The organism is Pseudorhizobium flavum (genome assembly GCF_044142885.1).
GTDB lineage: Bacteria > Pseudomonadota > Alphaproteobacteria > Rhizobiales > Rhizobiaceae > Neorhizobium > Neorhizobium flavum.
This window is the reverse complement of sequence record NZ_JBIOKZ010000015.1, coordinates 1-57671: the sequence shown is the minus strand read 5'-3', so window position 1 is coordinate 57671 and position 57671 is coordinate 1. Positions and strand designations below refer to the sequence as shown.

Below are 57671 nucleotides of genomic sequence, written 5' to 3'. Positions count from 1 at the left end.
TGCCCATCACCAGGTCAAGGCCCGGCCCGGCATGGACAACGTCATTGCCGGCTCCGGCCTTGATGTTGTCGTCACCGCCCATGTCGCGGATGATGTCGTCGCCATCGCCGCCGTTGATAATGTCGTTGCCGAAGCCGCCTTCAAGATTGTCGTTGCCGCCATCTCCATAGAGCGTGTCGTCGCCGATGCTGGCGATTAGGACATCATTGCCTTCCGTGCCGCCCAAGACGACATGCTCGTCGCCGGAATATTTGAGGTAGTTGGTGTCAGCTCCGACGGTGGCCGGATTATTGCGCACAACGACCTGGGTGAGCAGGCCACCGCCGGTCGGATCGGCGCTCTCAAGCACGCCATCGCCATCAAGATCGTTGAACTGCTTCGTCTGGTCGACCTCAAGGATCAGGCCTGGAGTGGAGAATACGTCCGAAGGCAGATGTGTAGCATCGGTGTTGCGCATGATCATGGCCGCGAAGGAGTTGTTCTCCATTTCGCCGAACAGATGCAGCCCATCGAGCCGCTGCAGGTAGTAGAAGCGGTCCCCGCTCTGCAGCTTTTCCATCATGCCTTCAAACACGAAATTGAAGGTTGAGCCGAGCATGCCGCCGAACGGCATGGTCTTCTCCGCCAGACCACCGATCCATAAATCGATGTTCTCAAGCCCACCCAGGTCGCCTCCGGCATAATCTCCGGTCGCATTGAGGAAGTCCACGGCATCCGCTTGCACCGCCAACCCGCCATAGCTCGTTCCGGTAATCAGGGTCAAAGCTGCATCGCGCTTGCCCGCCACCGTCGTCTGACCGGTGATCAGGGAGTGCGTGCCGTATGCTGCGATAAAATTGATGATCGAGGCTTCGTTCTTGAGATTGCCGGCCAGATCGACCCAACTCTCGTAAGGTTTCAGGAACGTGTCATTATTGGCTGCGGCATAGAAGCTGCGGCGGGCCTCATTGAGAGATGGCACGCCCGTGTCGCGTCCGCGGGCGAGATTGATCGTTGCCAGATCAAGCGGCAGGCCCAGGAGGTTGTTGCGAAGTGCGCTTGTGACAAACTCGTCGATCTCATTGCCAGCCTGACGTGTCATTCCGCGAACGATCGATCCCGCCATTTCTTCTGAACCGAGCGTTGCGAACTCGATCGGATTCAGGAAGCCCTCGATCAACCCGATGCTTTCGTCGCCGAAAGCTGGATCGAAACGATCGATAGTCTCGGTGAGCATGGAATGGCCGAACCGGTAAACCACATGGGCAAACTCGGCGACGATGGACGGATCCAACGTGGCGTCGAAGCCGTCGGGAACCAGGAAGACGTTGATGTTTGGCTGGATCTTGCGGGCAAACTCTTCGAACACGAGATGCTGGTACTGCATCTCTGTGCCGAACTTTGCGGCCTGGAACAGGCGTTCGCCGTTCCAGTCGAGCGCATTGACTGCCGTCGCATCCATCGGGACGCTGGTGACGGCGACATCAAGCCATTCATTGAGGAAGGCCGTCGCTTCTGCATGGCTCGAGCCTGCATCCAGCATGGCGCGGGCATCGTTAATAACCGTGTCCTTGGTGTGTTGGAGCAGTCGGTTGTGCTCCGAATGGAAGACGTGGTGGACCGCAGTGAGGCCGATATTCTCGTTACCGCGACCGTCACCTGTGATGAAGTGAGAATCGAGCAACTCATTGTCGTATTCAACATTGCCATTTTGCGGATTGCCGAGGCCAACCTCGATGTCACCGTCGGCAATCTTGCCGACCGGCACCGCGGTGTGCGCGATATCATCAAGAAACGCGTGGCCGGTGCGTACGGCTAGGTGCGTAACCTGAGGCAGGGAATCGGGATCAGCGTTGTCTGCTTCCACGCTCACCATGCTGAGCGGATTGGCAGTTGTACCTGAAGCCAGCGTCGGCGGCGTTCCAACCATAACAACCTGGGGAAAGCCTGTGACGGGATCGGGAATGAAGTTGCCGTAGGAGTCGGTCGCCAGGAGCGGAAGGTTGCCAACATGGTAATCTGTCAAATCTATACCAAGCATCTCTCTCGCCTGGGCCTTGATCTGGCCCCATGTCGGCAAGCCGCCATTGGAGCCATCAAGCAGATTGCCGGTCGCCTGCGGGCGGCCGTTCACCATTTCGTATTCCCGAAGGAAAACCTGATGGGACGGATGCGAGGTATAGGTCTGGTTCTGGTCGACAAACGCGGTCGTGGAGTTTAGCGGGCGCGTGTCGTCCGCTGTTCCCATGACGTCGTCTTGGCCAGGCCCAACCGTGGCGCGGGTAAGCACCATGAAATTGGTGGGGCTGTTGGGATCGTAGAGCGGATCGTCCTGCTGCAGCGGAATGAACACAGTGCCGCTATTGCCCTTGGCGACCAGGTCGAGGCCATGGTCGAAGAACTGCCCGAACAGAGTGAACCAAGAATTGAATGAGGCAGAAAGCCCTTCGTCAGGGGCAATATTGGTCAGCGCAATATTATCGCCATCCATCACTATGCCGTTCGCTGTCAGCATAGTGTCCAGGTCGATCCGATTGGCATTCAAGTTTGCGGTCGCGGTATTGAGTGCCTCCTGCGTCAGTACCTGAGCCTCGGTCGCCTGAACGAGGGCCGCCTGCGTCTGAGGCGTTGAGTTCTGGGCGTCCGCTTGTTGAGCCGCTTCCAGCGTGCGAAGGGCATTAACGTTGTCGCGCTCTGCTTCCTCGAACGCTTCGATGAAGGGTTTTACGACTGCGTACTCCGCCTTGATGGCCATTGCGGTCGCAAGTTCATTGCCTGCGGCAGAACCGGAGCGCTGCAGGGCGACCATTATGGCAGCGGGGTTGTCGAGTGTTTGGTCGACCAGCAGATTAGAGATGGTTCTCAAGCTTGAGTCGATGACGACGCTGTTGGGATTGTTGGACGGATTGTAGTTCGGCTGTGTCGGTATGGCTGGTGCCGGGCCTGGCCCGTCAGGGTCTAGTAGGCCCCCCTGTGCTGGCCGATACTCCGGCTGCAGCAGTTCCGGAAATGGTTGGTCGGCAGCACCCCAATGCTCATGGCCAGGAAGGAGATGGTTGTAGCTGCCATCAACCGTCCGTAGGCCCCACGCGATGTTGTAGGCCGGGACGGAGCCATTTGGTCCGTAAAGCGGTCGACCCTGCGCCCCATTGCTGCTCACGAACAAGGCGTGATCTTCGGCGATCTTGATCTGCTGCAGAATAAATTCCAGATCGGAACGAATATAGGTTACCATGACTATCTCCCACCCATAGTGTTGTCTGAGTTCGCATCAACAGCGCATCGCCGAACAAACAAATTGTCCGGCCTTCTGCGGATCTGAAATCAATCACAGCTTTTTCGACCACAGGTTTTATCCGTGCTGTCGCAAGCTGAAGAGTTGTGCTTAACTTAGACGGAGCCTACGATTGGCGTATCCTCGCAAGGTCGAGCCAATACTGGGATTAAGGTCTAGGCACTCACCCGACTAAAGTCAGGTGAATCAAGAAGAGTGAGACATGCAAAGGCGTACGACGTTCTCAATTTCCGCCCAGTTTATTGTTGCATCCGTCGTGATACTCTGCCTGTCAATGGCCATCATAGGCGCCTGGGTTAGTCATCAGATTGAACGCAGCGTGATGGCGACTTCAGCAGCAAACGGCGCGGCTTACTTGCGCGCGTCACTTGAGCAGTACGTACAGAGTATCGGCCCGCAGGGACAACTTCAGCCGGAGGATATCGCAAGCCTCGATCGCCTCTTCCCCCGCACGACCGCTGGTGAACAGGTCGTCTCAGTGAAGCTTTGGCATAGGAACGAGAGCGCCGACCCGACGATTATCTATAGCAGCATGACCGAAGAAACGGTCGGCGAGGAACACGGGTCAAGCAACGTCGACAGGGCTTGGATGGGGCATCCAGTAGCCGAGTTCATGGAGCTGGATAGCAATGAAAGCAGGCATGAACAGAGCCTTCAGCTACCTCTGATCGAGATCTACGCTCCCCTGTATCGCACTGGCACCAACAATGTCATCGCCGTGGGCGAGATCTATCATACTGGATCCGTCCTTGCTCAACATTTACGACACGCGGTTATCCTGACCTGGGTTGTCGTATGTTCGACGACCCTTGTCATGATCGCCGTCCTCTATCTCATTGTACGCAAGGCCAGCATACTTCTCCATCATCATCAGACTGCTCTCGATAGCAAGGTGCAGGAAGCAGAGGAGATGGCGGCACAGAACCATTCCCTGCGACTTGCGGCTGATCGCAGCCGACTGGATGCGAGCGAGGCGACTGAGGAGCTTCTTGGCCGGATTGGGTTGGACATCCATGACGGCCCAATCCAGTTCCTGACCCTCGTTCGGTTCAGGATGGACGAGATAGCACAGACGCTTACTGCCAGCGCCGCCAGCGCAAGCGCATCTGATCTGCAAGAGCTCAGCGAGAAACTGTCCTACGTCATCGAGGAACTAAGAGACCTTTCGGTCGGGCTCGTCCTCCCTGAGCTTGATGCCCTATCGCTTGCTCAGACCATCGAGCTCGTTGTCCAACGGCACGAAGACCTCACCGGCAACCATGTTCTGGTCAAGATCGACAACATTCCTGACGAGATCCCCGCCGCCTTGAAAACATGCGTTTATCGCGTCGTGCAAGAATCGCTGTCTAATGCGTTCAAACATGCCGGCGGCCGCGGTCTGCAGGTTGCAGCCTCCTCTTCTGAGGGCATGTTGAGCGTAACGATAATTGACGAGGGGCGGGCCGGCACGGCGAGCCGGAACTCATCCGAGGGCGGCAGGCTTGGTCAGCGCGGCATCCGCAATCGTGTCGCTGCGCTGAACGGGTCCGTGAGCATTCAACCGTACCTCACAAATGGGACTGCCGTCAGCGTTGAGTTGCCGCTTCACTAGCGGAACCCGTGGCATACGGGTCTGCCTTGGCTTTCAGTTTAGCCAGCGTACAGTATCCGGCGCTTTCGATGCGTCATTTTCGCCACCAACAAGCCCACGGGCAGCCATTGCAACGCCGACTCTGTTCTTCACGTTCAGCTTTTGCATGATGATCGTCATGTAATATTTGACGGTCTTCTCGGTCAGCTTGAGTTGCCGGCCAATCTCCTTGTTGGTGCGCCCCTCAAGGACCAACCGCATGATCTGGGTCTCGCGGCTGCTCAATCTGTAGTCGTTGTCCGGCTTCGACTGCTTCATCGCACTGATGAGCTTCGTGGCAAACCCTTGTGTGATATATGTGCCACCAAGAACAACGGTCTCGATAGCGTCGGCCAGACTGCCGAGCGGTCCGCCTTTCAGGACATAGCCAGAAGCTCCAGCCTCCAGAGCTTTTATCGCATGATTGACATTCGCCGAGGCGGTGAACGCAATGATCTTGATGTTCGGATTTGCCGCTCGGATATCCACAATGCTGACAAATGCATCGCCATCCATATGGAGATCCAGCACCATCACTTCAGGACGAAGATCACGAGCGATGTGCACGGCATCATCGCAACAAGACCCGATACCAACCACATCGACACCTGAGCGCCGGGCGAAGATCGACTGTAGACCCTCCAGCAAGTAAGGATGGTCATCAACAAATGCTACGGAAACCATAGTACCCCCACCTTCCTATCGCCTGGTATTAGCGTAAGCTCACTTTCGAAAAACCTCAACTTGATTCTTTACAGGTAGTTAACCTAGACAGTTTCACCCTGTTCACCCTAAGTAGCGGCGACAATATCCGAACGGATGATAGTCGGCCGGATGCGAAAGCAACTGCGCTTAACAAAGTACCACGCCCATTTTCTAAACCTCCGTGCCCAGGAGCGATCTGGTGGAAGCGAACTCGCTCGTTCGCGCTTCCCACGACAGAGAGGTTTCCACGATGACGTCCAGATCGTTGTAACGCGGGATCCAGTCCAATTCGTGCCGCGCAAGGGATGGGTCGGCGACGACGAAATCGGAGTCCCCTGGCCTGCGATCCCCGAATATGACCGGGAAGTCGCGTCTGGCATGCTTCCTCACGCAGTCAAGAACGTCCAGAACGGAATAGCCCGATCCATATCCGCAATTGGCCACCATTGAACCTCCCCCTCGTCGCATCCGCTCCAGGGCTTTGACATGAGCTGCTGCGAGATCGGTGACATGGATATAGTCGCGGACGCAGGTTCCATCCGGCGTGGGATAATCCGTGCCGTAAACCGTTATGCTCGGTCTTTTTCCCAAGGCGGCCTCGCAGGCGACCTTGATGAGGTGTGTGGCGCCAGCGGTGGATTGGCCAGTCCTGAGCCCAGGATCGGCGCCGGCAACGTTGAAGTAACGCAGGGCAGTGTACACTATCGGATGTGCTGCCGCAGCATCGCGAAGCATGAGTTCAGTCATCATCTTGGAGGTGCCGTAGGGCGATTCAGGCCGTAGCGGTGCATTTTCTGAGATGGGCGAATGGCTGCTTTGAGTGCCGTAGACGGCGGCCGTGGAGGAAAACACGAAATACTTGATCCTGGCAGCAACTGCCTTGGCAATCAGCGCATGCGATTTGAGCGTGTTGTTGTCATAATAGGTAAGCGGCACCGTGACCGATTCCGGAACCACGACCGAGCCGGCGAAGTGGATGATGGCGTCGATTGGATGCCGCTCGAGTACCTCATTCAACAATGCCACGTCGGCAATGTCACCCGGGTAAAAACACGCCGCGGGCGCGACCGCCCGGCGGAAACCGGTGGAAAGGCGATCAATGACCACAACGTCTTCGCCGGCATCCACAAGCGCCCACACAACATGGCTGCCGATGTATCCCGCACCACCCGTAACCAGTACTGCCATGATGAAGCTCCCTCACCGCGATGGATCCAGGGCACCACCAGGTGCCCACTCATTAAGACTGAAAATCACGGCGTCCGCATTGCGATAGACAGTTTTGAAGTTTGGTGAGGCAGACAGGACATCCTTGATGTGGTCGAAGGTTCCTTCTGGGACAACGCCTTGCGTCTCCGCGTAAGCCTCCTGGCTTCGGGTCAGGATCACAAACCCGGCACGCCATCTGGCATCGCTCAGCCACCGATACAAAGCGCCAGCCGGGTCGCGTGCAATCTCCTCACGCGCTTGTGGGGATTCGTTTGCAATCGGCACGTAGACGAAATTCTCGTAGTTTGCGAATTGTGACGGATAGTTGCGTGCACCTTCGATCAACAGTGTCCCCGCAGGCGCGTGATCGTAGAGCCAGGCGGCGGCATCTATCTCATTTTGCCGGAAGCGGTACTGCATGTCCTTGCCGTTATTGGAGATCACGAAGCCGATGATCAGGCTGCTGCCAATCAAGGTGACAACAAGCGGCGTCCAGGCCCTGCGCCCATGGAGCTCGGCTGGAAAGACACTGGCGGCGCCCAGGAATGCGAGCGTCGGTAGCATGAAAAGATAGACGCGAAACACCGCTTCGCCGCCATAGGACGTCATGACGAAAATTGGCAGCGGTGCAGCCAGCATTACCAATAACAGCAGATCGATATGCCCTGCACGCCACCGGCGGATAAGGCCAAGGATCCCAAGTAGCATCACACCAACCGTAAGCGCACGAGCGACGATCGACACGATGACCTGATCACGGCTGAGGTCGCGCAGATCGGCCATCTTGTCGGTTGCATTGACGAAGGCTGCACCAAAGCTTTCCAGTTCGCCCGCAAGGGATTGCGAGACGAAGGGTGCTGCAAAATACAGATCCCATAGCACGATAACGACGGCTGCAAAGGCCGCAAAGCCGAAATCAATCCTGCGCAAGAGCGCAAGTCCCGTCAGCGTGGCTGCCAGGACAATTGGCGTAAGCTGGTGGCTGACTGCCAGAAGAACAATTATGGCAAGGAGCAGCGAAGCTGCCGCAACGGCGGAGCCGCGCCTGCTTGGAAACTCAGGATTGGGGGCTACTCGCGACAGAAACTTTGGCGGCCAGGCCAAAGGTGGATGCGGCTCCAGCGGAAACCGTGCATTGTTCTGCGCCAATGGGCCAGCGCACAGCAACATCGCGACCAGATAGAGCAAGTATGTTACAGCCTGTGGCGCAAAATAATCCTGTCCGATCCAGTTGCCGGCCAGAAACACAAACTGGGCTAGGAATATCAGTCGACGGTCCTGCGTGAATCTCAAGAACAAGGCATGCAAGACAATCTGATAAGCCATCGCAAATACAGGCGGCGCATAGGCAGCCACAGCAGCGATCTCCAGCGGCTCCAAGGAGAATTGCTGCGCAAGCCACGCCCACGCCACGAAAAATCCGGGCCAGTTGTGATAGGCGGACAGATAGGCAATATCACGCTCCAGCCCGCCGTGGCGCATGATGTAGTCAATGATGCCTACATGCTTCCAGGCCCAGGAATAGCGCAAGGTGCCATAGGCATAGGCGGGGACGAGGTGGAGGGCTGCGACAAGCGCAAAGAGAAATAGCCAAGGCAACACGGTCTGGTGAAGCCTTCCCGTGAGGGATGTCGAAAAGCCGATGACGAGGAGCGCCAGACCGAGCCAGGAGCGCCATCCCATAATGGACACAATACCAAGATCGCCGAGCGCCTCCGGATCCATACGCAGCATCCCTGCCGCGCAAAACGTGCAGCCCGCCAGCAGCAGGCCAGACAAAAGCAGATAACCGCTTTGGGTCCTGCTTGATACTGATACTGGAACATTGTCGGTGCTGTGCAGGGTCATCCTGTCCCCCTAGATCCCGTTCCGCTTGAAGCCGCCGAGTACCCAATCGACGTTTGCCATGCGCCAAATTGGGTTCTGGCGGTACCTTTCCGACTTGCTCAGGTTGGAATGCAGGTGCCGTAGCCAGGCCAGTGTCGCCATCACCAAAGCCGGCTCATTCGTGGAAGATGCATCTTGATCGGGACGGAAAGCAAAGGCAGGTCCCTGGCCCCAAAGAAGTTCTGCCGTGGCATGCCCCAATTCAGTTCCGCGACGTTCGCTTTCGGCAGTCAGGGCAAGGTGCCAGGCATCCAGACAAGGAGGACCGTCGCTTGCAGCACCGTCCCAGTCGATGATGCCGGCGACACTCGCCGCTGCACCCCGTTCTGGACCGCCTGTATAGAATAGGTTGCCGAGGCTGAAGTCGCCGTGATGCCAGCCTAGGGCCACGTTGCGCCCCGACCAGTACCGATACTGAAGCTCCCGAATGCGCTCGATTGCGCGATCGGCTTTTCTGGCCGCCGAGCGCGTTCGCTCAAGAGCGGCAATCTTCGCAAGTGGCTCGTCTATCCAAACCTGGAGCCACTCCGTTGTAACGAAGACGTCGCGCGCGTTGCTGGCGTGGATGGCTGCCATGGCCGCGCATGATTTCGACATGAGGGCATGTTTGTCGAGGCAGTCCTTGTAAAACGACCGCCCATTCGTTCCGGGCATTGATCGCTGAAGGATGAACCGATCGCCTTCGCCATCTACATCAGAAAGTATCTCAGGAAGCAGGCGAAGCTCAGGGCGACCCTTCAGGTCGTCACGCAAAGAACCCACCACGGCAACGTGACGGTCAAGAGCCACGCGACCTCTTTCTGTCGTGGCCCGCTTCAAAAAGGTAGAGGAGACGCCATCTGCACCGGCCACCATCAAGGTCTGGCAGTCATTGTCGAATGTTACCAAACGCCTTGCCGTCAGGCTGGCGGGCTCCTGTTTCAAGACCTTCGCGGTCGCCTTCGCTTCAACGTGGTGAAGGGGTACCACCGGCCCAAGCTCCCTGCGACGCAAAGCCTCAAGCAGGCGACCTGCCGACGAAGCAGAGAGCAGGAGAACCTCTCTCACCCCTCGGGGGTTGATCAGGGACTCTGCGGCGCAGATCGCGATGAACACGCTCAGGTGGGATGCAAGCCACGCAAATCCGATCCCAATCACGCCATAGAATGGGACAAGAAGCTTGGCAGCAGCGAAAAAAACGCTCACCGTCGATATCTGTACAATGGCAATCCGCCCGGTTTTCCCGGCAGATCTCGCCAGCGCGATGTATATCGTTGTCACCCCCCAGGGGATCGCCGACAGGACCAGGAGGCGCAGCAATGCGACGTTGTCGCCTGTGTAGCTTTCGCCAAATACAAGAAGCACGTAAGGCGCCAGAACAGCGATCGCTGATGCCGATACCAATAGAAGGCCTGCGACTATCGTGATCGACCGAGCGGCGAGAGGCTTGCGCAAACCGGGATCGGCCGCCGCCTCCGCCATCATCGAGATTCCAAACGAGCGAGACACCAGGTAGATCGAATAGGTGATGGCCCAAGCGATGGCGTAACCCGCTGCCGCAATCGGTCCTGCCAATTGCAAGACGAGGATTGGCGCCATGCCAAGACCGACCATCATCGCAATCGTTGCCAGATAGTCCCAGCTCATCATCCCGGCAATCTCTCTCACCCTCAATTGCTGTGTGGCGACAGAGTTGGCCATGTCAGGCACAAAGCGTGCCGCAATCAGCAGGTTGACCAGCGGGATCAAAAGCAGCGTCGGCAATATCCAGGCGAGGAATGGCCCCAACTGAGCCCATTGAGTTCCAATGAAAGCGGCAAGCAGAAGGATCTTGGCTGCAGAGAAAAAGCCGTTTTCCACCGGCACCCAGACCGACTGCCGCAGCCCGGACAAAACGCTGTCCTGGAGGTTGAAGATCGTCCAGACGACGGTGCAGAGCGTGAACCCAACAGCCATCCAGAATGAGGACAATTCCTTCGTGAGCTCGGGCGAGACCCATCGCGAGGCAAAGATAAAGAGACCTGCAAAAATTGCACCTGATCCCGTCGCCACCAGATAGGATATCCAGATGATCCGACCTGCCCTGCGGCCGGTTCCCGCCAAAGTCCGGTTCAAAAAATTGCCCAGGTTCAACTGCGCCAGATTGGCGAGAGTGATCATGGTGCTGATCATTACCGCGTTGAGACCGAGCACCTCCGCGGGATAGAGGCGGGCGGCAACCACCCAGTAGCCAACTCCCAAGATGGATGACAGAGCCGCGCTGAGTACGAGAGCTAGGCCATTGCGCGTCAAGGAATCGGTGAGAAGACTGCGAGGGCCGCTTGCCCACGGGCGGGAAAAAACCGATCTGGGATAAGGCCAATCGACTCTAGCCATCATCCAGCCTCTTCCAGATGCGAATATAGTCGATCAGGAAGTCGGCGGGAAACGACGTGGAGGCCTCTGGGTCCCCAGGCCATTCCCCGCCGACAGCGAGATTGAGTAGGACATACATTGGCTCGTGGGAAATGTGCTCCTTGACCGAGTAGCGCCACTTCTCCTGCCCATCAAAGTACCAGATTATGACGTCCGGCCGCCAATCCACGGCAAAGACGTGGAAGTCTTTGCTCATATCAGGCACGATTGCCTCACTGCCCGGATTCTGGCTCTCGCCATCGTCGTCGCGGTAGTGGGTATGCATTTCCAGCGTCTTGGGCGCATGTCCTAGCACTTCCATCACGTCGATCTCGGGCTTGGATTCGTGAGTGCTCGGGAGCAGCCAGAAAGCTGACCAGAGGCCTTTGCCCGCCGGAACCTTGGCGCGAATTTCAAAATAGCCATAGGTCGTCGCGAAGCGGTCCGGTTTACCCCGCTCTTCGTAGTTGCGCCCACTCGTTACCATGCCGCTCGTGTAGTCGTAGATCCTGCCTTTGTGACCCGGGACGGATTGGCGCTTTGCACGCAAGACGAGGGTACCATCGGAAACAAGGACGTTGTTCGGCACGTACCACTGCAGCTCACTGTTGCCCAGGTTCGTGCAGCCGTTGTTGTCCCACCAGTAGCAGCGGGTCCATTTGTATGGCTCCAAAGGGGTGTCGAACTCGTCGGAGAAGACAAGTTTCCACTTCCCCGACAACCCGTAAGGTCTGTGCGCGGCAGCCTCGCCAACATGGACCAACAAAGCCGCCGCACCAGCAAGCAGCGACAGTGACATGCGCCTCATAACCACATCTCTAGCCATCGTTCATACCAAGCATTTTCTTGGCAGCGGTACGAAGGGCAGCATCGACCTTGCTGACAGGAAGCCGTTCATGACGCAGTTCGCGATAGTCGACACCGACCGCTCCAAACTTCTCCTTGAAATCGGCCAACGACTTTGATTGACCCGTCTCACCCATTTGGTACGTGGCGCACCCGCGCAGGCATGCTTCTTCGATTGCCGCGGCATGCAGCAGGTAGTTGGCAGCGGTTGGTGCGGCGAGCCCCTTGTCCATGGCGCCGCGCGTATAGTGGGCATTGCGACCGAAAAGAACCAGGATGGCGGCAACCGGACGACCCTCAAGGCGAGCCAGGAATATCTTCATCTGTGGCCCGAGAGCCTCGGACATCGCCATGAACTTCATCAAGGGGTCGCGCCATCTTCCGCGCAGACGGGCAATGAAAGCAGGCTCACTCTGTTGCGCAGCCCATCGATTGAAGGAAGCGGTCAAAAGCGCATGGAATTCGCCAATCAGCTCAGGTTCATGCCCACAGATCAATTCCAGTCCTGCAGCCTGCGCGGTCCTTAAGTGCCGTCGCGCATTGGATGAGAACCGCTTGGCCCGGATGGTCTCAAAATCCTCCGTAAGCCTCAAAACATGGGCGCGCCTGGGAAGAGAGAGCCATCCTCTCCCTTCCATCACTTGCCAGGCCGTCAGGCACAGTGGGTTCGGCCTGATGGAAATCTGTAGGGCTTCAGAGCGCTCCAGGTCAGTGCCGACGAGTTCGTAATGAGCGGCCGTCAAGGGCCGGTCCGACAAGAGCCCGCCAAATCCCCAGGCGGCAGGTGGGGAAGAAAGTCCACGGAAGGCTCCGGCAAGGCCTGTTCGGGAAAACAGCGGCAAGATCGCCTTGCTCCCGTCGCCAAACCTGTAAAGCCTGCTTCTATCGACGTATGCACTAGCGAATGTGACTGCTGCCATCCAATCCGGTCCTTGGGTTGGTAGTGCGAGCGGATCGCGATGCCAGGTCTCGTTCCATTGAGCACGAGGCGCTGGAGAAACGACGTCAATCAAGCTCAGGCCGCGGCTCGCCGCGCTTTGGCGCTCAACCAGAGGCTGTGTAAAAATCGGATGCGGTGCCGCTTCCATTCCGGGGCTCCGATAGCTCGGCTTTCATCATGAAATGCCTGTGCGGCACATGAAAAGAAATTTTTCCGCCGCCGTCAACCGAAGAAGATATTACTTGCATATTTTCTTATACTGCGATACTGTATCTTTCTCGCCCTTAGAAGAATTTCTTTTCTTGAGGTTCGCCTTCATGCGCGCGTTTTTACTTGTGGCGAGCATTTTATACATCTGCGGCACGACTCATTGTAATGCCGATCCAGATCTCGATCTATCCGGGGTGCCGGACCCCAAGCTCCGGCAGGCAATCCAAAATAGTTTTAGTAGCGCCCCTCCGCATTTTGTCTCTGCATATGCTGGAGAAGACCAACAGCGGGAGGTTCTTCGCCTTACGCAGTTGATGCAGGCCTTTGGTTATCCCGATGCTTTCATCACGAGGCATCGCGGAACAAGCGGGCTGCTCCTGTCACCAGTTTCCGGTCACGTCTACAACCTCGGATATGTCGCCATTGAAGGCATCCTGCCCTCCCATCCTCCAGAGTTGCGGGCGAAAATTAAGCTCCAATCCGAGCGCTATGTAGGACAGGTTGCACGCTCAGATACCGTCTTCGACATTGGCCGCAAGATCGTTCGGGTTCTTGAAGAGAGCGGTTACCCGGCACCCAAAATCGAAGAGGCTGAATTACGTAAGCATCCCCTGGCCCATCTGGTCGGACTTCATGTTTCGATCGACGCGGGCAAACAAGCCCGGTTCGGAGATTTGATCTTCAGCGAGGCTGTCGCCGGGGATGAGTTCGGTCCTTCGGATCGGTTCAGTCGACAGAACTACCACCCGGCGGTGATCGAGGCGCTACGTCAAGAGATCATGCGATCCGGCAGATATGATCGTGTGTCTCTCTCGGTCCACCCCCGTTCGAACGACCCGATGATCGTCGATATTCATGCGAAAGTTAAGCGCATAAGCAAGAGCGAAGAAGATCTCGCCGCTCACGGCCGGGTCGGTTTTGGGATACTCGCCGCCTGTTGCGTTATGCTTGCCATTCGAGAAACTTATGTTCCGGTGTTGCGTGGAAGCCGACATAGTTTGTCCGTAGCAGCTGATGCGGTGATCGTATTGGCACTGCTGCTCGGCGCAGCTTTTGCCATGGGCCGTATAATCTTTATGATTAGTTGAAGGCTTCCTCGCCCAGCTCGCCTTATTCTGTTTCACCATCCGGCGAAGACTCTGGTTCCTCCGGATTTGCACGAGAGAGGCGGCCGACGATTATGCTATCCGTTGGACTGGTGCGCGCCATCATGGCATCCCTGATCAACGCATCTAGTCTCTGGCGGACATGGTCTTGATGACGACGTGCGTCTTCCACCCTGCCTAGCCCTTCGGCGAGTGTGGCCGGATTGTTCGAACGTGACATTGCAAGCGCGGCGTCGAGTTCCTTCGATGCACAGGCCCACTCTTCCATCAAGGAGGACCAGCTCTCGACAATGTCAGGTTCGTCTGCGGCCACGCGTGACTCCAATTTCACGAGTCATTAGAGGCTCGAACTATGTCATCATTGGACCCGTGTTTGAAGGTTTGCTTTCCGATAGCAACACTTGTTTTTGAAGCGATCCACCTCAGCGAAGGCAAATGTCATCCGTAGTTCACAGCCGTCATAGCAAGGCAGACAACATCTCGGCAGTCTGGGGAGCGAACGGGCCCGAAGCGCAAACCTTTTCCACTCCTCGGCTGCGGCAATAGGACATCATCGCTCTAATTGTGGGCTTCCAGCCGACTGTATCAACTTCGAGATAGCCAGCATCAGCCAGCTTCGAACGGAGGAGGTCAAAATAGAGATCGGGAACATCGGCCCGCAGATCCTTGAAGAACCGATGCCGTAGGGAGAGGGGCAGATCATCGAGCTTGCGCGCCAGGTCGTCGGGGTTGCGCAACCGGCCCATGGCCGAACTCAGCAAAAGCTCATGGTAGAGACGCAATGACACGCCAAGCGAAGGCAGAAGCGGCTTTAGCAACGACGCGGCCTTCGCCTTATCGGTTCGCACGAGTTGCCCATATCCATCCCTCAGCCCACTGCGATAGACTTCGACAAGCCGTAGACGGGCAACGATGCTGCCAGACTCGGCCATATCCTGTAGGCGGCGCAGACCAGCTTGGACGTCTTTTCGAACTCCCGTACCGCGAAGATATGCGTTGGCAACAGCGACACCCGCTTCATCGATCCCACTCTTTGCCAGTCCTTCCAGTTGTTCAATCCCTGCCTTCGCCGTTTGCGCTTGAGCCAGTTGCGCCTTTGCCAGGGCAAGCTGGCCAAACGGATCGCCAGCGTCCGCGGCGGCGCGATAATAGGCAAATGCCTTCTTCAACTGACGGCGTCCGAAGTAGCCATTATAGTAGAAATCTCCCAACCGAAGCATTGCATCAGTGCGGCCAGCACTTGCGGCTTCGGTCCATGCTGCAATTGCCCCATCAACCTCAATCTTCGGAGTACCAGTCTTCAGCTTCAGGTCTCCCTCTGTTACCAAGGCTGATATGCGCCCGGCGGCCTTGGCGGCTTTAAGTCGCGAAATCGCCGCGGCCGCATCCGGGTCCATACCCTCACCATAAGCTTGAAAGATCGCAAGCTCTTGCGACGCAGTGCGACTGCCGGCAGCCTCTGCGCGCTTGAAGGCGGTCACGGCCTGTTGGGCGTCATAACTGACCACCTCACCTCGGCGATAGTAGTAGCCGATCTTCAGCATTGCCTCGACACTTCCACGATCAGCAGCAATACCCAAGCTTGCAAGAGCTTGCGTCCAATCAGGTTCGTCGCCATATGATCCGGCCTGAACATCGGCGAGGAAGAGGAGTGCGGAGATCTGTCCTTCAGCAGCCATGTCCTGAAGACGGGCCAGAGCATCGGTCTTCTTCAATCCTGTCTCGGCAAACTTGTACGGCAATATGCTCAAGGCGAGCCTCGCCTCGTCGCTTCCAGCCTGTTCGGCCCGACGAATATAGAACAGACCTTTCTCCAGATCGCGCTGAACTGCCTTCCCCTCGATGTACATCTGCCCCAGCCGCATGTAGCTCCTTGCGAAGCCGTCTTGTTCGGAGGGAAGGTCAGACTGCGCCATCGCTCCGTTCAGCCAAAATAGAACCGCAGTCCAAAAAATGGCCGCTGCGAAGATCCTGTTGCCGCATGGCCTCCGGTGGGAAGCCTGGTTACGGGATTGTTCAAAGACCATCGGGTATGTCTCCCGGCGTGGGCAGCCCTGCCGCCTGCAAGTAGTAACGTGCAGCCTTGGCGCCATCCACTGACACTCCAGTCCCATCGCGGTAGAGATCTCCGAGCCTGAGGTATGCCGCGGAAATCCCTGCCGCACCTGCCCGTTCGAAAGCCTCTACGGGAGTGATAAGGTCGTCGGGCCGATCTGCACCGATCTTCAACAACGCATCTCCCAGAGACACGAATGCTGACGCATCGCTCTTGGCTATCGCCAGCATCAGTGCCGCACCGCGTGCCGGGTCACGGTGCCTGAGCTCTCCTGCAATGAAGATCTCACCCGCCCTTAGCGCTGCATCCCTGCTTCCCTTCTGCGCCGCACTCAGATAGCTCCGCAACGCAGCACCCTCGTCAGGCGCTGCCACGCCCGCGATACCTGTTCGGGTCAGGTCGGCAAAAAGAACAATGGCTTCAGTCAGTCCACTTGCTGCAATCTTTTGGACGTCCTCGAATGCCGCCCTCGCCTCGTCCTGCGTTCCGGTTTCGCGAATGACCAATGCGTCCGCTTTCAGACGTGCAACAACATCTTCGTTATGTGCAGCAATTTTGTAGTATTCGAGCGCCTTGTCTGGATCGCGAGCAACCAGGTCTCCCCACGAGTATATGTCCCCCAGAAGCGCTGTGGCACGCAGATCGCCCATCTTGTGAGCCTGCTCATAGGCGGCAACGGCGGCCTTAGAGTCGGTCAGATGGGCGGGACCGAAGGCGAAAAGATCGCCCAGAGAGTAGGCAGCGGGTGCATAACCCTCAGCGGCCATTGCCCGCAACATCGAAATTCCGGCCTCAGGTCTGGCTGCTGTCCCTTCACCGTGGATCTGCATCAAAGCCGTACGCAACTCGGCCGAACGGCTTCCCTGTCGAGCGGCGGCGCGGTACAACTCGTAAGCGCGCTGGAGATTGAAGCTTTCGCCCGATTGCTCGCGGTTCGAGTAGAAGTCAGCAAGCGCGACCTTTCCTTCCGCTCCAGCAGTTCTTCCGAGCGTCTCGAGTCGTGCCACACCCCGCGCTCGATCGGCAGCGACACCATCGCCAGCCACCAGCATTCGTGCCGCGCGGACAGCAGCATGAGTGTCACCCTTGCTGCCGGCCTCTTCGAACAGGCGGTAGGCATTCTCCGCGTCACGGGGAACTAACTCGCCGCGATCGTAAAGGGTCGCTAAACGGGAAAGGCCAATTGGCTCGCCTGCGTCCACCGCTTGCTGCCAAGACGAGACCGCTGCATCAGGGTCGGCGGAGCCCAAATCCCCGGATGCGTACAGATCGCCCAACAGCAACATTGCGGTGGCCACTCCGGCGTCTGCCGCAAGCTTGAGCTCAACATGCGCTGCCTGCCGATCGATCGCGGTCCCCTCTCCGCGCAACATCATCTCGGCTAGCCGCCAACGTGCACTCTGGTAACCAAGATCGCGGGCTTGTGAAAAATAGGAGAAGGCTGCACGCAGATCTTTCGGAACAACCTTGCCCTCTCGGTAGAGTTCGCCCAGGCGAACAAGCGCCTCCGGATCTCCCAGGCCTCCAGCGACTTGGTAGGCAGAAACCGCACGCGGCCCATCGGGCTGCGTTTCCCGGGCGCCCTCGACGAGTTTTGCGGGATCGACAACCGCGACCGAAAGAGCATCATCGGACACGCGTCGAACCTCATCCAGAAACTGCTCTACATCCCGCGCTTTGTTGGGTGGCACGCGGCCATTGCGGTATAGGTCTCCGAGCTGGCGATAGGCCTGTGCAATCGGAGGGATCTCGTCGTGAGGCCCTCGCATGACTGTTTCGGATGCATTGCCGCAACTGCCCCAGACGGCCAGCGCAAGGAGGAGATAAAGGCTGCGTTCAACGCTATGGGTGAGACCCGACATCTGTTAGCTCCTTAGCATGCAACGCCCATCGATCGCTTTGCAAAGACCTGCCTCGCGCGCCGCACTTGGCGCCAACCAAACACTGCCGGCCGACAGGCAGCCGGTGCGACAGGCAGTCCACTTCCAGCAAGAATGCGTGCGATCGTAGCCGGCGCCATGGACTGCTCCATGATGACCCGGGACAGCTGGAATGGATCTTCCCGGCTGGAACTGAGTGCGTTACGGACGCCGCACGCGGCCAGGAACCCTGCCTCTGAAACCATCTGCCTTGTGGCGCGAGTGGAATAACCGTGCGGGTACGCGAAGCTGCGAACCGGCCGACCAATCGCGTCTTCGATTGCCTCGCGTGACTCGACGATCTCCCGTCGTGCCTTATGGCGCTCCACCAGGTCGAGTTGCGGATGGCTGACGCTATGTGCACCGATTTCGATCCCCGCATTGGCCAACGTGCAAATCTGAGGCCAGGTAAGCATCGGCCGATCGCCTTGCCCAAGATGGGCCAGCCACCGGGCCATGCCTCCCACATAACCAGAGGTGACGTAGAGACTTGCCGGAAAACCGAAACGTGAAAGGATCGGCATGGCATTCAACAGAAAATCGGCCAGGCCATCATCAAAGGTGATGATTACGCATTTCGGCGGCACTGTGCTTCCAGACGCTATCGCCGCGGCAAGGGTCTCAACCGTTATCGGCTGGTACCCTTCGTCTCGTATCAAGGCGAGATGGCTCTCGAAACAGGCGGGTGTCACGACCCAGCGGCTGTAGGCCTTGGGGCGATGGCTATCAATACTGTGATACAAGAGGATCGGGATAGTGGTGGGGTCAGTCATGGATCTCGACCCCAAGTTTGGTGTTTTCTGCGATCCCGCCTCGACGCTGTGACGGGTTGGCGGTCAAGCTTCTGCGACTGTTGAGATATGCGAGAGGACCGAAGAGGATGCCGAACCGCTCAAGCCAGATAAAGGAAACTGGATAGTCGGGCGGAAGCCTTGAAAGCTTTGCGGAACCTGAACCCATCAGGTGAGCGACGGCGGCAGGCAGACCCATGAGGAGCTGCCAGATCAAGCTTGGCCTTCTTGAGATGACGGACGTAAGATAGGCGCCCAACCCGACCCCATAGTTGAAGGCTTGCCGTTGCATGCCTGTCTCGTCACGTCGGTGTTCGTGCCAGGTGATGGCTGCCGGTTCGTAAACGATTGCCTGACCAGCAAGGATCGTCAAAGCAAAGCCGTTGAGGTCGTCTCCACCTCGCGACTTTGTCCCCGCACCAAGCGCGGGGTCGAAATCGCCGATCTTTTTCAGTGCTTGACGCCTGAATGCCATGGCCGCTCCCGAGCCGAACTGACCCGCGGTGAGAGGATAAAGGGCACCCGCGCCGCTTGGCTTCGATTTCATGTCGAAACGGCGCCGGTAAAACCCCTTGCCAAAGCCGCCATGGCGCTCCGTCCAGTACTGGGCGCGGGTCTCAAGCTCCATCGGCAGTATCAGTCCCGTCACGCAGCCAACATCGTCTCCTCCAGCCTCAAAAGCCGAGACGATCGCTGCCAGCCAACCACTATCGCAGATGACGTCATCATCAGTGAATGCGAGAACCTCATGGCGAGCAACCGCCGCACCTGTATTGTGTGCCTGCGCCAACCCGGGACGAGGCTCGCACACATAGCGAACGCGACCGCTGAACCGCTCATTGATCAGTCGACTCGTGGTGTCGTCCGACGGCGCGTTGTCGACCACGATCACTTCTAAGCTAGGGTAGTTCTGCGCCATCAAGCTGTTCAGGCAACGGCTGAGTTGAACAGGACGATTCCGCGTCGCCACGATCACGCTCACAGGAACGGGCTGAAGGGGATATGGCGGCTCCTCAACGACATCGCGTTCGATACGTGCACTCAAGAGCTGCCGCAACGTCTGCGTATCATGAAGTGGTCGAATGGTCGGTAGTTCCACCGTGGCCACCGGCCGCCCTCTGCTTTTTGTCAGAATAAAGGTGCCCCCGAGTTCACGGAATTCGACGTTCTTCGCGAGCAAGCGCCCATCCACCGGTTCGTCAAGATCGACCTCAACGATCTGCATCGGCTGGAAAAACCTTGCCGAACTGCTTTGGGCACGCCGCAGAAACCGGAAATCCACATAACCGAGCGCCGTCTGGACAAGACCTGCCACGATGGCTGCAGCGCGAGACAAGCCGGCGACGTCGCCTCGAACCGCATTGGCCAACCCGATGAAAAACCCGCTTGAAAGGGTGTGCCATACATAGTGTCGCTCGCTAGAGAGACCTTGGGCGTTACCATTCCTTGCGGCAACGATCGCTTTGGAGCGGCCCTCGGCGAGACAGCGTCGCAGAAAATAACCAGGTTTGGCGCGCATAGCGGAGACGTGATGGCACACGTGTATCCGGGGGTCATAGATGATGTGCCAATCGGGAAAGACTTGTGCTGCACGAATGCAGAAATCCGTTTCCTCGCATCCAAACGCGTTGGCTCCGTCGCGCCCAAGCCCTTCCCGAAATCCGCCCAGCAGCGCTAGAATCTCGCGCCGGAAGGACATGTTGCATCCTATCAGGTTTCTGACCGCCACTGCCTTAGCAGGCAGTCCGCGATATGAGCATCCGACGACCCAGTTGAACTCTTCGGGAAACCACTTGGGCTGAGCCCCCTGCCAGTCAGGCTTTACATATCCTCCGGCGCCCATCACACACGGGTTTCTGTAGTGTTTCGCCAATCGCGCCAGCCAGTCAGGTTTAGCCTCGGCGTCGTCGTCGAGGTAGGCGACCACATCGCAGCGCGCTGCCTCCCAGCCAGTGTTTCGAGCCCCTGACAGCCCTTTCTTGTGCGCATTGGGAATAATTTGGACCTGCGGGAACTGCCGGCTCAGCCTTTCCGCCAATGGTGGATTATGGTCGCTCACGAGGATGATTTCGTCAGGCATGAGCGTCTGTGACAGGATCGATTGAACAGCCCTACCAGCCAGGTCAAATCGTTCGTCGGAATGTACACAGACCACAACGCAGAAGGATACTTGCTCTTGCATGGCAGACACTAGAATTTTAGCGGGGATTGGATCGTTTGGACGGGAACCGTTTGCGGCCGTCTCTCAAGGCCCGGCAGCGCCACCTGGTTTCCACCTCCCCCGAATGCAAACTTGGTGATTGTTCGAAGCACTCTCAGCCCATCCGTAAAAGCGTTCAGATTGCTCGCCCCATGGATACGCCTGTATTCCATAGAGGGGACCTCATGTATGCTCAGCTTTCCAACCAAGGCTCGCAGGTTCATGCTGGTCTCGATTTCGAAGCCTTCGGCGTCGTCCGACACCAGTACCGGCCAGACATCCTTCCAGAACGCGTTGTAGCCGTAGCAGAGGTCGGTGAAGCGAGAGCCAAATCGCCATTTTACCAGCGTCACGAAGCCCCAATTGCCAAGCCTACGATGCCATTCCATGTCGCTGGTACCGCCGCCCTGCATGAAGCGCGACCCCTTCACAAAATCAGCGCCGGCAAGAAGTGCACCGACAAAAACGGGGATTTCCGCCGGATCAGCTGACCCATCTGCATCAAGCGTGATGATGATGCTGCCTGTTGCCGACTCGATTCCGGTGCGCAGCGCACGGCCTTTGCCCTTGCGCGCTTCGTTGATGATCTTGATAGATGGCATGAGCTCTTTAGCGACATCCGCCGTTCCATCCTGGGAGTTTCCGTCGACAAGGATCACTTCGGAAACCCATGAAGGTATTCGAGGCAACACATGCGGCAGGTTCATGGCCTCGTTGAGCGTGGGGATGATCACCGAAATTCCAGGCGAGGCCGTATCCCAAGTCGGCTTGTCCAAACGAACATCCTCGCTCACCCTTGACCCGTGCGGCATGTCGCTCCTCCTTACGGTGGCTATGTTGCGTGCGGTTTTGACCCTGTCGGGATTCTCAAGCTGCTGATGTGGACAGCACTACCAACTAAAGCGCCACGCCCTGGCTTGAGCCATGGCAGCTATCGTAGAGGCTCTGCGAAGGGCTACCGCGACGGTTGTTCCACAGCTTTTGTCAAAACTACTCCGCTTCAGCTTCATCTGAAACGGCGCAACGTCAGGTCTATGTCGGTCCAAGGTCAGGCCATGTTTGCCCGACCTTGGTCAGGGAAAGTTGGGAAATGGATTGATCGATCAGTCGAGGCCTCCCGCAATGCTCCCGCACATGCCAGCCGTCAGCACTCTGTTGCCTGAGCGTGCTGATCTGCACTGAGAGCTGACCCGGGATCACGGAATATTGTTCTATCGATAGTGGACCCATGTTAGAACCGCTCCTCGCGTCCTCGAAGCGGGGGCTCTCGAGTGATCATCCTGGAGTTATCGAGCGTTATTCGACGCTGGCATTCCGCGACCAATTCAGCAAATTCATCCTACGGCGACACAGTTATTGACGACAGAAGAGGCTGCGCTTCATCTCACGGATGCTTGGGAACCGCTGACTCCCTATCTGGGCGGCGGCTAAAGTCCCAGACAATGCACCGCCAGCAGTGACCGGAGCGTTAGGACAGGCGACGGAAAGGGGCTGGCCTCCTTACTCCTGCGGAGCAGGCGAGGTACGTGTTTCCTCCAGCCAATGACATAATGACGCGATATTAAAACTAGCCCATTCACTACTAAGCGCGGCCACGAAGAGCCGGTCATTGTGATGGAGATGCGTCTGTAGGTTGTCCCGCAATGCGTCAGCGCAGTCATCATATTTCACGAACCAGACTGTGCCCTGAGCTGGAAAAGCACCGAGGCTCAGCAGCTTTCTTCGAAGCGAAGTGTAGTTACTGCCTAAGCGGTCAAGATCTACGGTGACAACGTAAACAGCCATGGAACCTCTGATTGACTACAAATTGAGACGTTACTCACTTGCTTACTCATGCTTCCGGTATATCACTCCGCGAATTCTAGGTGCTGAAAGCTGGCCTCGCTGACACCGTGCTTGCGGGCCAGATCGCCCGCCTTCGCGCCCGCCTCGTGCTCACGCAGAACCGCGATGATCTGCTCTCCGTAAACCGCTTCCGTTTCATCTGTCCGTCCTTCAAATCGAGGCGGACACCCCAAGCGGAGGAAAAAATCAGGGGCAGCTCAATGCCGCTCAGCCGAGCTGGAGGATCAGGCTTAAGCCCCACCAGATCCACCATCCACCGCCAATTAGCAATGTCCATGAAGCTAAGTTTAGTATAATAATGATGGATAATCTATGTCGGCGGAGCCAGTCGGCCGCTTCGGGTGGATATCCGTTTCGAACGAGCATCTTAAAAAGTCGTTCTAAGGTTTGACATTCATTGACCATCGTAGGTTCAGGCGCTCTGTAATCCGACACGTAGAGTAGCAACCCGCGCGCACTCTAACATCCGCCCAAGGTCGGGTACCTCCTGCAGGCGTTGTCAATAAATCTACTATCTGAACTGCACCCCGTTTCGACCAGACAGTCGGCATAACCAGGTGACGTCCGCCGCAGGCGGTGATCCACCGTGCAGAAGCTGACGATCATTGGGCAGAGTTTCGAACCCGGCGACGCGGGATGTTCCATCGTCGCCATGTCGTTACGACCATTCTGCTTTATCGGTGGCGAGGAATGGATTGATAGTGAGTGGCACGACGGCAATCCATCTCAACTTAACTGGCCGAAGCGGCGACTTTGGGCGATGAGCGACGCAGGCAGGTTGAGGATTGAGCAGACATTAGGCACACCTACTTCAATACGCAGAGTAGACGGTATGATCGTGGTTCGATGTTGGAGGTTCGATAGGTGATCATGCGTCAACCCCCTGGCGCACGGGATGCGAGACCGGGTTCTGCGGTCCTGATCTCGCATCCCGTCCCTTGGCGAATGACATTGGCTAGCTGCAAAAAACAGGTTCCGCCAGATGGAGGATCTGAACCCGGGAGACTGCGATCGGGACATCGGCCACGCGACGCATCTCGCCTGCAGATGCCAGAGCCTGCTTCGAGCGCATTGCCAGACCGCGGGTTTGCTGTAGTGAGGGTCCTGCTCGAATGGGGCCTAGGTGAGGCTATCGAAGCTGCGAGATTCGCCCATCCTCTTTATTGCCATTGAGACTGATCCCGCGTGGCCTGATATTTCCGTTGAGAATGGATCTATGCTCCAACCTTCCGTCGCGTACTTTTGCTCTGATCCCTGAGAATCGGAAGGCGTTCGTTCTGAAGCAAGGCTTGGATGGAATTCCGGTGGCGGAGAATTGTCGTCGGGTGGGTATCCGCAAAGCGACATACTGTTCGACACGTCGACCTATCACTGCAAGTCCCGCCGTGCTGGCATCTGAGAGAAGCACTGCGCGTTGCCACCGTCAGCTGTCTTTCATAGCGGGGTCTACTGGAACACAGGTTCGCAATCTCCCATCGTCAACGAACAAAGCTAGGCTTCGTAATAAGACATATACTTCTCATGGAATTGCTCCGGCGTGCCAGGATCGGCATAGCGGTGCAGCTGAGCCATGTCCGTCTTGTTCAAGACCAGCCCGATCACCTTGGAGGCGACCTGGGGCTCCGACGCCAGAACGTTCTGTACTGTCTTCGCTGGTGTTACGCCCCATTGGGTGACAAAGATGAAGCCATCCACCTGCGGCTCTAACGCTTTTGCGTCTATCACCGGGACAAGAGGCGCCAGATCAACAACGATTACCTCGAACTTCTCCCGGAGATTGTCCAGCAGGCGCGTCATTCCCACCGAAGACAACAGTTCGCTCGTGTGTGCGAGCTTGGTGAATTTGCCTGCTACCGGCAGTATGGCGAGTTTGGAACGGCGGTCTACGCGCACCGCCTGCGTCCAATCAACTTGCTGTAGCGCCACCTCAACCAGCCCAAGTTGCGGTTCAACCGACAGCATCCTGCTGAGCCCCGGATTTCTGAGATCAGCATCGAGGACGAGGGTGCGTACCCCGCTTGCAGAAAGAAGGCCCGCGAAATTAGCGGCCACCGTTGACTTGCCCTCACCCGGCAGGCAGGAGACCACCCCGATAACCCTCGGCTTCTTCCCCTGCAGAACGACATCACAAGCCAGCCGCGTATTCCTCAGCGTCTCAGCAAAGCTGGAGCGTGGGGCATCGACTGCAAAACGCATCATCTGGCGAAAATCAATTGACTGAGCCTGCTCGGCTTCCTGCCGCTCCTCGGCAGTCGTGACATCAACGGCCAGCTTTCTGGCCGTAATGTGCGGCAGATAGCCGAGAAAGCGGACGCCAAGCTTTGCCTGCACGTCATCGCCAGTCCTGAGATATCGCTCGCGCATTTCCAGAAAGCCGGCGACCGCTCCGCCTGCCATCAGGCCGAGCACGAGAGAGAGCGCCATCGTGAGGGTCTTCTTGGGACTGGAGGGTGCAGTGGGCGTACCGGCCTCGGAGATAACCCTCGCCTTCGCGATCGGGAAGGACTGCTGCTGGGACGCCTGCTCAAACCGCGCAAGGTAGGACTGGTAGAGCGTCTTCAGCGCGGCCGCCTTCTGCTCGAGCTCCGCCAGTTGGACCATGGAGACATTGGCCCTCGAATTAGTGCCGGCAACCCTTGCGATGCTTTCTTGCAGTGACTTCTCGCGCGAACTCGCCACCTCGAATTCGTTGCGAAAGCTGCCGGTCAATTGCTGCAGTTCCCGGTATATCTGCTGGGACAGCTCTTCTTTCTCTGCCTTCAGTGCCACCGCCTGCCGATGTTCCGGACCAAATTGTGCGACGATCGCCTGCTCTCGCTCACTGGCAAGAAGGTAGCGCTTCCTGAGATCCTGGAGGATGGAGTTGTCGGTCTCGCGCGTGGATACGACGGCATTGTTGACGGCCGTCTCCGGCCCCTCGTCGATGATGGCCTTGTACTGCTGGTAGCGCGCAGACGCTTCCGCCGCGTCCGCCTGCGCGACGATAAGTTGACTGTTGAGGTCCGCCAGTTGTTGCGTCGAAAGCAATTCCCCGCGCGGGGAGACCAGGCCGTTGTCAATTTTGTAGCGTTCGACGGCTAGTGACGCTTCCTGCGACCGCGCATTGAGATCATTCAGCCTTTCCTGCAACCAGACTGAGGCCCTCTCGCTGGCGTCGAAGTTGGCGTTCAGTTGCTCCTCAATGTAAGCCTCGGCATAGGTCTTGGCGATCCGTGCGGATAGCTGCGGGTCAGGCGAGGCAACGGCAAGCGCGATGACCGAACTGCGACTGACCCTGTTGACGTTCAGTGACTGCTGAAGAATGGCGGCCGCCTTTTCGCGACGTCCACTGCGTGCATCTACTTCGGATGCAGGCGGTTTGGCGGGCGTGAGCACGAAGATCACGCTCTTCACCGTCATCTTGAGGAAATCGACGGGAGATTGCGGTGGATCGGTGATGAGCTCATTGTCGGCGAGCTCGGCATCGTCGACGACGCGGAGCGCCAGGGCCTTTGACTTGAGGATCTCAACGGCACTCGACATCCGGTTGTCGATCTGCTGTGCACTCTGGACATCCTCCTGCTCTTCGGCAAACCGCGAAAGATTGTCGTCGATGAGGATCTGGGTCATCGCTGTATAGGTCGGCTGCGCGGCAAAGAGATAGATCCCGGCGAGCACCATCGATGCGATGACGCACGCGATGATAACCCCGAGCCGCCGCACCACGGCCGCCCAGAGCTTGTCTAGGTCAATGAAGCTGTCGCGTTCCGCTTCGTCATTCCTGAACATCGACCGTGATCGGAAACTCATCTGGTCCATGTCGGCCACCTCGAGAGTTCATGCTGGTCACCGCAGGATACGGCACCTGTTGCATTGGGCTCGGGGCAATCCCTCTTGAGCCCGGGTTATGGTTCTGCCGCGGCGGCCCTGGATCAAGCCGCCACGGGAGCTCTGAGCCTATCCCGGCTGACGGAGTCGCCGTTTCCGGGCGGCCGTCCGTCGCGACAATGCCGGTGAGCGGTCAAGAAGACGCTGAAGACGCACTGCAATAGGCATGCGCAGGTGGCGCAGTGCTGCCGGGTGGGCGACGGCGGCGCTGATGATGCCAGCCGGTGACCGGGTCTTGATCGCCTGGACCAGCACGAGAAACGCCCGCGCCTCCATCAGGCTGGACGTACGGCGATACTGAGCCGCAAGAGCGCTTCCCTTCAACGCATACCGCTCGAGAAATGCCTGGTCGGCTGCGAGCATGGCTTCGATGTGGTGAAGCTCCAGCACGCGTGAAATGGAACCTTGCATCAGGTGGTAAAGGTAGCCCGCGGAAGGCTCGACAGCACAACGGCCTCCCCTCGCGAGCGCCGAGACCACCATGACGTAGTCCTCACCGATCCTGAGGCTTTCGTCGAAACGAAGATCATGTTGCAGGACAAAGTCGCGCAGAAAGATCGGCTTCATATAGCCGAAGTTGAAGGTGTCGCGGAAAATCACATTCGAATCGATGTAATCGGTAAGCGTGATCTCCTTGCGCAGCGAGAGGTTGGCGCTGTCGAACATGCGGTAGTGTTGACCATCCCCCAGGGGCACGACCTCAAGATTGTCGACCACGAGATCAGCTCCGCTTTCCGCCGCGCGGGCGATCATTACGGCCGAGCGTTCCGGCAGCACGGAGTCGTCGGCGTCAACAACGGCAATCCATTTGCCGGTTGCCATAGCGATGCCGGTGTTGCGCGCCCTGCCCGGCCCGCCATTCCTTGATTGCCGGATCACTCGAACACGGCGATCATCGAATGCGTGGGCAGCCGCGCTCGTTCCGTCGCTGGAGCAATCGTCGATCACTATGACCTCGACATCAACCGACTCTTGAGAAAGCGCGCTCTCTATCGCGCGCGGCAGTGTCTGTTCCGCATTGTAAGCAGCTATGACAAACGTAACGTCCGGTTGTTGCGACGCATCGCTCATGTTGGCTCCATCAGTCCGTATTGACGAATTTCGCGAATCCCTAGCAGACCGGTGAGGGCACCGGCATGAAGGAGCGCGCGCAAGATGAATTGATTTCGGCGAACCGGCGCCGGCGCCGTCAAAAGCGCCGCCAGCGTGCAATAGACGAACTTGCTGAGCGCAAGCCCCACTTGCGACATCCGCCCAATCCCCTCCTGCTTTTCCGAAAGGATGCGCCCATGCGTCTGGCCCGACCGGAACCGACGCGTGCACAGCCAGGAAAAACTGGCCCTTTTCGCAGGGACCGGCTCACACAGGAGCGCTGCCGGCGCAAAGGCAATCCGCCCGCCTTCCTCGGTCATCGCAGAAAAGAACTGCGTGTCTTCACCACCACTTTGACCCAGACGCAAGTCGAACCGGCGACCAGCAATATGGGGAGAGTGCATGTCGAGGATGACATTGCAGGTATAGCCCGTCTTGATTACGCCACGGACCCAGACGGGCATAGTGGAGTGGAGATTGCCACGTCGCATCCATCCCGGCGCATCATCATCATAGATGGCCCTGACAGGGCCCAGGACCGCATCGGCACCCGTCGTGCTGATCATGTGGAAGAGTTCCTGCAGCCAGGCAGACGATGCCACCTCGTCGTCGTCGATGAAGGCGAGGTAGTCAGCCTCGCTGACGTTCAAGCAGGTGTTGCGCGCAATCGATATATTGGATTTCGGGCAATGGACATATTCGATCTCGAAGGGTGATCGTCCCCGCATCTCATGCACCAGCTCATGAGCAGTGGGTTCCGCATCATTGTCGGCCACTATGAGCCGCACGTCGAGATCCGCCGGAAGCCTCAAGGCGAAAAGCGAGGCCAGCGTCTCCCGCAATGCCGGTCGGCGAAATGTGCACACAGCGATATCCACTGAACCACGGGACTTGGCAATTCTCACTGCGCCGTCCTCCTGTGTTGAAGTCGCAGCAGTTCCGCCCAGAAGCCGGCCGACCAGGCGAAGTGCATGATCATCGCAGAGACCGCCGCTACCGGTCCGTACGGGTTCTTCTGCGATACTGCGATCCAGAACCCATAGGTGACGCAAAGGCTACCCCACAGGATGAAGGGGGCCGCCGCAACCCAGTGCAGGAATGCCAGCAGCGCACCCACGAAGACAGGGACGACGGCCAGTGGAAGTGCCTGGCGAAGCTTGGGGAGCATGCGGTGCTTCAGCATGTTCCTCGCCCTCCCCCGGCCATAGCCGTAATACTGGCGATAAAGAGACCAGGCGGTGGAGCGCGGATAATAGGTCATCAGGGTCTCACTCGTCATCCAGATACTGAAGCCGGCGGCCCGCAGGCGATGGTCGAGTTCTGCATCCTCGTTGTGGCTGAAGCTCTCGTCATACCCACCGACTGTGCGGAAGGCAGAGATTTGCATCAATGCATGATGGCCGTGATCGACCCATTGGCCTTTGCCGCCGTCACGGTGTTTCGAGCCGCCATTCCCGAGCTTAGAATTCTGGGCAACTGCTGTTGCCTTCTGGAAAAGGCCAAAGCCAACGGTCTTCATGCTCACGACGACGGAATGGGCTTTCCTGGCGACGGCTTCTTTCAGCAGAACTCGGCAATAGTCTGGTGGATAGTCACCATGGGCATCGATCCGGATGAGAAACTCACATCCATCGCCAAACTGCTTGACCGCAAGGTTGATGCCGCAGGCCTGAAGGCGCCTGGGATTGTCGACGAGCCGGATATCTGTCCGCTGCGCGGCCAGTTCTTCGACGATCTCGCGGGTTCTGTCGGTGCTGCCGCCGTCGGCGACAACGATTGTCATACGCTGCTCGTCCAGTCCTTCGACGAGTTGGCGCAATAGCCGTTCGATATTCTTCTCCTCGTTGAGGCAGGGGATCACGATCAGTGCAGCCTTTCTATCTCGATCAACTCCGGTCATCATGACTTGCCTCCGGGTTGTAGATGAGAGGGAGAAGGAAAGGACGGCGCCATTGCCGGGATCGCTCCCGAAAGAGCCGACAAGCGCTGAACCAGGGCGCGGCATTCCTCGGGTTCCGTGACCCAGCATGCCGGATCGACTGTTGCCATCGCCTCGCCGAGCCCGCGATAGCGCGCTGCATCCATCCGGTGGAACACGCTGGCCAGTTCGCCAGTGGTCACCGTGTCCAGAGTCACACCGATCGACCTCCGCCTGAGGAAGCGGCCTGTTTCGGTCGATGCCAGTGCCACTGGAACCACGCCATGCAACGACGCCTCGTACAAGCGGTTCGGGAGCAGCCATTGGGAGTTGAGGCCTTCTTCGAAGAAGTCGATCGCCCAAGCGAAGTGGACATCCGAGTAGATATCCGCCAGGTCTTCCGGATTGCGATATGGTCCGCCGAACTCCACATGCGACGCCCGCCCGACCTGGCCCTCGAAGTCGTCGAACTCGCCATAGGCCGGCCGACCGCGAAGGACGATCTCGACCCGTCCTTCCATGCGCGCGGCGAGATCGATCAGGATCTGCAGCGATTTTCGGCATCGGAGCGCGCCGAACCACCCTATTTTCCAGGGCTGACCCGCAGGCGGAGCGGATGGGCACGATTGCCTCTCTTCGAAATGGCTATGGAAATCGAGGACCTTGTTCTCCAGCAGGAGCGTTGGCAGATCCAGCCGTGATCGCCGATCGAAGTAGTTCTCGATGAACGCCGGCGAGCTTGTAAGGAGCAGGCTGGCCTTCCGGCCGAAGTGTCCTTCGGCGAGCCGCAGGAGGCGTCCCTTGCTGCCCTCGTCGAGAAGCAGCCGATGGATGTCCAGGCATTCGTAAGCAACCGGAACGTCGCCGCCGAAGAGACGTGACGCGGGATCGGCAAGGGCGAGCATCTCGAGGTTTCGCGCTACGATCACGTCAGGCCTGCGTACCGCGGCCAGCTTCCGCCGCAGCGCAACCGAAGCTGCGAGGACGGCAGCGACCCGTTGCACCAGGTGAGCGTCCGCCGTGTGGCCGAGAACGATGACCGGCACTTCCACGTCGTCAGCGAGAACATTCCCGGCGCGCTGGAAGCCCGCCACTGTAACGCGAGCTCCACCAGCCTTCAGCATCAGTACCCGGCGTCGCACCGCAGCGTCGCTCAGGTCATGTGCGAGATACAGAACCTCTGTCATGTCCGTCTGTTTCCGTTGCTCTCGTATTTCGAGGTCGCCGACTTGCTCAATCGAGTGTGCAAAGGAGCGATTCCGGGAATTGGCACTCATCTCCTTGAGCCGTGAAAGCGATCCGCTCGACTTCCATCCTGCGCGGGCCGTCGTAGGAGAATGGTCCCATCCAATTCTTGAGGTTGTCGGAGCCCCAGAAGCTGAGGAAAATCTTCTGCGGGTTGGGCGGGATCTTCGAGGCATCCGTCACTTCGTGGACGAGCTTGCCATTCACGAAGTAGCGCAGACGGCCCTCTTCCCAGGTGAAGGCATAGTCGTGGAAGGCCGTCGTCGCGTCCTCGTCCAGCCCAACGAGCTTCTCGTTGCCGCCCTTGCTCGACACATACTGATTGACCTGCACCTGGCGCGGGTTTTTGCCCAGCACCTCGAAATCGATCTCGTCGTGCGGCTTCTTGTCGGCGGGGCCGATATAGGTGAAGAAGGCCGAATTGAACCCGGCCCCCTCCCCGGCCTTCATCCGCACCTCGTAGGTACCGTGGCCGTATCGCGCCCGGGTCTGGATCTCGCCACATGCGAACTTCCGGTCACCAGCATCGGCTGCCTCGAAGCCGAGGTGAACCTTGCCACCGTCTACGCGCACCTGCTTCTTCGACCACGTGCAGTTCTGGTGGGCGCCGTTGCTCCAGCCGTCGGAGACGTACCAGAAGGAACTGTCCAGACGATCGAACTCCTCCACGAACGACGCCCCCGCGGACTTGTCCTGCGCAACGACATTGGAGCCGCAGGTGGTTAGTACCAGGGCGATCGCGGCAACAACCGCGGGCCGCCTTCCGGCGGCGAAAGTCTTTGTCATGGTTTATCTCCGATCTTGGCTGAACGCTGCGCCCTTGACGGCGATGGCGTCAGCGTCATCAAGGCGACGGGAGGCAGGCGCAGCCCCCTGGCTGCGGCCACGGCTTCCCGTCAGGATCTGGTAGGCAACCGGCAGGGACCGACTGATGATGGCGTTGGAAGATATCAGGATTACGAAGGTTACCAGGACCGCGCTGACGTAGAACACCGGATAGGCGGCAGCATCACCGAACCGGTTCCAGATCATCCACAAGCCGACCAGCAGAGGGTAATGGCCGCAGAAGACCCAGAAGCTGAGGCTGCCGGTTCTGGCCAGCCTCTGGCCGAGCGCGGTCCGGAGGAGCATGGCCGAGAGCAGCCAGAAGCCCAGCGCGCCGACGATCGAGAGCGTGTTGCGGGCGAGATCCATCCAGAAGGGAAAGCTGGGTCCCATCGAATATAGTCCTGACGCCAGCACGACCGCGGCAAACAATGTCGCCACCACACCGATCGGGGCGTGTCGGTCGAGCGCCTTCGTATCAACGTTATGGACTGCCAGTGCGATACCGAAGGCGAAGCTGAACAGGATCGACTTCTTGAGCACGAGCCCGACGGTTACGTCCGGCAGGATCGCCAGGAGAAAGAGGCTGCCGCAAGTCATCCAGGGGGCTCGTGCAACGAGCACGGCCAGAAGGGGCGAAAGCAGGATGCAGACGAACAGGTCGCGCAGAAAGTAGAGCGGCAGGTTGATGGGATATCCCTGGAAAGCTAGCGCGTAGTTGGTGAACTCAGCCGGACTGCCGCTCCAGAGATCGGGAAAATACCCGATCCCGACGTGCGCCCGCTGCATCAGGAGGAGGACGAGCAGGAGCCCGAGGTTCCATAGCAGGAACGGCAACAGAACGGTCTTCAACTTGGACCGTACGACGGGTGCAAACCGAAATTCACTGAGCCCGCGTCTGAACAGGAGATAACCCGAGATCGCGCTCAAGCAGGGGACGCCGATCCGGAAAAGGCTGTCTCCCAGGAAGACCCTGAACCAGTCGAACAGCCAGAGCCGCCCCAGGAACGGGCTTGTCTGGGGATCAAACGGCACGTGTACGAACACGATGCCGCAGATCAGAAGGATGCGCATCAGATTGATGCGGGAGGATAGGTTCTGATCGACCGCCAAAAGAGTCACCTCTATTCGGGCAGCGCCTCCCTCGCCACCGGTTCAGTCAGAGCAGACTGGCGCCCGCGTCTCTCCGGGAAACATCGGCGTGCGATTGGAGCAAAATGTGGCCCCGCGGCAATAAGCTCGCTTTCAGCGTTGAAAGTCGCAGCACCGCGCGGCGAAGTGGAGCGGCGAACCTCCACGGGTACAAGGGATGTTAGCTGCCCCTGAAAAACCGTAACAGAGTTGTTTTTTGTTAGTCCCGAGTGGCATTGAGATCAGGTGCATCCCGTCGATTCTGCAGCGGGGAGATGTAATGTGGCTCCAATCGGGCAGCTAGGCCGCGACTGCGTTTCTCGTCCGGACGAGTTGGAGCAGCTTGCGCAATAGCGGTCGTTCCGTCAGCAGAAGCAGAGCCCCGTAGATCATTGCACCAATCACTGCTCCCACAGCGAGTTCGTAATAGTCATTGTCGAGCCGGGCTTGCAGTGATGTCAGCGAAATGCGCACGCAGACCGCCATGATCATCGCATTGATCATCGACCTGCTGGTGGCGAGTAGGCCGATGAAAAACGGAATGTTGTCTACGCGGAACACTGCCCAGGAATAGCCGACGAGAGTTGCAGCGTTCACGACACAGAGCGCAATGATCGCATCTACTAGCGTCCCGTACCACGCGGCCAGAGCGACCGCCCCGGTTGTCACGATCGCGCGTATGACGGCCGACCAGAACAGTGCGCGGCCATGACCTGTACCCTTCAGATAGGGAATGAATGTACTGCACGGGGTGATGATGCCCTTCGCCAGCGCAAGCAGGCCGAGCACCGGCCATGCATGAGCCCAGGCAGGACCGAAGATGACCCTCATGGCCGGCTCGGCAACCGCCCAAAGCCCGAACATGGCGGGCGCCAGCAGCACAGTCGTTACCTGCGTACTCAGCATCAGTGCCTCGGAACGCCGCTTGCGATCCTCTCCCATGTGACTGAAGGCGGGAAACAAAACACCCATCACCGCCGTCAGCACGACCTGATTGGGGATGCTGGCAAACCGGTTTGCGACCGAATAGGCGCCCGCATCCGCTAATCCGAGCAGGCGCGCGATAATGATCATCGGCGACTGGAACGTGACGAAATTGGCGATCTCGGATCCCATCACGCCGGAGCTGAAGCCGAGCAGCGGCGTCAGCTTGCGAGGGCGAATGACTGGCAAGGGCAGATAACGTGCCGCAGAATAGAGCCCCATCAGCCGGATCAGCGCCGAGCAGAACAACTGCGTCACCAGAGCCCAGATGCCGAAGCCAAGATAAGCCATGCCCACTGCGACGATTGCTGCCACCGACTCGGAGATCGTGCTCCACATCGCGTCCTTGCTGAAGTTCATCCTCTTGGCGAGGAGCGTGTAGGCCACATCGCCTGCAAGCTGCAGTGGGATCAGCAATGCCATCACTTGCAACAGAGGCGCGCTTTCGGCAGCGCCCATGAGGCTGCCGAGTGGTGCTGCCCACGCGTACAGGCAGACTGACATCAGGAGCGCCATGCACAGGTTCGCCCAGAAGACGCTGTGAACCGTCTCTTCGTCGGCGTCGTGCTGCATGATCAGTGCGGCGGTCAATCCTGCGCCACCGATCATCGCCAGAAACTGTACCACAGTAAGCGCAACGGCCACCACGCCGAACTCCTCCGGCGAAAGCAGCCGCGCAAGGATGGGCACCGTGACAAACTTCAGCCCGAATGTGGCTGTTTTTGAAAGGACGCTCCATCCGACATTTGTCGTGATCGTCTTCACGCCATGAACTGGAGCCATAGATAAAGATCCCGTAGCTGGGTTGTTGGGCGCAAGCCTTGGACAGCCTCTCACCAGCGAACTCTCATTCCTTCAGGGACAGCAGGGGCGAAAAGATGGCGACCTTCACCGTAGTGATTCCGTTTTATCAACGAGAGGCGGGTATTCTCCGGCGGGCCTTGGCTTCCGTGTTTGGCCAGAGCTTCCAGGATTTCGACGTCCTGGTTGTCGATGACGCTTCTCCTCTGCCGGCGGAGGAGGAACTGGAGCCGCTGGATGCAAGGACAAGATCGCGGATCACCGTCATCAAGCAGGCCAATGGGGGTCCGGGAGGCGCGCGCAACACGGGTCTGGACAATGTCCCAACTGAGACGCAATTCGTCGCCTTCCTCGATTCCGACGACATCTGGCTGCCGGACCATCTGAAGAACGCCCAAGACTGCATGACACGCTTCAGAGGCGACTGCTACTGGGCCTCGATGCAGGCAAGCGATGAATTCTACTATCACTTCGGCATGGCCGAACTGGAGGCAAGGGCGGGAGGTACGCGGCTATCTGATGAGCCTCTTATCATCGAGGTTCCCGATCTCGCGAGCGTCATGTTGAAGAACTGGAGCTTCCTTCACCTCTCCTGCATGGTGCTGGCACGGAGCCTCTTCGAGACCATCCGGTTTGACGCCGCCCTCCGGCTGGCGGCCGAAGACGTCCTGTTCTTCTGTGACTGCATCCTGGCCTCGCGACGCAACCTCCTTTGCGATGAGGCGGGCGCTGCAAGGGGCATAGGATTGAACATCTTCCACAGCATCGACAGTCAATCACCGCAGTTCCTGCAGCAGCAGTTCAACACGTGGGAGGCGCTGGACAGGCTGGAAACCCGGTTCTCGCGTCGACCGAAGGATGTTGCCTCCATCACGAAATACAAGAACACCGCTCGCCAGCAGGCTCTGTGGAGCCAAGCCGGCCGGGTGCGGCAACGGAGTGCACCTGATGTTCGCCTGCTTGCCCGTTGGGCATGGCGCGACCCGGCAATCCTGCGCACGCTGGTTCAACTCGGTGCAGGCAAGCTGGGGCGTGGCTGTCATTCACAGGGAGAACCGAAATGAAGCCGTATCACTGGCCCTCGCATCACGGCAATTTCGGCGACGACCTGAACCTCTGGCTATGGGACGCCCTGCTGCCCGGTCTGCGGGAGGTTCGGGAGGAGACGCTGCTGGTTGGGGTAGGCACGGTCCTGAACCCGACCCTGCTGCCGAACGGAGTGCACAAGCTGGTCATCGGCAGCGGCTACGGCTACGGCGATCCGCCAGACATCAGTGACCCCAGAGAGTGGGATGTGCGTTGCGTTCGTGGCCCGAAGACCGCACAAAGACTTGGCCTCTCCTCCGACAAGGGCATTGTTGATCCGGCGGTCATGATCAGCGACCTCGATCAGTTCAAGAACCTTCCCAAGCTGCACAGGAAGACCTTTGTGCCACATTGGGAGTCGGCGGAGTTCGGCATGTGGGAGTCCGTATGCGAACCCGCGGGGCTCACCTACCTCGACCCGCGCGGTGAGGCGAAATCGGTCATCCGGCACATCGCGCAATCGGAAATGATAGTCGCAGAATCCATGCACGGAGCCATACTGGCGGACGCATTCCGGGTGCCGTGGGTGGCGGTGACAACGTCATCCTCGATCAATAACTTCAAGTGGAAGGACTGGGCCAGCAGTGTCGGGGCGAACTACCAGCCACGGTATGTGCCGGTCTCGACCAGGGCTGAAGCGATCGCCAAGAAGACACGCTTCTGGGGCTTCCCGTTCGAAGGAAGCAGCCGGCAGGGACCCACGGCGGAGACGGCCCAGGGAGACGTCCTTGTGCAAGCGCGGCCGTCACCGGCGGGTCTTCGTGGTGCGGTGAAGCAGTTCCTCGCGGCACCGTCCGTACTTGCCCTTTGGCAAGCAAGTCGCCAGGAACCGCAACTCAGTTCCGACATGGCCCTGAATTCGCTGAAGGCCCGCTTCAACGACGTCCTGGAGGGCGTCCGAAAGGACTATTTCTGAGCGACAGGCACGCCCGGCAGAAGGTATCTGAGGCCAGTTTCCGGAGCTGCATCGGGTTCACGCCTTAGTCGGCGCGTCTTGTCCCGGACGATCCCTGCCGCAATAGCCGGTACCGCCCCCGGATTGCGCAGAACGTAGCCCATCGCTCCTGCAGTACCCCTGCTCCTCTTATTGTCCAGGAACGCCCTCAGGTCATGTCGAGCGCGGATATGTCCTTCGTGCTGTCTCAGGGCCGCGGTGACATCATCCGCCAATCCGGTCGTTGCCACAACGGCGATGTCCGCCTCGTAGAGACGACGAAGGTCATCGGTACGGTGCTGGCCACTCAGGGAATCACTCCGGACCACGGCGCCATACCCACAGTGTTCGATGACGGTATAGCGGGCACCCTTCACAAGCGCCCTTAGATAGAGGTCGTAATCCTCCCCGAGCCGTAGGTTCTCATTATATCGGAGATCGTGTCGGTCCAGGAAGCTTCGGCGCATAACGGGCTTGAGGAAGCCGATCTCACCGCGGCGCGATCCGGGTCGGGAGATGTTGCCCTCGATGAATTCGACGGTGGAGAGTGAGCGTGCCCGGGCCTGGAACGCTTGCGGCGCCTCCGAAACAGAAGCGTGACGCGTGAACGCGATGTTATCCGCGATGAAGTCCCACTCGGTATGCCGGAGCATCGCTTCGAACCGGCCGGTAAAGAAGAAGTCATCCGCGTCGAGGATCGCGATCAGCGGCGCTTTAGAGTGGGCAATTGCGTGATTGCGAGCAGCGGCCGGACCCCGATTGACCGGCAGGGACAGAACCACCAGTCGTCCGCTCCCGTCGTCAGCGCCCTCGGCGGCGAGTGCCGTCCTGTCCGTGGAGCCGTCATCGACGACGACGACCTCGGCGACGGAGGATTCGCGAAGAGCAGAAGAAATCGCCGTCGGTATAGTGGCGGCAGCGTTTTTTGCGGCAATAATTACGCAGATAGCCTCAGGGTTGGGCTCGGACATTCATGGTCTCCAGGCTGACGTAAGACGTCACTAAACACTCTGAAAGTGACCTGGGTGTGGAATAGTGGCGGCAACCCGCCCGTAGCGTTCAGTGTCGCGCCACGTCGCCGTGGATATCATCCTCTCCGCTCACGTCGCGGACCGGATGCGCTGCCGCCTGGGAGGCCGCGTTGGACGCAATATTGTCCCGACGCTGCTGTTTCTCCTGACGGACGAGATAGAGGATTCCGACGAAATAGCCCACCTGAAGCAGTAGCGCACAGGCGATGGTGGCGAGCACCACCTCACTAATCGATCCCGTCAGCCAATATGCCGCCACCGCAAACACCAGCAGGACGCAAACCATGCTGAACAAGACGCGTGGCGCATACATATGATAGATCCTCCCTGAGTTGCAGATCTAGGCGTCTGCTCCCTCACTGCGATTATTGAACCACATCGTAGCGCATGGGGACACATATCCGAACTGCTAATATGAGTGTAAGGCCATGCGCCTTTCGCAACCATGAAGGCGAATCTGCTGCGAGGCGCGAGCTTGGTGCTACCGCCAGGGCGCATTTCTGCCCCTTTTCGCGCGTTCGCGGGCCGACATGCGAGCTCCGCCCGCACCGTCACGACTTGATTTTGATCAACTTATATTTCCGGGGTGTGGGGTGGGAGCCACACAACTATTGCGCTGCAGCAATGCATTGCGGCGCAATATTCTCCGGACTAAAGGCCCAAGTGGAAGCATCTTAGGTTTGACCTGCCCGAGCTCCTACGTACTATTGCGGCTGATCATTGCGTGATCCACACCCTTCATTCCAGCATATCTGGAATTTCCGCCACATCCGGTTGAGAATTAGTTCGGCTAAACTCAGAAACGCTTGGCGCTTAAGCAACTCCATTGCTGCTGCCCCTTAGCCCACAACCTCTAGAATCGGCCCTAGCGGCGTGCCCGGGCCCGGGTTCATCCTGCCATCAAATTGCGAACACATACTTGTTATTCTCTCTGGCTCCGCGACGCCGCAAGGCAACCGATCCCCTCGCCCAATTAGATGGAGTTCCCTCTATGAAGTCAGCGACACGTTCGGCCGGATCGCCGTTCCTGATTCCCAATAAGACCTCGTTCAGCTTTGTGACTGGAGGTCTCGCCAAGCGCGGATTTGATGTGACCGCCGCAGCGCTTGCGCTCCTCGTTTTCAGCCCGATCTTTCTCCTGATCATGGCGCTCGTAAAATACTCCGATGGAGGCTCGATCTTCTATGGCCATCGACGCGTTGGCCACAATGGAAGATACTTCCAGTGCCTCAAGTTCCGCACCATGGTACCGAATGGCGATGAGGTTCTGAGAGCGTATCTGAATGCCAATCCTACCGCCGCCGAAGAATGGCGGAGGACGCGCAAGCTTCGTTCGGACCCTCGCGTCACGGTCGTAGGCAGCGTGCTTCGCAAGCTCAGCCTCGATGAACTACCCCAGCTTATCAACATTCTGCGCGGCGAAATGAGCGTTGTCGGTCCTCGCCCCGTCGTGGACGAGGAACTCAACCTCTACGATGCACATGCCGTCTATTACCTGAGGACGCGTCCGGGGCTGACCGGCCTTTGGCAGATCAGCGGACGCAACGATGTGTCTTACGAGAGCCGGATCGCCTTCGACACCCATTACGTGCAGAACTGGTCCCTGATCCGGGACGTCCTGATTATCGCGAAGACCGTGCCGGCAGTCTGCCTGTCCAGAGGCAGCTACTAGATACAGTCCCACCTCGATGGGAAAGCGTCAGCGGAAATCTCACGGGATCTCCGCGCGAAACTTATTCAAGCAAGGAGGTATCATGCGCGACAAGACGGTTGCAGCCGTTGTGAAGATGTTGGCCGTGGGCGCTCTCGTATGCGTTTTAGCGGTGCCGGCGGCTTCGGTCGCTCATGCCCAGGACACAGCCTATCACCTGGGCGTCATGGATCAGGTGAGGATCCGGGTTGCAGAGTGGCAACCGACGGAGGGGACTGTCAAGGACTGGGGCGTCATGGGTGGTGAATACGCAGTCGGTCCGGAAGGTGCCATCTCCTTGCCGTTCATCGGCGAACTCATGGCTGCCGGAAAAACGACCGGAGAGGTGGCCGAGGAAATCGGCCAGCGGCTTCAGAGCGAGTTTGCATTGAGGACGGTGCCTTCGGCATCCGTTGAGATTGCGAAGTTCCGGCCAGTCTATCTCACTGGCGACGTAACCACACCTGGCGAATACCCTTACGTGCCGCAAATGACGGTGCTCAAGGCAGTCAGCCTCGCCGGCGGCCTGCGGCGCTCCGATGCCGGTCAGCGTTTCGCGCGCGACTTCATCAACGCAAGCGGTAACGCTTCGGTCCATGGTAGCGAGCGTGGGCGACTGCTGGCTCGCAAGGCTCGGCTACTGGCCGAGATAGAGGGCGCGGAGGAGATCGCAAAGCCTGCGTCCCTGGAGAAGGTGCCTAACGCAGACGCCCTACTGGAGAGCGAAACCGCGCTCATGAAATCCCGTCGCGAACGGTATGAACTCCAACTCGAGGCGCTCGCCGATCTTCGCGAGTTGCTGGAGAGCGAGGTGAAGTCCCTCGGCCAGAAGGCGGAAACCCAGAAGGAGCAGCTTGCGCTGGTTCAGAAGGACAGGGAGCGGATCTCCCGTCTCAGCGAGCAGGGCCTCGCGACAAGCCAGCGTCGGCTCTCCATTGAAGAGCGGACCGCCGATGTCGAAGCAACCTTGCTGGATATCGATACGGCTGTGCTGCGAGCGCGGCAGGACATCAGCAAGGCCAACCAGGACGAGATAAACCTGCGCAACGACTGGGAGGCTCAGCGGGCAAAGGAGCTCCAGGACACCGAAGCAGAGCTGGAGAAGCTCGAACTGGAACTGGCAACCAGCCGGCAGTTGATGTCGGAGGCGATGGCGCAGTCGACAGAGGCTTTGAAGTTCGACGCAACGAAGGCCACTATCAAGTATGTCGTGGTTCGCGACGAGGGTGACGGGCCGAAAGAGATTCCGGTTGACGAGTCGACCCCTCTCAAGCCTGGTGACGTCGTCAAGGTCGCGTCCGAACTGCTGATGCAGTGAGACGACAATGAAGATCGCAAAAGCGATAATCGTGGATCCGGCGCAGAACCAGGTCTTTGGGCTTGGCGCGGTGACGCTGTCGCTTTTCGTATTCGCCTATTCCACCCGCTTCGGACCGATCTCCATTCTCTTGTATTACGGCCTGTGGCTTCCTCTGGTTCTGGTGGACTACAGGAGGGTGCTGGGGCCATACACGCGCTACGGCTGGATCTTCGCGTTCGCCGCGGTTTGCTTCCTGTCCAGCTTCTGGTCGGCAGCGCCTGCGACGTCGCTGCGCGCGTCCATCCAGTATCTGACCCATATCGTCTGCGCACTGGTAGCCATGCGCGTGCTGGCGCCACAAACACTGTCACGTGGCGCCATGATGGGTTGCGCGCTGGTCCTCGTGTACTCGTTGCTGGTTGGCAGCTATCACTACGACCCGATCGACGGACGCTACAGTTTCGTCGGCGCTTTCTCGTCCAAGAACCAGCTTGGTCTCTACGCCTCGCTCGGGGTCCTCTTCGCCTTCACCACCTGCTTCGTCTTTCGCGCTCGTGGCCTCTGGCTCGTGCTCTCTGCGTGCGCCGGCATCATCTCGGCCTATTCGCTGATGGCCTCCCAGTCCGCAACATCCGTCATCACCACTGCCGCAATCATCCTCCTGGCCGGGGGGATGCAGGTTATGGTGCGAGTGCCTCCACGGCAAAGAAGGCATCTCCTCGTTGCCTGCGTGCTTGTTGCCATCGGTGGAGCTACCTTCGCCCTTCAGTCGGGAGCCATGGATGCTGTCCTGGGTGCATTCGGCAAGGACACTACCCTGACGGGACGAACCTATCTGTGGCAGCAGGGCATCGAATCGGCCGCTGCTTCGCCAGGGCTCGGCGTGGGTTATCAAGGATATTGGGTGCCAGGCTTTCCGGAGGCGGAGCGGCTGTGGGACGACTTCTTCATTGCTTCCCGCAGCGGCTTCCACTTCCACAATACCTATATCGAGACGATGGTGGAGACCGGCGTCGTCGGCACCGTCTTCCTCGCGCTTGTCCTGCTACGGACCGCGGCCGGCCATTCCCGCCGCCTGCTGGTCCTCGATCGCAGCCCCGACGCCGCCCTCTTCTGCGCCGTGACCGCCCTGCTGATCATTCGATCCTTCGTGGAGATCGACGTCATGCACCCCTATCATGTCGGCTCGTTCCTGCTCTACTTCGCAGCCGGACGCCTGACGCTCGCGCAACGACAGCCCAACCCAGCTACCGCCTCATCGCGTGGACGGCCTCGTCGCGAGCTTCCTCAGATTCGCGTCGGGTTGGGCTAGCCGGATGTCCCCGACATCATCTCGCCCCGTCCAGCCCCAAACCGATACCCTCTACGGTATCCAGTATCTGCGCGCCCTCGCGGCGACTGCCGTTGTCGTCTTCCATGCGGCAGAGCGCACTGGCCTCCATTTCAACATCCGTGCGGCGGGCGTTGACGTCTTTTTTGTGGTTAGCGGCTTCATCATGATGGTGATCAGTGCGCGGCGCCCCATCAGGCCGTTGCCGTTCCTGCGGGACAGGATGCTCCGCATTGCCCCTAGCTACTGGATCGTGACGACGATCATGCTTGTGGGTGCCGCCGCCGGGTTATTCCCCAACCTGCAGATCGACCTGCTTCATGCCCTCGGTTCATACCTTTTCGTCCCGGTCCCGTCGCCGAACGGCGGTCACCTCTGGCCGGTGCTGGTCCAGGGGTGGACGCTGAACTACGAGATATTCTTCTATCTTGTGTTCGCGGCCGCGCTTCTTGCGCCCCGAGAAGGACAGTTCCCGTGGCTCGCAGGCGCGCTGCTCCTCCTCGTCGCTACCGGGACTTTTGGAGAGAGCGACAACCCGCTGCTTGTCTTCTACACAGAGCCTCTGATCCTGGAATTTGCAGCCGGAGCTTGGCTCGGAAGACTGTGGCTCCGAGGAATGATGCCGCGACCCTCCCTGGGCCTATTGATGATCCTCGGCGCCCTCGGTGGTTTCGGCATCATCGAGGTCGCGCGGGTGGAGTTCGACGCCCTGCTTTGCGGTCCCCTGGCTGTCGCTCTGGTGGCAGGCCTGCTTGCCCTGGAGACGGGAAAGAAGCTGCCCGATGTGCCGATGCTGGCCTATCTCGGGGATGCTTCCTACTCGACCTATCTCTGGCACACCCTCGCCCTTGCGGTGACGACGAAGGTTGGTTTCCATCTGATCCTGCCGGCGCCTGCCGTCGCAGCGGCGGGTGTCCTTGCAGGCATGCTGGTGGGAGTGGCCGCCTACGAGATGGTCGAAAAGCCGATCCAGAGCCGGATGAAGCGCCGACAGGTCGTCGCTGGCCTTGCGGTAGCCCAGCCACCCCCGCCCTAGCTCACCGTCTGCTCCGCGACGCGGCTTTTTTGCCGTGTCATCCCCGCCAGGTGCTCCGCCAGCCGGAGTGCCAGTGCCACGGCGGGAAGCGTCGGGTTGGCGTGTCCGCCTGTGGGAAACACGGAGGCACCGGCAAGATAGAGATTGGCGACGCCGTGCACGCGGCAGTCTGCGTCAACCACGCCGAGATCCGGATCGTCGGACATACGCGCCAGTCCAATTTGGTGATACCCGTCGAAAGCCTGCACAAGCACGCTCCGGAAACGATCCTCCTCGGGCTGCAGATATTCCAGCCGCCCGTAGCCCTTTGATCGAAGCCACTGGTCGAGAAGATGGTGGGCCTGCAGGACGGAGGCCATGTCCCTATCCTCTATCCGGTAATCAACCTCAAGGGCAGTGGCTCCCCCACTGCCTTCCCGCAGTTGCACACGACTTGCCGGGTTGGGCGCCTGTTCGGCGTGATACCGCAACAGGAACCGTCCCGACGATCGCGTCAGCGTGCCGCGCTCACCATCCTTCCAGAGATTTTTCAGCATGCTGATTATTCGCGTGGGCGACGCGCCTCTTACCTTCATGTTTCGCAGATGACGACGGATCTCGCCCTTACTTTTCGGTCCCGTTCGAGGCGCGAGCCCTCGGGAGAGCCAGCGATAGGTCCCGCTGAACCTGAGAAGAAGATACAGAAGCGAAAGGCTTCCGGAGCCGTGAGAGGAATCCGAGATCGAGATTGCATCAAGCCAAAATACGATGTTGAGCAATTGGTGGCTTGCCTGCTGATGTCGACTTGGCTGCAAACGCCGCCGATACCGATGGCCCTGAGAATCCGATGCGAAGGACAACCGCTGGACAATCTCCTCGTTATCCAGATGAGCAACGGCCAGATACCCGGTGAGGTGGCCTTGATAGAAGCGTCCGAGCGGCCCATCCGCACTGCCGAACAGGGTCGGATGTTCCTTCCGAAGCGCCAGCAGAAGCCTGGCAGTTTCAAGCCCCCCGGCAGCAAGGACAACCTCGTTCGGCGTGGGCAGTTCGCCTCTCCCTTCCAGGTGCAACGCCCGCACGCGTCCATGCTTCCCGAGCTCCAGTCCGCTTACGGCAGCACCCATGGCAAGCGTGATGTTCTCCGAGTGGATCAGTCTCGGCTCGTAGAGAGGAGCGATCACCGGCTTTCCGCTCCAAGTCTCGACGGAGTTGAGGGTGAAGTCCTCCTCGCCGTCTTCTCCAGGCGAAGGGATCTCACCAGCCTGAAGAAACCGCGCAGCACCAGGATAGTGTCGAGACAGGCTGGAATGCGGGATCGGCCAACCCGAAAAAGGCACGTGCGGCCGCTCCTCGAAATCGATGTCGTCGAAGGCGACGCAACGTCCTCCCCACAAGGCAGAGGTTCCGCCAATTCCGCGAGACATCGAGACGGTCGGTAGAGCATGGTTGCCGGCCAGGAGTTCCGTCCGCCCTTGCCACGATGACGAGGGACCGCTTTCGAGGAGCAGGACGCTGCGCCCCAGTTCCTCGAGCCTGAAAGCAAGTGCGAGGCCGACTGGTCCCGCTCCAACGATGCAGACATCCGCCGTCGGTAGGGAGGCCAAGCCATCAGATATGATCATGGATCGTCATCCTCAGGAAGCCGCGACCGGATCCGCTACCGGTCTCGCGTCGCTCCTACATGGATCGGGAAATGCCGCGGCAAAGAAGATTTCCCGCAGGGATACGTGGGCTTGATCCAGGGGCCAAGCCAGAGCATGAAAATGCGGCTATTGCCGCTTGGCATGCCTCGGCACGCGGTAGTTTCTCACCGCTTCGCTCACGCTTCAAGTCCGGGAAGAAAAAGTTCTGGCGTCACGAACGCTGATGCAGGACGTTGCGCCGTTCCGAGGATCGGAGCATGGGACGTCACCAACGATGAAGAGGTCATTGACCTAGCAGCGGACCGCAAGCTCCGCATCCGGCCGTCTGGATGGCGTCCCGTTCGCTCCTGACTGATCGTGCCGGTCCCTCCGCAGATGCGGATCTGAGTGGACGAAACGGTCGGGCCGACAGTTCTCATGGCCGGGCGACCGACCTTCGCCGCGCTGGTGAAAAGGCTTCCGTCATCACGGCTCGTATTTCGGTGTCCACCAGCGGGATAGGCAGGTAATAGCGCTTGACGCTTGCAATGGTCCACTACCACCCCTATCTGCCGGGTGTCATCCATTTCAGACCATCATATTTCCCAGGCCCCGGCTGGGCGAAATGGCGCGTTCGGCAGGCCGAACTCTCCCCAAAGAACAATAAGAAGGAGACGTAGCATGGAAGCCGCCAAGACCCTTTACGAGATGACGGCACGTGAGCGCCTCGACCTGATCGAGACGGTTGCGGTCGCGCTTGAAGACAGGGCAGAGGAAGCTCTCCAAATCGGCTGTCAGATAGCCGCCTCTAACAACTTCAATCTGGCAGCCGCAATCCGCGGACTGGTTCCCCTGGACACGAGTGACGATCTGGCCTCTGCCGAACTCCTCCTGCAGATCGGCATAAACTATTGTGTCGCCCCGGAGCCTGACGTTCATGGGCGCGTCTACCACTAAACGAAACCGCGCACCCGCCCTCGGCTCGAGAAGCTTGGTCGCGAGGCAGCGATTGAACGCGCCGACGCTTCAGCCGTTCTCCCGCGCTATTGCACGGGTGCGTCCGCCTGAACTTGCCCCTCAAGTGGACTCATTTTGGCAGTCGGTGGCTGCATGAGCAAACATAAAGTCTTGGGGCCGCAGAAGTGGACCAAACACGACTACCTGTCGGTGTTCGGGGGAGACGCATACACGAAATGGCGGAGAGGATGGGATTGCCCTCGAACAATACCCCCATTAATTTCAACTGCTTAGCGACGACTAGACGCGCTTCTTGTAGCATATTTTGTAGCAGCCAACAGCCTTCATCTTAACAAGCGACTGCAAGCCTGAACCGACGTGCCCTCAACGCAGGGCGTACGCTGAAACGATCTAAGCGCGTCAACATCTGCCATAGATGGTGAGGGAATAGACAACGCGAATAAGTGACTCAAGGCGCGCCCCCTCATTGTCATCGCCCGGTTCTTGCGCCAGGCGGCAGCCACGCCAACCCGATGCAGTTCCGCCCTGGCTCTTGGCAAACAGGCCGGCCAGTGTGTTCATGGCACAGCCCGTGAACTGCTCCGGTTGGGCAGGGTCAGCTTCGGCTGAGCTGCTCGGTCAAACTAGTCAATAAATTCACAGCCAGCCTCCCGAAGGGCAATGTCTACCCAGTCTCTCTTCACGGTCCCAGCTTCGGTTTCCATCATCTGCTTGGTCTCGGCCTCGTGCTTTTTGACGGCGGCCAAGGCGATGGTAGCGGCCTCTGCCTTGGGAACGGAAACGACGCCATCAAGATCACCGAGTATCAAATCACCTGGCTCTACCACTGAACCATTGATCGAGATGGCGAAGCCGATCTCGCCAGGTCCTGTGCGGTAGGGCCCGCGATGGGTAACGCCGCAGGCGAACACGGGAACGTTCCGCTCAAGAAATGCTTCCGCATCACGAACTGCGCCATACAAAACGAAGCCGGAGACACCACGCTTCAGCGCATGAGCGAGCATCAATTCGCCCATCAAGGAGTTCGTTGTATCGCCACCTCCATCCACGACAATGACATCGCCGGGTTCCGCTATGTCAATCGCCTTATGCAGCATCAAATTGTCGCCGGGGCGGGTGCGAACAGTCAGAGCGGGACCGGCAAGATTTCCGCTGCGATGCATTGGACGCAGACCGTGGCCAAGACCGCAAAGACGCGACATGGAATCGCTGACATTCGCCACCGGAAGGGTTCGGAAAGTCTCAAGCAGCTGCGGCTCGATGCGTGTCCAGCTACGTTTGACACGAAACCCATAAGTCATTTTGGAACCTCAAGAAGACAATTGGTCGGGACGGGCAAGCGAGCGTTCATCCGGTGGGTGTCCATCAAGAACGCTGATAATGTGGTTTGCGGCGATCAATGCCATGCTGTCGGCAGAGCCATAGGTTACCCCAGCTATGTGAGGCGTTGCGATCAAGGTGTTGAACGACCACAGTTCACAATCCTTCGCAGGCGGCTCGACAGCAAAACTATCGAGCCCCGCTCCGGCAATACGACCGGAAGCAAGAGCAGTCGCAAGGGCTGCCTCATTGATGATACCGCCGCGCGCCGTATTAACGAGGATAGCGGATGGCTTCATCAGTTGAAGGCGCCGCGCATCGATCAGGTCACGTGTTTGCGATGTCAAAGGACAATGTATGCTGAGGAAGTCAACATCGCTTAGCATGACGTCCAGATCGTCCGCCACGGTGAACCCATCATCGCTTGCTGCTTGAGACGAGAGTGGGTCATAAACAACCACCTCCATGCCCAGCGCCTCGGCCATGCGTGCGGTCTCCCGGCCAATCGCCCCATACCCAATGAGACCGATCGTAGCGGAAAGGAAATCTCGGCCAGTAAACGTGGGCTTCAGCCATTCGCCACCCTTCACGCTACGATCGAGTGGCAAGAGCTGTTTGACCAAAGCCAGCATCATCGCGATCGCATGTTCTGCGACCGCGCGGGCGTTCGAACCCATCGCCCGCAAGACGGGTATGCTGCGAGCCGCGGCAGCGGCGATGTCGATGTTGTCTACGCCCACTCCGTGTTTCGCAATGACCCTAAGGTTTGGCGAGGCTGCAATGACCTCCTCCGTAATGCGCCCCTGGCGCACCATTAGACCATCTATTTCGAGCTCTGCAGCCCGCTTGGCCACCACCTCTGATGGATCATAAGGAGGTGAGAAGAAGACATCGATGCCGTGCTCGTTCAGGAGTGAAATCGCCTTCTCGGCAATCTTGTGGTGGGTCACTAATATCCGCCGGCGGGTCAATCCGGCTGCTCCCGCATCAACAACAGCCTCAGTCATGACATTCTGTTCTCTTCTGGCCGCGCTTCAGGAGGCGTCGTGCGCGCTCCACGATCGGTGCATCGATGAATTTGCCGTCCAATAAGAACGCACCCCGGCCGGCCGCAGCATTCTTGTCGTTGGCATCCACTACCTTGCTGGCCCATTCCAGCTCCGCGGCCGTAGGAGAGAAACAGGCGTTCAGGATGGGGACAGCTGACGGGTGGATGCAGCTTGCACCATCAAAACCGAACCGTCTCGCCTCTAGCGCCGCCGCACGCAAGGCCTCCTGATCGGCATAATCGACGGTCGTCCTCAGCATGCCGAAGGACAGCACCCCGGCTTCCTTGGCAGCATAATGGATCATCAGCTTAGGATAACGGAGCACCTCGGGCGTTGGTTCTGCACCCATGGCAGTGGCAAGATCCTCGCCTCCGGCCGTCACCGCAATGACCCGAGGCGCATGCGCAATGGCTCGGACTTCGAACAGCCCTCGCATATCCTCAATGAGTGGGACGAAACTTATCGGCGGACGGTTCGCCTCAAGCGCCGTCATTCTTGCGGCAAGTTGTGTCAGGAGATCAGCGCTGTTCACCTTGGGGATGTAGAGCGAGTCAGCACCGGCGCGGCTCGCGGCCTCCGCATCATCAAGCAGTCTATCCGTGTGGTTGATGCGTACAAAGACCTGAGAACCAGCCGAACGGATCTTGGGTACCCATTCGCGGAGTCCATCGCGCGCTTCCGACTTGGCTGCTTCCGGCACGGCATCTTCAAGATCGATAATAATCACGTCCGCCTGCCGCTCACCCGCCTTCGCCAGAAAGCGAGGCGCATTGCCCGGCACGTAAAGCAACGAGAAGATCATCACTGATCCTCCAGATCGGCTGGGACCAGACCAATTTCCGAAAGGATAGTCTCGGTGTGCTCGCCGACCGCGGGAGCAGGATGTCGGAAAACCCCTGGGGTCGAAGAGAGGCGGGGGAAGACATTGTGTTGAGGGATGCTGCCTAGATCTGCATCCTCAACTTCGACCAGAACCTCGCGCTCGGCAAAATGCTGGTCCCTACTAATATCGGCGATATCGTAGACCGGCCCAGCAGTTGCACCGGCGGCTCGCATCCCTGCCAAAGCCTCGTCACGGGTGCGGCCTGCAAACCATTCGCCGAGTGCCGCGTCCACTAAGTCACGGTGCTTCACTCGCTCAACATTGGTTGAAAAACGGGGATCCTCCTTCATCTCCGGGCGACCGATGATCTCGAAGATCCGCATAGCGATCACCTGCGTGGAACCAGATAGGGCCACATACTTGCCATCACTACAGCGGTAGACATTTCGGGGAGCCACGGTATTTGAGGCAGACCCCGACCTCTCCTTGATGTTGCCGGTTACCCGGTAGATCGATGCTTCCGGGCCAAGTGAAGCAAATATTGGCTCCAGTAGCGATAGGTCGATCACCTGGCCGGCAGCCTCTCCCCTTTCCCGGGCGAAGAGAGCCATCATCACCGCATTGGCGCCGGTAAGTCCTGAAATCATGTCAGCGAGGGCAAGCGGTGGAAGAACCGGTTCACGATCTGGGAATCCGGTTCTCGAGGCAAAGCCGCTCATGGCCTCCACCAGCGTTCCAAATCCCGGAAACCGCGCATAGGGGCCCGTTTGGCCAAAGCCGGAAATGCGCACAATTATCAAATTCGGGTTAAGTGCTAGTAGCGTGTCTGGTGAAAGACCCATTTCCTCCAGTGTGCCTGGACGGAAATTCTCAACAAAGACGTCTGCCGTTCCGATCAGCTTCTTTAGCGCAGAAAGCGCCTTCGGCTGGCGTAGATTCAGCGCGATCGAGCGCTTGTTACGCCCGTAGGTCTTCCAGTGTAACGAATGGCCATCGTCGCGCCATTCCCTTAGCGCGTCGCCATTTGGCGGTTCGACCTTAATAACGTCGGCACCGAAATCTCCGAGTTGCAGAGATAGCATGTTGCCCGCAACAACACGGCTGAGGTCAACCACACGAACACCGTGAAGCGGGCCTTTACGACCCGGGTCGAAATCTACTGGCTTGAACTTCTGACTCATTGAAAACCTCAGCTTGCGCTTGCCTGCTCGGGAAAGACCGCGCTGTGCTCCTGCGGAATGCGGACCAGAACCTCCTTTTGGATAAGTTCCGACGGCGTCTGGATCCTGAAGGCGAGCGGTCCCGACCGAACGGCATATTGCCAAACAGAACCAAGATAGGTTCGCTGCTCGATTGAAACTCTCAGCGTATTCGGCCCGTCCTGATCGGTCAGCTCGATCTTCTCCGGCCGGACAGCGACCACGACTGCGCCATTGGCTCCGGCTGGACCCGATTGAGTTGTGACCTCGCGTCCATCGGCAAGGCGAACCCGAGCGTGATCCGTTCCCACCTCGATCAATGTGCCGTGGAGGAAATTGGAGGATCCAATGAAGTCAGCGACAAAGCTGTCGGCTGGGTGGTCATAGATCTCCCGGGGAGTGCCTAGCTGACGCATCCGCCCCATGCTCATCACTGCGATCCGGTCGGACACGGCCAGGGCTTCGGCCTGATCATGGGTGACATAGATCGTCGTTACGCTCAGACGCTCCTGCAGTTCACGCAACCAGACACGTGCACGCTCGCGCAGCTTGGCATCAAGGTTCGACAGCGGCTCATCGAGAAGAAGAAGTGGCGGCCGATACACAAGTGCGCGTGCCAACGCCACCCGTTGCTGCTGCCCGCCCGACAGTTCGAACGGATAGCGGTCCGCGTAGGGCAGCATTTCCACCAGACCGAGCGCATCCTTGATTCGTTCGTCACGCTCGGCGCGGCCGATCTTCCTCAGGATCAGCGGGAAAGCGAGATTTTCGGCAACGGTTTTGTGTGGCCAAAGGGCATAGGATTGAAACACGAGACCAATATTGCGTTTTTCGGGCGGCACGGTATGGGCCGCGTCGCCATCAAAGAGCACCCGATCGCCAATGCGAATCGTGCCAGAGGTGGCATGATTGAGGCCGGCAACTGCGAAAAGCGAGGTCGACTTGCCGCAGCCCGATGGTCCGAGCAATGTCAGGAATTCGCCCGATGCTACATGGATGTTGAGGTTGTCGACGGCCGTGACGGCGCCGTATTTGATCGTCAGATTCTCTAGAACAAGATCAGCCATAGATTTTGGCTCCCATGACGCGGCGCGCCAGGATGACGAACGCAGCGGTGATTATCACTTGGATGGTAGCGAGCGCGGAGACCGGGCCATTGTCGCCTTGGGCGACGAGCTGCAGCATCGTCGTGCCGATGATCTCGGAGCCCGGCTGGTAGAGGAAGGCCGCCGTGACATACTCTTTGAAGAAGTGGATGAAGAGCAGCGCATAGCAGCTGAAAAGCGCAGGCTTGAGGATTGGGACTATGATCCGGGTCACTGTCGTCCACCAATCCGCACCAGAGATACGCGCGCCGCGGTCAAGTTCCTCGCCGACCTGCGCGAGTGCGGGTGCAATTGCGCCGAAGCCGACCGGGATGTAGCGGATCATGAATGCGAGGATAAGAACGGCAACCGTGCCGCGGATGAGATCTGCCCCGGGAAGCCAGATGACCGCATAAAAGAAGCCAAGACCGGCGATGATACCAGGCAGTGCCCTCGGAAACAGTGCGATGTACTCCAATGCCCGGCTGTAGCGGAAGTCGGAGCGACGTGACACGAGCGCGATCACCAGAATAAGACAGGTGCCGATTGCTGCGCCGACGGTGGCGACAACAACCGAATTGATGATCGAGCGTACATAGGAAGCGGAGGACAGAACGAGCTCGAAGTTTGCCGCCGTCAGAACCTTCCAGAAGGGAATGAGCGGTGTGAGGAAGCTCACCGCGGAACGAAGGAAGATGCCGCCAAAGATCGAGATGATAGTCAGAAAAATGAAGGAAAAGACGAACAGGAAGGCGGGCCAGCGCCAGGCGCCAAGTTCAAGGGTGGAAGGCCGACTGGCTTTGCCGCGAACCGAAACGAAGCGGCCTGATGATTTCATCAAGTAGCCCTGCAACCAGACAAGGAATGCGACCAGCATGAGCAGGATGACGGCAGCGGCGCCAACCAGACCATATTCTGGGCGCACGGCGGCATTTATCCCCGCATCATAGAGAAAGGTGGTGACGGTCTGGATACCGGAAGGTCCACCGAACAGAAGCGGTATCGCAAGCATTTCGATGCCAACGACGAAGTTCAAGACGGCGGAATAGATAATCGCGGGGCGGATCATCGGGATGGTCACCGAAAGCAGCGCGCGAAAAGGCCCGGCTCCGGTTGAGCGAGCGGCATCTTCGAGTAGTGGGTCCGCCTTGGTGACGGCCGCAAGGCACATTAGGTAAGTAAGTGGCGCCTGGCTGAGCCCTGCGACAATGCCCATGCCGCTAACGGTGTAGAGGTTCCAGGGCGCGCCTCCCAAGTAAGTCTTAGCGGCAAGGGTGACGAAGCCGGATGGGCCATACATAGTGAACCAGCCGAAGGCGATCACCAGGTTCGAGACGAACAGCGGCCAGATGAAGATTTCTCCGAGCCATTGCCGGCCGGGCAGATTAGTTCGGCCAACCAAAACCGCCATGATTACGCCGAATACCTGGGCGACCACCATCGTCAATCCGCCAAAGTAAAGCGTGTTGAAGAAGATGCCGATCATCCCCGGCTCGCTGAACAAGCGAGCGAAGTTGCCAACGGTGAGGCTCGCGCTGCTGTCGTAGAGCGGTTTGTCCAGAAAGGCTTGGAAGAGGATCGGTGCGATAGGCCCGATGACGAGCACTGTCGTCAACGCAGCAACGCCCCAGTAGATCGCGCGCGATCGGTCTATCCCCAATCCGGCCGAGCCGGTGCGGCTGATATCCGTCATGGAATTTTTCCTGTTGGTTGAGAGGGAGGGTCACAAAGCGACCCTCCGTCACGACGTCAGCGGCCAGCGATAGCTTCGTTCCACTTATCGACAAAAGACTGCGCTTCGGTGATGAGGCGCTGGTCGAATCCGGCGATGATCATGTTCTCCTCACCGATCTGCTCGCTGATCTTCTGGAAGGTGTAGCGCACCTGATCCTCGGCGACATCTTCACGATAAGGAACAAGCCCGCCCTTGCCGACTTGGGTCTGTCCTTCCTGGCTCAGCGCGTAGTCAACGAAGAGCTTTGCCGAATTGGGGTTGGCTGCGCCCTTAGGAATCCCCATGCCACGCATCATCATGATGGTGCCATCATCGGGAAAGGCAAAACCGAGAATCTCACCGCCGGGCTGTTCCAGACGCGGGAAGATGGTGATGCCTGAAACAGCGATCCCCATCACATATTCACCCGTGGCGATCTTCTCGTTCATCGGTCCGCCAGAGGTTTCTCCGCGGATCATGGGGCCGATCTTGCGTAGTCCGTCCCAGGCAGCGTCACCCTTCTTGTCCATATAGCTCCACCAGGCAGCGAGGCCAAAACTGTTTCGGGCCGCATCATAGGTGGTGATCTTGCCTTCGAAGGCCGAAGGGTCCGCCGTGGCGGCTTCCACCAATGAAGCAAAACCTGTTGGACGCTGTTCTTCGGTCAAAAGCGCAGCGTTGTACGTGATCACCAAGGGGTCGGCGGAGAGTACATTGACTCCAGGGTATGGTTGCGCGAAGTCCGGCAGATGCTGGGCTTCCGGGCTCTTGTAGTCTTCCATGGAGCCATCCTGGCCATAAGCCGCCCAACGGTCATTTGCACCGGAAACAAGGAGATCAGCCGTTCTGGCACTAGATCCCTTTTCCGCCTCCCAGCGCGAATGCACGGTTCCCGAGCCAAGGTCGACTGTTTCCACGTTGATCCATGGATATTTCGCCTTGAAGCCTTCAATCAGCGGCTGCCAGTTGTTGTCGGCCATGTTCGAATAGATCATCAGCCCCGACTCGGATCGTGAACCCTCTATGATCTGGGAATAATCGGCCGGATAGTAGGACGGCACTTCCTGAGCCTGCGCGAAACCAGCAATGCCGGCCAGTAGCCCCGTTACCGTTATGAGTGCTTTCAACTGCATAAATTACCTCCCTTGGGTCCTGTGATGATGGCGTCGAGACAGCTCCTCGCTGATCGCGACGGCGGTTTCCCGAACCACCTTGCAGATGTGGTCCGAATGGCTGACGAATCGGCTTTGCGGGCCCGCGATATTTATCGCGGCAACAGCCTTTCCGGGTTCGCTGTAAATAGCTGCGGCAGCACCTGCAGCACCTTCCACCACGCCCTTGGCGTTGAGAAAGAAGCCTTGTGCCTTGGCTTGGCTGAGAGCAACGTCCAGCGTCTCGCGCTCGGGCTTCGTCAATATGGTTGAGGTGAGACAAGCGTCTCGTTCGGCGTCATTCATCGCCGCAAGCAGCACCACCCCGCTCGCCACCTGATGAGCTGGCCGCGTCTGTCCGATGTCCCGGTCATAAAGGATTTCGCGCTTAGGCAAGACTTTGTTCAGATAGCGGATCGTGTGGTCTTCAAGCACCGCGATGAAGCCACTTTCTCCGGTCGCTTCCACGGCTCTTGCAAGATAGGGCGAGGCCAATGTGATTAGGGCGCCGTAGTTGCGGCCATCGTTGGAAATTTCACCCGGAAGCCGCAAGAGCCGGTAGTGACCGTTCGCCTGTCGCTCAATGTAGCCACGCTCCGAGAGCGACTGAAGCATGAGAAGCGCGCTCGACTTCGGCATACTCAATGAGGCGGCGATCTCCTTCAGGCCGGCTCCGTGGGGTGAAGCGGCAAACCACTCAAGCATGTCCAGCACGCGTTCAACACCGCGACCGCTCATCTAGTCTCCCATCGTTCAATATAGTGAACGTATTTATGATAATGAATATGAAGCGCCAGTCAAGCCATGACGGCGCAGCTCAGTGAGGGCTTCGGAGTGGCTGCTGGGGCAAGTCAAAAGAACGAGTGGCAGACGAAGAAACAGGTTGCAGCCATGAGAACCTGCGTGTGCCTGCTCAGGTGGTCATCTACTGCCTGAGGAGGGTGTCCGGCCAAACGTGACAGGTATAATCGCTACGGCCCAGCCCGAACGTAAGCACGCTATGCGGACGTGGACCGTAACCAAACGCGTTTCAAAATCATTTTGATAGTATTGATCACAATATAAAAAGTTTTGCAATGCGTATTGCAAAGTTATCGCGCTTCGTCTATATGATTTTCATCGAAACTAGCACGGAGCACTGATGAAATTAAAACACATACTGAGACGTGGCGAAATATACTACTTCCGGAGGGTCGTCCCATCATCGCATCGGAGCCTCCTGGGGAAGCGAGAAGTCCTGATATCCCTCAAGACGCGTGCTGTTAGTGAGGCGCTGCTCCTGTCGGCGCCCTTGATCGATAAGTATGACCGCCTTTTCAGGGGCGACGCGTCGTCTGAACTTGCTCTCGAGGCGCAAGATCGCGTCCACATCGCAAGTCGCAGAATCGGGATTGAATATAAGCCCCTTGATGTAAGACGGGACGCGCCGCTGGAGAATAATCTGGCGGAAATAGCCCCACGAGTTGCGGCGTTCGCAAGCTTCCAGAAGCTTCCGCTGGCGGAGCTCCAGGCTATCGCCGGAGACATCCCGTTTAGGCTCCCGTTGTCGCAGGCTCTTGAACGTTATCAGGAGCTTTCACGGGACAAGTGGCTTAACCTTTCACAGCGTGAGCGTGATAAGAAGTGGCGGCCATTCGAAGCGGCGGTCAATGACTTTCTGCAATTTTACCCAAACGCAGATGCTCTCTCGATCGGCCGGAAGGACGCCTATCGGTACAGGGCTCATCTTATCGATGAAATCGTAGCTGGCTGCATCAAAGCCGACACCGCCAATAAGAAATTGATGCGGCTTAGGATGATCCTGGAAAAGGTATTCGAGGTCGATTATCACGAGAACCAGAACCCGTTTCGAGGGGTGAGGATCAAGGATGATGCTGGTAAGCGAGCACGGCCACCCTTTTCCGAAGTCGAGATCGATGCGATTCAGAAGCTGCTAAGTACCTCGTCCGCCAACGATCAACTCAAAGCGATCATCAAGATAGGCATGTTCACAGGTGCGACCTGTAAGGAAATATGCCTGCTTGAAGAAGATGACATTGTTCTTGATGGCGACATCCCTCACATCAAGATCCAACCTAATGATCAACGACATAAGGTGAAGTCTGGAGGTGCTCGGCACCGGGAAATCCCGCTGGTCGGTGAGGCGCTGGAGGCGATGCGACAGTTTCCCGGCGGGTTCCCACGCTATGAACCGCCCCGGGTTTGCCGGAGACCGTTTGGTTTAAGTTATGCGGCCATAGCTGGTGCGTCCAGCATGGCGTAGTATCGTCGTTCTGCCTCTGCTGGCGGTATATTCCCGATGGGTTCCAGAAGACGGCGGTGGTTGAACCAGTCGACCCATTCGAGCGTGGCGAACTCTACGGCTTCGAAGTTGCGCCATGGTCCTCGCCGATGAATGACCTCGGCCTTGTAAAGACCGTTGATCGTTTCGGCGAGAGCATTGTCGTAACTATCGCCGACGCTTCCGACAGACGGCTCGATGCCCGCCTCCGCCAGCCGTTCGGAAAAGCGAATGGACACGTATTGCGAGCCGCGGTCGGAATGATGAACCAGCCCGCCACGTTTGACGGGCCGCCGATCATGCAGTGCCTGGTCGAGAGCATCGAGGACGAATCCCGCGTGCGCCGTTCGACTGGCCCGCCAGCCGACGATGCGGCGGGCGAAGGCATCGATGACAAAGGCCACGTAGACGAAGCCCTGCCAGGTCGCGACATAGGTGAAATCGGATAACCACAGCATGTTCGGCGCGGGAGCCTTGAAGTGGCGGTTGACGCGGTCGAGCGGACACGGGGCAGACTTGTCCGATACAGTGGTTTTGATTGGCTTGCCACGAATGATGCCTTGAAGACCCATCATTCTCATCAGCCTTGCGACGGTGCAGCGAGCGATATCGAAGCCTTCTCGCTGCAACTGTCGCCACACTTTCCGCACGCCATAGACCTGGAAGTTCTCGTTGAACACCCGGCGTATCTCGACTTTCATGGCAATATCATTCCGTTCGCGGGCCGATAGGCGACCCACGTCCGTGCGCTTGGCGACGACCTCATAATAGGTGGACGGGGCAATCGGCAGCAGCCTGCAGATCGGCTCGACCCCGAGCACCGAACGGTGTTCGTCGATGAAGGAAATCATCGCTTCAGTGGGCGGTCGAGCTCCGCCTGGGCAAAATACGCCGAGGCTTTGCGTAGAATCTCATTCGCCTGACGAAGCTCCCGGTTCTCCCGTTCCAGAGCCTTCATCTTCTCAGCCACGTCGCTTGGCAGACCTGCACGCTTGCCGCTGTTGACCTCGGCCTTCTTCACCCATTCATGGAGGGTATGCGCCGAGCAGCCGATCTTGGTCGCTATCGATGATACCGCCGCCCAGCGCGATGAGTATTCGGCTTCATGTTCCGTCACCATCCGAACGGCGCGGGCGCGGACTTCAGGAGAAAATTTGTTCGTCGTTTTGCTTGTCATAGACCCTACTTCTCACGAGTTGGGGTCTCCGGCAAACCCGGGGCGGTTCA

43 protein-coding genes, 1 pseudogene and 1 other annotated feature (1 of these 45 running past the window's edge) are annotated in these 57671 nt (G+C 58.6%); of the genes and pseudogenes, 10 read left to right on the top strand and 34 right to left on the bottom strand.

The features are described 5' to 3' along the window. Positions 1 to 3214, bottom strand: partial view of a peroxidase family protein gene (locus tag ACEPP2_RS19860; protein WP_395517714.1) — the beginning only. 4124 nt of this gene lie to the left of the window's left edge; 3214 of the gene's 7338 nt are visible here — the first part of the coding sequence; its start codon is at positions 3212 to 3214; the stop codon falls past the left edge of the window. Between the two features lie 262 nt (positions 3215 to 3476). Between ACEPP2_RS19860 and ACEPP2_RS19855 the strand changes: the two genes are divergently transcribed. Continuing rightward, positions 3477 to 4865 carry a sensor histidine kinase gene (locus tag ACEPP2_RS19855; RefSeq protein WP_395517713.1) on the top strand — a complete coding sequence of 463 codons (1389 nt, stop codon included), beginning with the start codon at positions 3477 to 3479 and terminating at the stop codon, positions 4863 to 4865. Between the two features lie 33 nt (positions 4866 to 4898). Here ACEPP2_RS19855 and ACEPP2_RS19850 read toward each other — a convergent pair whose 3' ends face one another. The 6 genes from ACEPP2_RS19850 to ACEPP2_RS19825 form a co-directional block, all read right to left on the bottom strand. Then, positions 4899 to 5567 carry a LuxR C-terminal-related transcriptional regulator gene (locus ACEPP2_RS19850; RefSeq protein WP_395517712.1) on the bottom strand — a complete coding sequence of 223 codons (669 nt, stop codon included), beginning with the start codon at positions 5565 to 5567 and terminating at the stop codon, positions 4899 to 4901. Positions 5568 to 5759: 192 nt separating this feature from the next. Continuing rightward, a complete protein-coding gene (gene galE, locus ACEPP2_RS19845; protein WP_395517711.1) occupies positions 5760 to 6776 on the bottom strand; it encodes a UDP-glucose 4-epimerase GalE in 1017 nt (338 codons plus the stop codon). 12 nt (positions 6777 to 6788) lie between these two features. After that, entirely contained in the window at positions 6789 to 8645 is a 1857-nt protein-coding gene (locus ACEPP2_RS19840) for a hypothetical protein (RefSeq protein WP_395517710.1), read from the bottom strand. A 9-nt stretch (positions 8646 to 8654) separates the two neighbouring features. Beyond that, complete coding sequence (locus ACEPP2_RS19835; RefSeq protein WP_395517709.1) at positions 8655 to 10886, bottom strand: phosphotransferase; 2232 nt, start codon at positions 10884 to 10886, stop codon at positions 8655 to 8657. Between the two features lie 145 nt (positions 10887 to 11031). Further along, entirely contained in the window at positions 11032 to 11856 is an 825-nt protein-coding gene (locus ACEPP2_RS19830; protein ID WP_395517708.1) for a glycoside hydrolase family 16 protein, read from the bottom strand. A gap of 19 nt (positions 11857 to 11875) precedes the next feature. Next, positions 11876 to 12991, bottom strand: coding sequence for a GNAT family N-acetyltransferase (locus ACEPP2_RS19825; protein WP_395517707.1), 1116 nt, complete (start codon positions 12989 to 12991; stop codon positions 11876 to 11878). A gap of 49 nt (positions 12992 to 13040) precedes the next feature. On the opposite strand from ACEPP2_RS19825, the gene ACEPP2_RS19820 reads away from it, so the two are divergent. Next, on the top strand, positions 13041 to 14141 hold the full coding sequence (locus ACEPP2_RS19820) for a BamA/TamA family outer membrane protein (protein WP_395517706.1): 1101 nt from the start codon (positions 13041 to 13043) through the stop codon (positions 14139 to 14141). Positions 14142 to 14163: 22 nt separating this feature from the next. Here ACEPP2_RS19820 and ACEPP2_RS19815 read toward each other — a convergent pair whose 3' ends face one another. From ACEPP2_RS19815 to ACEPP2_RS19745, 15 genes and pseudogenes are all read right to left on the bottom strand, one after another. Continuing rightward, complete coding sequence (locus ACEPP2_RS19815; protein ID WP_395517705.1) at positions 14164 to 14472, bottom strand: hypothetical protein; 309 nt, start codon at positions 14470 to 14472, stop codon at positions 14164 to 14166. A gap of 145 nt (positions 14473 to 14617) precedes the next feature. Continuing rightward, positions 14618 to 16186, bottom strand: a complete 1569-nt coding sequence (locus ACEPP2_RS19810) for a tetratricopeptide repeat protein (RefSeq protein ID WP_395517704.1) — start codon at positions 16184 to 16186, stop codon at positions 14618 to 14620. Then, on the bottom strand, positions 16176 to 18077 hold the full coding sequence (locus ACEPP2_RS19805; RefSeq protein ID WP_395517703.1) for an SEL1-like repeat protein: 1902 nt from the start codon (positions 18075 to 18077) through the stop codon (positions 16176 to 16178). Before ACEPP2_RS19805 ends, ACEPP2_RS19810 begins: the two co-directional genes overlap by 11 nt. An 11-nt stretch (positions 18078 to 18088) precedes the next feature. After that, positions 18089 to 18907: a polysaccharide deacetylase family protein gene (locus ACEPP2_RS19800; RefSeq protein WP_395517702.1), complete on the bottom strand. Its 819-nt coding sequence runs from the start codon at positions 18905 to 18907 to the stop codon at positions 18089 to 18091. Next, a complete protein-coding gene (locus tag ACEPP2_RS19795; RefSeq protein ID WP_395517701.1) occupies positions 18900 to 21107 on the bottom strand; it encodes a glycosyltransferase in 2208 nt (735 codons plus the stop codon). The genes ACEPP2_RS19800 and ACEPP2_RS19795 overlap by 8 nt, the downstream gene beginning before the upstream one ends. Before the next feature lie 8 nt (positions 21108 to 21115). After that, positions 21116 to 21901, bottom strand: coding sequence for a glycosyltransferase family 2 protein (locus tag ACEPP2_RS19790; RefSeq protein ID WP_395517700.1), 786 nt, complete (start codon positions 21899 to 21901; stop codon positions 21116 to 21118). Between the two features lie 1098 nt (positions 21902 to 22999). After that, positions 23000 to 23109: pseudogene (locus tag ACEPP2_RS19785) on the bottom strand (transposase); the annotation flags it as partial. A gap of 1352 nt (positions 23110 to 24461) precedes the next feature. Continuing rightward, entirely contained in the window at positions 24462 to 26768 is a 2307-nt protein-coding gene (locus ACEPP2_RS19780) for a Wzz/FepE/Etk N-terminal domain-containing protein (RefSeq protein WP_395517699.1), read from the bottom strand. Positions 26769 to 26906: 138 nt separating this feature from the next. Next, positions 26907 to 27908 (bottom strand): glycosyltransferase family 2 protein, encoded by a 1002-nt coding sequence (locus ACEPP2_RS19775; protein ID WP_395517698.1) that lies wholly within the window; start codon positions 27906 to 27908, stop codon positions 26907 to 26909. Beyond that, complete coding sequence (locus ACEPP2_RS19770; RefSeq protein WP_395517697.1) at positions 27905 to 28795, bottom strand: glycosyltransferase family 2 protein; 891 nt, start codon at positions 28793 to 28795, stop codon at positions 27905 to 27907. Before ACEPP2_RS19770 ends, ACEPP2_RS19775 begins: the two co-directional genes overlap by 4 nt. A gap of 35 nt (positions 28796 to 28830) precedes the next feature. Further along, a complete protein-coding gene (locus tag ACEPP2_RS19765; RefSeq protein WP_395517716.1) occupies positions 28831 to 29829 on the bottom strand; it encodes a glycosyltransferase family 2 protein in 999 nt (332 codons plus the stop codon). After that, the gene (locus tag ACEPP2_RS19760; protein WP_395517696.1) at positions 29829 to 31034 is read right to left on the bottom strand and encodes a glycosyltransferase family protein; all 1206 of its coding nucleotides are present in this window, start codon (positions 31032 to 31034) and stop codon (positions 29829 to 29831) included. The genes ACEPP2_RS19765 and ACEPP2_RS19760 overlap by 1 nt, the downstream gene beginning before the upstream one ends. Positions 31035 to 31080: 46 nt before the next feature. Further along, positions 31081 to 31878, bottom strand: a complete 798-nt coding sequence (exoK, locus tag ACEPP2_RS19755) for an endo-1,3-1,4-beta-glycanase ExoK (RefSeq protein ID WP_395517695.1) — start codon at positions 31876 to 31878, stop codon at positions 31081 to 31083. 3 nt (positions 31879 to 31881) lie between these two features. Continuing rightward, complete coding sequence (locus ACEPP2_RS19750; protein ID WP_395517694.1) at positions 31882 to 33039, bottom strand: acyltransferase family protein; 1158 nt, start codon at positions 33037 to 33039, stop codon at positions 31882 to 31884. Between the two features lie 309 nt (positions 33040 to 33348). Continuing rightward, positions 33349 to 34815, bottom strand: coding sequence for a lipopolysaccharide biosynthesis protein (locus tag ACEPP2_RS19745; protein WP_395517693.1), 1467 nt, complete (start codon positions 34813 to 34815; stop codon positions 33349 to 33351). A 95-nt stretch (positions 34816 to 34910) separates the two neighbouring features. On the opposite strand from ACEPP2_RS19745, the gene ACEPP2_RS19740 reads away from it, so the two are divergent. Further along, a complete protein-coding gene (locus ACEPP2_RS19740; RefSeq protein ID WP_395517692.1) occupies positions 34911 to 35897 on the top strand; it encodes a glycosyltransferase family A protein in 987 nt (328 codons plus the stop codon). After that, positions 35894 to 36835: a polysaccharide pyruvyl transferase family protein gene (locus tag ACEPP2_RS19735; protein WP_395517691.1), complete on the top strand. Its 942-nt coding sequence runs from the start codon at positions 35894 to 35896 to the stop codon at positions 36833 to 36835. The genes ACEPP2_RS19740 and ACEPP2_RS19735 overlap by 4 nt, the downstream gene beginning before the upstream one ends. Here ACEPP2_RS19735 and ACEPP2_RS19730 read toward each other — a convergent pair. After that, entirely contained in the window at positions 36826 to 37824 is a 999-nt protein-coding gene (locus tag ACEPP2_RS19730) for a glycosyltransferase family 2 protein (protein ID WP_395517690.1), read from the bottom strand. The two genes, ACEPP2_RS19735 and ACEPP2_RS19730, sit on opposite strands and share 10 nt — an antisense overlap. 88 nt (positions 37825 to 37912) lie before the next feature. Continuing rightward, complete coding sequence (locus ACEPP2_RS19725) at positions 37913 to 38197, bottom strand: exopolysaccharide production repressor protein (RefSeq protein WP_395517689.1); 285 nt, start codon at positions 38195 to 38197, stop codon at positions 37913 to 37915. A 678-nt stretch (positions 38198 to 38875) separates the two neighbouring features. Here ACEPP2_RS19725 and ACEPP2_RS19720 point away from each other — a divergent pair. The 4 genes from ACEPP2_RS19720 to ACEPP2_RS19705 all read left to right on the top strand — a co-directional run bounded on the left by ACEPP2_RS19720 (position 38876) and on the right by ACEPP2_RS19705 (position 43240). After that, positions 38876 to 39556, top strand: coding sequence for a sugar transferase (locus ACEPP2_RS19720; RefSeq protein WP_395517688.1), 681 nt, complete (start codon positions 38876 to 38878; stop codon positions 39554 to 39556). A gap of 82 nt (positions 39557 to 39638) precedes the next feature. Then, complete coding sequence (locus ACEPP2_RS19715; RefSeq protein ID WP_395517687.1) at positions 39639 to 40892, top strand: polysaccharide biosynthesis/export family protein; 1254 nt, start codon at positions 39639 to 39641, stop codon at positions 40890 to 40892. A 7-nt stretch (positions 40893 to 40899) separates the two neighbouring features. Then, a complete protein-coding gene (locus ACEPP2_RS19710) occupies positions 40900 to 42186 on the top strand; it encodes an O-antigen ligase family protein (protein ID WP_395517686.1) in 1287 nt (428 codons plus the stop codon). Between the two features lie 4 nt (positions 42187 to 42190). After that, complete coding sequence (locus ACEPP2_RS19705; RefSeq protein ID WP_395517685.1) at positions 42191 to 43240, top strand: acyltransferase family protein; 1050 nt, start codon at positions 42191 to 42193, stop codon at positions 43238 to 43240. On the opposite strand, the gene ACEPP2_RS19700 is transcribed toward ACEPP2_RS19705, so the two are convergent. Next, positions 43237 to 44844 (bottom strand): FAD-dependent oxidoreductase, encoded by a 1608-nt coding sequence (locus tag ACEPP2_RS19700; protein WP_395517684.1) that lies wholly within the window; start codon positions 44842 to 44844, stop codon positions 43237 to 43239. The two genes, ACEPP2_RS19705 and ACEPP2_RS19700, sit on opposite strands and share 4 nt — an antisense overlap. A gap of 681 nt (positions 44845 to 45525) precedes the next feature. On the opposite strand from ACEPP2_RS19700, the gene ACEPP2_RS19695 reads away from it, so the two are divergent. Beyond that, entirely contained in the window at positions 45526 to 45801 is a 276-nt protein-coding gene (locus tag ACEPP2_RS19695; protein WP_395517683.1) for a hypothetical protein, read from the top strand. 644 nt (positions 45802 to 46445) lie between these two features. Here ACEPP2_RS19695 and ACEPP2_RS19690 read toward each other — a convergent pair. From ACEPP2_RS19690 to ACEPP2_RS19655, 8 genes are read right to left on the bottom strand one after another with little or no spacing between them, the layout of a single operon-like run. Beyond that, complete coding sequence (locus ACEPP2_RS19690) at positions 46446 to 47123, bottom strand: RraA family protein (RefSeq protein WP_395517682.1); 678 nt, start codon at positions 47121 to 47123, stop codon at positions 46446 to 46448. Positions 47124 to 47132: 9 nt separating this feature from the next. Continuing rightward, positions 47133 to 48149 carry a hydroxyacid dehydrogenase gene (locus tag ACEPP2_RS19685; RefSeq protein ID WP_395517681.1) on the bottom strand — a complete coding sequence of 339 codons (1017 nt, stop codon included), beginning with the start codon at positions 48147 to 48149 and terminating at the stop codon, positions 47133 to 47135. After that, positions 48142 to 48993: an HpcH/HpaI aldolase/citrate lyase family protein gene (locus tag ACEPP2_RS19680; protein WP_395517680.1), complete on the bottom strand. Its 852-nt coding sequence runs from the start codon at positions 48991 to 48993 to the stop codon at positions 48142 to 48144. Before ACEPP2_RS19680 ends, ACEPP2_RS19685 begins: the two co-directional genes overlap by 8 nt. Beyond that, positions 48993 to 50195 (bottom strand): CaiB/BaiF CoA transferase family protein, encoded by a 1203-nt coding sequence (locus ACEPP2_RS19675; RefSeq protein WP_395517679.1) that lies wholly within the window; start codon positions 50193 to 50195, stop codon positions 48993 to 48995. Before ACEPP2_RS19675 ends, ACEPP2_RS19680 begins: the two co-directional genes overlap by 1 nt. 8 nt (positions 50196 to 50203) lie before the next feature. Continuing rightward, on the bottom strand, positions 50204 to 51280 hold the full coding sequence (locus ACEPP2_RS19670) for an ABC transporter ATP-binding protein (RefSeq protein WP_395517678.1): 1077 nt from the start codon (positions 51278 to 51280) through the stop codon (positions 50204 to 50206). After that, positions 51273 to 52991, bottom strand: a complete 1719-nt coding sequence (locus ACEPP2_RS19665) for an ABC transporter permease (RefSeq protein ID WP_395517677.1) — start codon at positions 52989 to 52991, stop codon at positions 51273 to 51275. Before ACEPP2_RS19665 ends, ACEPP2_RS19670 begins: the two co-directional genes overlap by 8 nt. Before the next feature lie 56 nt (positions 52992 to 53047). Then, entirely contained in the window at positions 53048 to 54145 is a 1098-nt protein-coding gene (locus ACEPP2_RS19660; protein ID WP_395517676.1) for an ABC transporter substrate-binding protein, read from the bottom strand. Positions 54146 to 54148: 3 nt separating this feature from the next. Next, positions 54149 to 54901, bottom strand: coding sequence for an IclR family transcriptional regulator (locus tag ACEPP2_RS19655; RefSeq protein WP_395517675.1), 753 nt, complete (start codon positions 54899 to 54901; stop codon positions 54149 to 54151). A 403-nt stretch (positions 54902 to 55304) separates the two neighbouring features. On the opposite strand from ACEPP2_RS19655, the gene ACEPP2_RS19650 reads away from it, so the two are divergent. Continuing rightward, entirely contained in the window at positions 55305 to 56426 is a 1122-nt protein-coding gene (locus ACEPP2_RS19650) for a DUF6538 domain-containing protein (protein ID WP_395517674.1), read from the top strand. Here ACEPP2_RS19650 and ACEPP2_RS19645 read toward each other — a convergent pair. Beyond that, positions 56390 to 57621 (bottom strand): IS3 family transposase gene (locus tag ACEPP2_RS19645; protein ID WP_395517195.1). Its coding sequence is split into 2 segments (ribosomal slippage): positions 56390 to 57330 and positions 57330 to 57621, totalling 1233 coding nucleotides; the frame shifts between segments, so codons are not numbered across the junction. The two genes, ACEPP2_RS19650 and ACEPP2_RS19645, sit on opposite strands and share 37 nt — an antisense overlap. Further along, positions 57221 to 57337, bottom strand: a sequence feature (AL1L pseudoknot). It overlaps the preceding gene by 117 nt. Positions 57622 to 57671: the final 50 nt, after the last annotated feature.

Coding starts and splice junctions, on each gene's coding strand:
- ACEPP2_RS19840 (WP_395517710.1), bottom strand. CDS start 8,645: ATGACCCTGCACAGCACCGACAATGTTCCAGTATCAGTATCAAGCAGG.
- ACEPP2_RS19700 (WP_395517684.1), bottom strand. CDS start 44,844: ATGATCATATCTGATGGCTTGGCCTCCCTACCGACGGCGGATGTCTGC.
- ACEPP2_RS19660 (WP_395517676.1), bottom strand. CDS start 54,145: ATGCAGTTGAAAGCACTCATAACGGTAACGGGGCTACTGGCCGGCATT.
- ACEPP2_RS19730 (WP_395517690.1), bottom strand. CDS start 37,824: ATGTCCGAGCCCAACCCTGAGGCTATCTGCGTAATTATTGCCGCAAAA.
- ACEPP2_RS19720 (WP_395517688.1), top strand. CDS start 38,876: ATGAAGTCAGCGACACGTTCGGCCGGATCGCCGTTCCTGATTCCCAAT.
- ACEPP2_RS19655 (WP_395517675.1), bottom strand. CDS start 54,901: ATGAGCGGTCGCGGTGTTGAACGCGTGCTGGACATGCTTGAGTGGTTT.
- ACEPP2_RS19740 (WP_395517692.1), top strand. CDS start 34,911: ATGGCGACCTTCACCGTAGTGATTCCGTTTTATCAACGAGAGGCGGGT.
- ACEPP2_RS19780 (WP_395517699.1), bottom strand. CDS start 26,768: ATGGACCAGATGAGTTTCCGATCACGGTCGATGTTCAGGAATGACGAA.
- ACEPP2_RS19830 (WP_395517708.1), bottom strand. CDS start 11,856: ATGTCACTGTCGCTGCTTGCTGGTGCGGCGGCTTTGTTGGTCCATGTT.
- ACEPP2_RS19685 (WP_395517681.1), bottom strand. CDS start 48,149: ATGACTGAGGCTGTTGTTGATGCGGGAGCAGCCGGATTGACCCGCCGG.
- ACEPP2_RS19710 (WP_395517686.1), top strand. CDS start 40,900: ATGAAGATCGCAAAAGCGATAATCGTGGATCCGGCGCAGAACCAGGTC.
- ACEPP2_RS19675 (WP_395517679.1), bottom strand. CDS start 50,195: ATGAGTCAGAAGTTCAAGCCAGTAGATTTCGACCCGGGTCGTAAAGGC.
- ACEPP2_RS19745 (WP_395517693.1), bottom strand. CDS start 34,815: ATGGCTCCAGTTCATGGCGTGAAGACGATCACGACAAATGTCGGATGG.
- ACEPP2_RS19715 (WP_395517687.1), top strand. CDS start 39,639: ATGCGCGACAAGACGGTTGCAGCCGTTGTGAAGATGTTGGCCGTGGGC.
- ACEPP2_RS19695 (WP_395517683.1), top strand. CDS start 45,526: ATGGAAGCCGCCAAGACCCTTTACGAGATGACGGCACGTGAGCGCCTC.
- ACEPP2_RS19810 (WP_395517704.1), bottom strand. CDS start 16,186: ATGGTCTTTGAACAATCCCGTAACCAGGCTTCCCACCGGAGGCCATGC.
- ACEPP2_RS19855 (WP_395517713.1), top strand. CDS start 3,477: ATGCAAAGGCGTACGACGTTCTCAATTTCCGCCCAGTTTATTGTTGCA.
- ACEPP2_RS19850 (WP_395517712.1), bottom strand. CDS start 5,567: ATGGTTTCCGTAGCATTTGTTGATGACCATCCTTACTTGCTGGAGGGT.
- ACEPP2_RS19795 (WP_395517701.1), bottom strand. CDS start 21,107: ATGCAAGAGCAAGTATCCTTCTGCGTTGTGGTCTGTGTACATTCCGAC.
- ACEPP2_RS19765 (WP_395517716.1), bottom strand. CDS start 29,829: ATGACCGGAGTTGATCGAGATAGAAAGGCTGCACTGATCGTGATCCCC.
- exoK (WP_395517695.1), bottom strand. CDS start 31,878: ATGACAAAGACTTTCGCCGCCGGAAGGCGGCCCGCGGTTGTTGCCGCG.
- ACEPP2_RS19680 (WP_395517680.1), bottom strand. CDS start 48,993: ATGATCTTCTCGTTGCTTTACGTGCCGGGCAATGCGCCTCGCTTTCTG.
- ACEPP2_RS19820 (WP_395517706.1), top strand. CDS start 13,041: ATGAAAAGAAATTTTTCCGCCGCCGTCAACCGAAGAAGATATTACTTG.
- ACEPP2_RS19825 (WP_395517707.1), bottom strand. CDS start 12,991: ATGGAAGCGGCACCGCATCCGATTTTTACACAGCCTCTGGTTGAGCGC.
- ACEPP2_RS19665 (WP_395517677.1), bottom strand. CDS start 52,991: ATGACGGATATCAGCCGCACCGGCTCGGCCGGATTGGGGATAGACCGA.
- galE (WP_395517711.1), bottom strand. CDS start 6,776: ATGGCAGTACTGGTTACGGGTGGTGCGGGATACATCGGCAGCCATGTT.
- ACEPP2_RS19670 (WP_395517678.1), bottom strand. CDS start 51,280: ATGGCTGATCTTGTTCTAGAGAATCTGACGATCAAATACGGCGCCGTC.
- ACEPP2_RS19650 (WP_395517674.1), top strand. CDS start 55,305: ATGAAATTAAAACACATACTGAGACGTGGCGAAATATACTACTTCCGG.
- ACEPP2_RS19725 (WP_395517689.1), bottom strand. CDS start 38,197: ATGTATGCGCCACGCGTCTTGTTCAGCATGGTTTGCGTCCTGCTGGTG.
- ACEPP2_RS19735 (WP_395517691.1), top strand. CDS start 35,894: ATGAAGCCGTATCACTGGCCCTCGCATCACGGCAATTTCGGCGACGAC.
- ACEPP2_RS19690 (WP_395517682.1), bottom strand. CDS start 47,123: ATGACTTATGGGTTTCGTGTCAAACGTAGCTGGACACGCATCGAGCCG.
- ACEPP2_RS19760 (WP_395517696.1), bottom strand. CDS start 31,034: ATGACAGAGGTTCTGTATCTCGCACATGACCTGAGCGACGCTGCGGTG.
- ACEPP2_RS19805 (WP_395517703.1), bottom strand. CDS start 18,077: ATGTCGGGTCTCACCCATAGCGTTGAACGCAGCCTTTATCTCCTCCTT.
- ACEPP2_RS19775 (WP_395517698.1), bottom strand. CDS start 27,908: ATGAGCGATGCGTCGCAACAACCGGACGTTACGTTTGTCATAGCTGCT.
- ACEPP2_RS19705 (WP_395517685.1), top strand. CDS start 42,191: ATGTCCCCGACATCATCTCGCCCCGTCCAGCCCCAAACCGATACCCTC.
- ACEPP2_RS19800 (WP_395517702.1), bottom strand. CDS start 18,907: ATGACTGACCCCACCACTATCCCGATCCTCTTGTATCACAGTATTGAT.